The sequence below is a fragment of the Ancylomarina sp. 16SWW S1-10-2 genome (assembly GCF_009669305.1).
Lineage (GTDB): Bacteria > Bacteroidota > Bacteroidia > Bacteroidales > Marinifilaceae > Ancylomarina.
The window spans coordinates 57,672-115,342 of record NZ_SADB01000014.1; the positions used below are offsets into that span (position 1 = coordinate 57,672).

Consider the following 57,671-nt stretch of genomic DNA (forward strand, 5'->3'; position numbering starts at 1 on the left):
AATTAGCTCTGTTGGAGGTAAGGTAATTATTAAAGATGAGGTAGTACCTATAAAACATTTGCGCAGTGGCAAAACATCTTACCGTATTGGAGTAGATTTTGAAAAACCTTTACAAAAAGGTTCAATCAGTGTAAAATATATTCCTGTAACAGAGGATTAATCTTTTGCTATAAATGCTGTACAAAGTTGTTGAATATCTTAAAGTGAGCAATAGGCTTATTACTTATTTTATCAAATTCAGTTATAGTTGTTAAATCAGTATGAGAAAAAATATCAAACCGGTATTTACAATTAAGAATAAGATATGAATAGATTAAATTTTTATAGATGTTTGGTAGTTATTTCTTTGGTAGTAACAAGTTGTGCTTCCGGTGACCGAATGGTAAAGAATAGCTATCCAGATCCTTTAATTTTAGATATGGTTCATCATAATCCTGGTGAAGTTCCTTATAAATCGGCTTATAATGATCCTGCTGTTATTAAGGAAATGGGCTATAATGGGAAAGTTTATTTTTTGTTTGAGTCCCCAGCTTTGGCAATCAATTGGGAATCAGTTGATCCTGACATCCTGCCTGTTGGTTCCGAAGAGCGAAAATGGGTAGATAATAAGGCCTTGCAAATCAAAAAGATGCATGCGTTATATAAAGAACAAGGCATGAATATATATGCTATGTCCGATCTTATTTTGTTTCCCCAAAGGCTGATAGAAAAGTATCATATTGAAGATACATTTGGCGATCCGAATAATCCGTTGATACAGAAGTTTATTCGTGCTCAACTTAATGAAATATTTGAACAATTCCCTGATCTTGATGGACTGGTTGTTCGCATTGGGGAGACTTATTTGCAAGATGCGCCCTATCATCAGGGAGCTATTGATAATAAAACCGATGCTGAGAAGACCATCATTCCTTTAATAAACATATTGCGTGAGGAGATTTGTGTTAAGCATGATAAGCAACTTATCTTTCGTACATGGAATGCTTTTGACCGAAATTTGAGCACCTATATGAAAGTAAGTGATGCTATAGAACCGCATCCAAATTTGATTATTAGCATTAAGCAATGCGAAGGCGATTTTCATCGAGCTCGTCCATTTAGTAAAGTGATAGGTCAAGGTCGTCATCCGCAGATTATTGAAGTGCAATGTGCTCGAGAATATGAAGGTAAAGGAGCCTATCCCAATTATATTGCAAATGGTGTAATTGAAGGTTTTGAGGAACATGCGCGGATGCCTGAAGATCAGATTAATAGTTTGCATAAGTTCGTCGAGAAAAGACCCGATTTATATGCAGGTGTATGGACCTGGTCGCGTGGAGGTGGATGGGATGGTCCTTATATCAAAAACGAAATGTGGTGTGATTTAAATGCTTGGGTTATGGCTCAATGGGCTAAAGATCCTAAACAAAGTGAAGAAAGTGTTTTTAATAGGTATGCAAGAGAAAAATTAAAACTGAAAAGTGACGATGTTGTAGCATTCAGAAAGCTTTGTTTGCTTTCGGCTGAAGCAGTGGTACGTGGTAGAAATACAATTTATTGTGATATGAATCCATGGTGGACGCGCGATCAGGGTATCGGTTGGCCAGCTCCTGCAAAAGATGCCGTAGCTCAAACACGAAATCTGCAACAAAAAGATGAGTCTGTTGCCAAGTGGGAACAAATTGTTAAACTAGCAGAATCTATACATTGGGGTAGTGAGGAGACTCGCAACCATGTAATAGGTTCAGCAGAGTATGGATTTCGTTTGTATAAAATATATCGAATACTTGTTTACATGTCCGATGCAGAAGCTAAAGGGAATGCAGAGGATGTTCAAAAGTGGATTCAAGCATACGATCAAGCATGGATAGATTATAACAAACTTTCTGAAGAGTTCAGTTTTGTGGCAACATTGTATACGCAAAAATACAATCGACATATTAAGAATAATGCAGATCGTAAAGTGAACGAACTAAGATAAATACCTATTTAAATTATGAGAAAAAAGATACTTATCCTTCAGTGGGTTCTGATTACTTGTTTTGCCAATCCAATTTTTGCTCAGGTAAAATTAAAAGAACTATCAGATTTTCGGGAGCCAATAGGAAATTGGGTAAAGGCTGGGAAAGTAGAAATGGATTCGCAAAAGCCTGAAAGTTTAATCTATAAATCTGGAAGTAAATGCTTTGTGAATGGCGAGAATGGCAAGGCAAAATATCTGGTTTCAAAAAACGAATATCAGGACATGGAGTTTCATACTGACTTTATGTTGCCAAAAGGTTCTAATTCAGGAATATATTTTATGTGTAGGTACGAACTTCAACTATTTGATAGCTGGGGTGAAACTGATCTTACATATTATGATTGCGGAGGTATACAAAATAGATGGGACAAAAGTACAGATGTGAATAAAAGAGGTTATAATGGATTTGCTCCGATGGTAAATGCATGCAAGGCACCAGGAGAATGGCAGAGTCTAGACATTATATTCAGGGCTCCAAAATTCAACAAAGAAGGTGAAAAAGTGAAAAATGCGAGTTTTGATAAAGTTATTTTAAACGGAATTGTGGTGCAAGAAAATGTAGATCTAACAGTGCCAACTCGTGGAGCCATTTCTGGCGAAGAAGTTGCAAAAGCACCATTTCGACTGCAAGGAGGTCATGGACCTGTTGCTTACCGAAATATTAAAGTTAAAGATTTAGAGCACACAACTAAATAGAAAGCAAATAAATAAGGAGAAACTATCTGAATGTCTAGAAGTTGATCTCTTATGTGATAATATAAAAAATAAATATTTAGAATTATGAAAAAACAATTTTATAAAACTGTATTAGGGGTAACAGTTTTGTTGTCATTATTTGTAGCAACAGGATTAACGGCACAGGCATCCCATAAAACGGAACGTGAAAAGAATTATTTGATAAGTGATGGTAGTTCATTTGTTACTAAGGATTGTTTCCCAAAATTCAGTTGGAATACGACTCCTATGTATTATCATTTTGGTGATATTGACCGTGTATTAAAGCCTGAAGAAGTTGAGTTTATAGCAGATAGAACCAACTTTATTTGTATTGAAAAGTCACATGCCTACCACCAGCTTGGAGATGCTGTGCTTGGTACAAAACATGAAGTGAAAGCTTTTCACAAAGTAAAACCTCAGTCAAAAGTATTATTCTATTACAATTCATATGTTGCATGGCCTTTTCCTAGATTTAATAAAGAGCTTACTCCAGAGGGAATTGCTAAAAACAAAGAATTAGCCAAATTCTTAGCCATTAATCCAAAGACAGGTAAATTGAAGGAAAAAAAGAGAGGACCTGCTTTCTCGTACTATTTTGATGCTTTAAATCCTGATTTTCGTAAATGGTGGGTAGCATCGGCTGCTGAAGGTGTGAAGATTTCAGGTGCCGATGGTATTTTTATTGATCGTATGAATGTGGATAAAAAGGCAGATTATCCTGAAGATAAATTAGCTGAAATAGCAATAGCTAAGGGCGAAATGATGGCTAACTTGAAAAAAGAAATAGGTCCCGATAAAATATTGATAGGTAACAACGGTGCTAACACTAAAGAAGTTTTTCCTTCTTGCGATGCTTTCATGTTCGAGCATTATAATGCTACTGTTATGAGTAAAGAAAGTCTTTTAAAAGATTGGAAAGATATGCTTCGAATCGCGAAAGCGGGAAAAATGTCTATTTACCGTTTTGGTGCAAAAGGTAAAGGTAAAAGAGATATAACTGTTGGAGCTACAAATACAAATGGAATTGAAGAAATATCTAAGGATCAATTAGAATTTTATCAGGCATGTTACCTTATTGGAGCACAACCTTATTCTTACTTCCAATATAACTGGGGTTGGAATTTGTCTGACGGAAACTTGGTGAATTATCCTGACTTGTTAAAACCACTTGGCGCACCAAAAGAAGCCTTTAAGCGTGTAAGTCCAGAAGGTTGGGAATTTACTCGTGAATTTGAGCATGCAAGTGTTTGGGTGAATACTGAAAAAAGAGAAGCTAAAATAAACTGGCGATAAACCTTACTGTTTGTCCCAAAAGCAAGTTCAGAATATTTTATTCCTAAGCATCGGCTTTCTTTACTGAGAAGTCGATGCAGACTTGTTTTTGTGAGGGAACTAAAAGAGTAATTGAACCTGGTCGGTTTACAATTTCAGTAGGAGAGAAATAAGAAGGATTTGAAGGAAGGTAAGATGCTTATATTACTAATACAGTTAAGAATAGGTTTAAGCTTGTTGGAAAAGTAACTGAAATGAATTTTGTATAAATTCTAATTGTGTATAGTAGCCTAATATTGAAACTTAAACCATTACTGAATAAGTGTAAAGAATATTAATAGTTTATATAAAATATTATGGAGAAGGGAAATTTTAAAATAGCGCTGTTCGTTATTGTTATGGCTTGTTTTTCAGTTCAACAAAGCGCTAATGCACAATCATCATGGAAATTTAAAAAGGCAGAATTAAAGTATGTTGATTTATCGGGTGCTAATAATATTACAGGGCATCCAATAAAAACTGAAAGTATAAGATTAAAGAAAGCTAAAAGTGTTGATACGGCCACTATAATAATTAATACAAACAATATTCTCCATTCTAATTTAACAGGAATAGGTGGCGCTTTTAACGAACAAGGTGGTGAGGCTTTTATGCGTTTGCCACAAGTTGAGCGTAAGGCATTAGCTAAAGTGCTTTTTAATTCTACTACTGGGGCTGGTTTTTCTTTTTGTCGAACAGCAGTAGGGTCTTCCGATTTTGGACTAGGTGCCTATAGCTATAGCGAAACCGCAGAAGATTATGAAATGAAACATTTTTCAGTAGCACGTGATGAAAAATCAGTCATTCCTTTTATTTTGGCTGCAAAGAAAGAGAATCCTTCAATGCAAATGTTCGCCTCTCCTTGGAGTCCTCCAGCTTGGATGAAAGAATCAGGGGAAATGGATGGAGGAAACAAAAAACCTTCTGCTAATATCCTGAAATCAAATTCTGAAATTTATAAAGCGTATGCTTTGTATTTTTCAAAATATGTGCAAGAATATGCCAAAAATGGAGTTCAGATTGATCGATTGATTGTGCAAAACGAAACCGATATGAATCCTACATATCCAGGATGCGATATGTCGTCAAAGCAAATGTCTGAATTGATATCAGCTTACATTGCTCCTCAATTTAATAAGGATGGCGTAAAAACTGAGATTTGGGCAGGTTCTTTTCGTGGAAAACGATCGGATGCACAAAAATTCATGAAGTTGGATAATGCTAAAGATATTGATGGCGTTGGCTTGCAGTATTGTGGATCGAATGTAATGAAGGAACTTCGTGCAGATTATCCAGAGCTGAAGATGATGCATACAGAAGGTAGATGTGAGAATGGTAAAAACACGATGAAGCAGGCACGCAAGCGCTTTGGAGAAGTTGCTTTTTGGATTAATGCAGGTAGCGAAAATTTCTGTTATTGGAACATTGCCTTAAATGAAGAAAGTAAAAGTGCTTGGAACTGGAGTCAGAATAGTCTTATAAAAATAGATAGAAAAGCTGGTATTGTTCACTATAATCCTGATTTTATACCGGTAGCTTTATTAAGTTCTTACATCAGACCGGGTGATAAAAGTTTAAAAATTGAAACAGCAAAAGGAGAAGATGCAATAGCTGTTAGCAATAAAGATCGTTTAGTCGTATTTGTTCAGAATAATGAAGAGACTGCAACAACGAAGCATATTCAATTGGATGGTAAAGTATATGATGTAACGATTCCAGCTCAAAGTTTATGTGCTTTGATGTTTAAAAAGTAAAAGGTTTTGACTGATATGGATGACGATGCTATTGCTGAAAATAAATGGGTAAATACATTTTGCTACGCTTTTATGAAAAGTCCTAAATCAGAATGCTAGCAGTATACTTACAGAAAATAAAATAATTTTTATGTCACGATTACAAAAAATGTCAATGTACAGCCTCTTAGGCTTGATGTTTGTATTTTCTTCATGTGGTAAATTTAAGTATGCTGTTGAAAAGCACGACAATTCAGTTAGTATAAAAATGGATAGCCTTGATATCAATATCGAAATCATGGATGAGTCCATCATTCATGTTCAGAAAAGTTTGGTTGGAGTTGAGATTAAAAAGCTTCCTGATTATGTAACAGTATTGAAAGCTCAAGATGTTGACTGGAAAATTAATGAATCGACGGAGCAAGTTACGATAAGTACAAACGCTATGAAAGTTTTGGTAAATAGTGATGGTACTATTGAATATCAAAACGTTGATGGAAAACACTTGCTTGCCGAAACCAATGAGTTAAGTTACATCAATCCTGATAATGAAGAAGGAAACAGAGTTTCTCAGGCATTTATTGCTGGCGATGAAGCATTGTATGGACTAGGTCAATTTCAGAGCGGTATTATGAACTGGAAGAATGTGCCACTTCGCCTACAGCAATACAATCAGGAAATTGCTGTTCCATTTTTGGTTTCTACTAAAGGATATGGTATTTACTGGCATAATTATAGTCTTACGGATATCAACGAGTCACAAAATGAAATTCAATTTGCTATTGCTGGCACTGTGCAGGCCAATAAAGACGAGAAAGTAGTACCCGTTGATGGAGAAAAGGAAAACGTAGCGGCTTATGCCAGTAAAGAGGCTGTAGAGAAAAATATACGTGAAACTACCTTCACTCCAACCAAAACCGGAGAATATACATTTCAAGCTCTAAGTGATAATAATGGACGTATGCGGGGCGAGATTAAAGTGTCTATTGATGGGGATGATATCATCAATTACTCGACTATTTGGATGCCAAGAAGATATTCAGCCAAAAAGTATTTGGAAGCAGGAAAATCATATAAAATTAAGTTTCAAAATACAGGAGCCAAGATTCCTGGGCGTTTATTTTACAACGAACCAGATTATAATAAGACAGTATTTAGTAGTACTAAAGGAAACGCTATAGATTATTATTTGGTGCAGGGTGAAAATCCAGAAGAAGTCATTTCTCAATATCAAAATCTAACAGGTAAGGCTCCAATGTTTCCCAAAAGTGCTTATGGTTTTTGGCAATGTCGTGAACGATATCACAATCAAAAAGAGTTGTTAGAGAATGCTCGTGAAATGAGAAAAAGAGAAATTCCTTTTGATAACATTGTACAAGATTGGTTTTATTGGCCAAAAGGAACCAAAGGTCCAGAGTGGGATAGGGTTAAATATCCAGATCCTAAAGGGATGGTTGATGAGTTGAAAGAATTAAATCTAAAATTAATGGTTTCTGTATGGCCAGAGGTGAAGAACGTTGGTTTAGAAGAGAAGTATGGTCTTAAAAAGATAGAAAGTAGCAATTATGTGGATATTTACGATCCAAAAATAAGAGAGCATTTTTATCATATGATAAGCGATTCTATGTTCCATTTTGGAGTCAATTCTATTTGGTTAGATGGAACAGAGCCAGAAGGAGTTAGCAATACAAAAGTAAATACAGCAGTAGGTCCTTACGAGGAGGTTCAAAACCCCTATTCTCTTTTGGTTACCAAGGCTATGTACGAAGGTCGGAGAGCAGAATTTCCCAACGAGCGTGTTTTTAACCTCACACGTTCAGCCTATTCTGGACAACAGCGATATGGAGCCGCTTCTTGGTCTGGCGATGTTGAGGCTTCTTGGGAGCAATTTTCAGAGCAGATTGCCGCAGGTCTCAACTTTACGATGGCAGGAATTCCTTATTGGACACACGATATTGGAGGTTTCTTTAGAGATTCAAAGTCTATTAATCCACAGTTTGATAGTCAATATACCAATCCTGAATATATTGAGTTGTTAGCACGATGGTTTCAGTTTGGTAGCTTTAGTCCAATTTTCAGGATTCACGGTTATGTTTCCGAAACGGAGATTTGGCGTTACGGACAAGAGTTTGAAGATATGGCTCGTAAGTTTATCAATCTGCGCTATCAGCTGATGCCTTATGTTTATTCTGAAGCATGGAAAGTTACGAATGAGAGTCATTTGTTAATGAGCCCACTTGCATATTATTATCCAAACGATAAAAAAACTTGGGGAATTAAAGACCAGCTTTTCTTTGGTGAATCTTTGATGGTATCTTTTGTTACAGAATATAAAAAACGCACTAAAGAGGTTTATTTGCCAAATGGTGATTGGTTTAACTTTTGGACAAATGAAAAAGTAAGTGGAAATACAAGTCTTACAGTTGATGCTTCTTTTAATAGCACTCCTATTTTTGTAAAAGCAGGATCTATTATTCCTATGGGGCCTAAAGTGCAGTATGCTACTCAAGTCACAAACGAGGCAGTTAAAATCAAAGTTTATCCTGGTAAAGATGCTGAATTTGTATTGTATTTAGACGACAATGAAACCTATGATTACGAAAAAGGGGAATACTCTGAAGTGGTAATTTCTTATTCGGAAAGCGATAAAAAACTAAGGATTAAAAAAGGAGCTGGTAATTTTATAGATTTCACTAAAAATCCTATGGAATTTATAGTTGATTTTGTGAATTATAAAGAACAGGAAGTAGTCTTTGATGGAGCTGATTTAACGGTTTCATTTTAAATGCTGGGAAAGATAGTGATAGAAAAAGCAATAAATAATAATAGTCAATTATATAAAAAATGAACAAATTAAGTCAACTGGGTAAATTATGCACGATTTCAATATGCATGATTGCCTTGCTTTTTAGCGGATGTAGTGAAGCTGAAAAACAAAGCAATTTAAAGCTTTGGTACGATGCGCCCGCTGCAGACTGGAATGAAGCTTTACCGATAGGTAACGGAAGACTAGGAGCTATGGTATTTGGAATTCCAGATCATGAAAATATTCAACTGAACGAAGGTTCCCTTTGGTCGGGCGGACCGAGTCGGAATGATAATCCAAATGCAAAAGAGTCTTTAGGTAAAATTAGAGAGCTATTGTTTGATGGTAAATACAAAGAAGCTCATAATTTGGCCAATGCTAAATTTATTACTAAGATTTCGAACGGAATGCCCTACGAAACTGTAGGGAATTTGAGGCTTAACTTTGCAGGTCACAAAGAGTTTTCGAATTATTACCGCGATCTTGATATAGAAAATGCAATCGCAAAAACAAGATATACGGTTGATGGTATTGAGTATAAAAGAGAGGTTTTTACTTCTTTTGCCGATCAGGTGATTGTTATAAAGCTAACAGCAAGCGAGAAAGGTAAAATAAGTTTTTCTGCAGGTATGGATCGTCCAAAACCATCGGTAGTATCAGTTACTACAGAGGGAACTGATGTTCTAAAAATGAATGGTACAGGAGCCGACAAGAAAGGGAAACGTTTACCAAAAGATGCAAAAGCTATTAAGGGACTTGTGAACTTCCAATCTAGATTGAAGATTGTACCCGAAGGAGGATCATTGTCATCTACAGATAGTACCTTAGCGGTAAGTGGAGCTAATAGTGCTACTTTGTATGTTTCTATAGCGACTAATTTTGTTAACTATAAAGATGTAAGTGCCGATGAAAATAAACGTGCGACTGATTATATAACAAAAGCTGAAAAGAAAAGTTATGAGCAGTTAGTAAAAGATCATTCGGCTTACTATCAAAAATATTTCAATCGGGTTGATCTTAATTTAGGAGTAACAGACTCAATTAAAAATCCTACTGATGTTCGTATTAAGCAGTTTAGCAAGGGAAACGATCCTGCTTTAGCGGCTCTTTATTTTCAGTTTGGTCGTTACTTGTTGATTTGTTCTTCACAACCGGGTGGACAAGCTGCAAATTTACAGGGAATTTGGTGCAACCAGCTTACACCACCTTGGAAAAGTGCCTATACCATAAATATCAATACCGAAATGAATTATTGGCCTGCTGAGGTTACTAATTTAAGCGAGATGCACGATCCATTAATCGAATTGGTAAAAGATTTATCTGTTGCAGGTCGTAAAACTGCAAAAGACATGTACGGCGCCGAAGGATGGGTTTGCCATCACAATACAGATATCTGGCGCATTTGTGGTCCGGTAGATGGTGCTACTTGGGGCATGTGGCCAACCGGAGGTATTTGGTTGAGTCAACACTTGTGGGAAAAGTATATGTTTAGTGGAAATCTTGACTATTTGAGTTCTGTTTATCCTGCCATGAAAGGCTCTGCAGAATTTTGCCTTAGTTTTTTAACACCCGAACCAGAGCATGATTGGTTGATAGTTTCACCTAGCATTTCACCAGAACATGGGCCAAAGCATTTTTCCAAAGGGGTAAATATTGCTTATGCTACAACTATGGATAATCAGTTGGTTTTCGATATTTTAACAAAAACAGCTCAGGCTGCAAAGTTATTGAATGAGGATTCAGAACTAGTTCAGAAAATTGAAGAGACACTTCCAAAATTGGCTCCAATGCAAATTGGACAGCACAATCAAATTCAGGAATGGATAAACGATTGGGATGATCCAGAAGATAAGCACCGTCATGTTTCTCATTTATATGGATTGTATCCTTCCAATCAAATTTCACCTTACGAGAATCCTGAACTTTTCGAGGCGGCTAAAAATGTTTTGATTTATCGTGGCGATCCTTCTACAGGTTGGTCTATGAACTGGAAAATTAATTTATGGGCACGTTTACTCGATGGAAATCATGCTTATAAAATGATGGATGATCAAATTAAATTAGTTGGGCGACCTGATTCTCCTAAAGGAGGAGGTACTTATGCCAATATGTTCGATGCGCATCCACCTTTCCAAATTGATGGTAACTTCGGATTTACTTCTGGATTAACCGAAATGCTAGTTCAAAGTCACGATGGAGCCATTCAACTTATTCCTGCTTTACCTGATGTATGGAAAGACGGAAAAGTGACCGGACTAAGAGCTAGAGGTGGTTTCGAAATTAAATCCATGGAATGGAAAAATGGAGAATTGGTAAAAGCGGTTATTAAATCTACTCTAGGTGGCAACTGTCGTATTCGTTCCTATTCTGAATTAAGTTTGGAGTCGGAAGGTGATTTAGTAGAGGCAAAAGGAGCAAACAAAAATGCCTTTTACCAAACATCAGAAATCATGAAACCAATGATTTCTGACAAAGCTAAATTGAAGGGGATAAATATATCTTCTTCGTATTTGTATGATATTAACACAGAGGCAGGACAGGAAATTGTACTGCTAGGAAAATAAGTTTATCATCTCATATATGCCTTTAGGATATATGAGATTTTTTGTAAAGTTGGATTTTGAACTATAAATTGAAAAATGAAAAAGATAGTAATAGGATTGATCTTGTTTTTTGTATTCGTTGCTGGAATATCTCATGCACAAGAAAAAATCAAAGTAGCATGTGTTGGTAACAGTATAACCTTTGGAGCTCGAATTAAAGATCGCATTAAAGATGCATATCCTGTAGTACTTGGTAATATGCTGGGTGAGGGGTACGAGGTGCAGAATTTTGGTGTGTCTGCAAGAACGATACTTAAAAAAGGTGATCATCCATACAGTAAAGAGGCAACATTTGAGGCTGCAAAAGATTACAATCCTGATATTGTAATCTTCAAATTAGGTACAAATGATACAAAGGCTCGTAACTGGAAGTTCAAAAATGAATTGGAAGAGGATTTAACCGATTTGATAAGTGAATTTACTGGGCTTCCATCGCATCCTAAAGTCTATTTGTGCAAACCAGTACCTGCTTTTACCGATAAATTATCTAAAAAAATAAATGACTCCATTTTAGTGAATGGAGTTATTCCTATTTTAGAGCGCGTGGCAAAAAAAATGGAATTGAATGTGATTGATCTCAGAACTCCATTTTTAAATAAAGCCAACTTATTTCCAGATAAAATTCATCCAAATGCCGAAGGTGCAGCACAGATGTCAGCTTTAATTTATAAATCAATTACTGGGCAACAGTCTCAATACAAATCATTAAAGTATCTTGGGGTAGAATCTAAATGGAAAGGATTTAGAAAATTCGATTTTCAGTTTCATCCTATGTATACTGGTGCTGGAAGAATTAAAAAAAGAGGAGCTTTTTTGGGTTCGCATGAAAGAATACAAGCCCGACTTGTTGTACCTAATAAGGCATTAGCAGGTAATCCATGGGTGTGGCGTGCTCGCTTTCCCGATTGGCATACCGAAATGGATAGTATTCTTTTAAGTAAAGGATTTCATATTGCCTATTTGAATACTAATAATCGTTTTGGTAGTCCTAAAGCCATGGAGCTTTGGGATGCTTTTTACGAATATTTGACTCAAATGCATGGGCTTTCCGAAAAAGTATCACTTGAAGGAGTAAGCCGTGGAGGATTATTTGTGTACGGGTGGGCAAAACAAAATCCTGAAAAGATAAATTGTATTTATGCAGAAGCTCCTGTTTGCGATTTTAAAACTTGGCCCGCTGGTTTTGGATTGAGCGAAGGAAGTAAAAACTCATGGATCAAACTTAAAGAGGAATATGGGTTTAAATCAGATGCAGAAGCTAAGGCTTGGGCTAATCAGCCTTTAGATAGCTTACAAAACTTAGCTAAGGCTAAAGTTCCTATTATGCACATGGTCGGTTTGCAAGATAAAGTTGTACCTCCTACTGAAAATACATTTAAGCTCGTTGACCGATACATAAAGTTGGGCGGTCCGGCTACAATAATTCCTTGTACTAAGGGCAAACAAAAACTTCAAGGACATCATTTTCCGATAGAGACACCTATGTTGGGAGCCGATTTTATTATTTATAATACAAACTTGCCTAAAGAATTATTGCCTTCTAAAAATTATCACAATATAAGAGGAGGTATACGCAATAGTTTACTGAAGTTTAAGCGTGATAAAAAAGGAAGAGTTGCATTTTTAGGAGGTTCAATTACGCATAATAGAGGCTGGCGTGACAGTATTTGTAGTTATCTTCAAACTCGTTTTCCCGATACTGAGTTTGATTTTGTAGCAGCAGGAATTCCATCAATGGGAACTACACCTGCAGCTTTTAGGTTAGTTCGCGATGTTTTATCTAAAGGGTCGGTAGACTTACTTTTTGAAGAAGCAGCTGTTAATGATGCCGGCAATGGAAGATCTGATTTGGAACAGACTAGAGCAATGGAAGGAATTGTTCGTCATGTAAGACAGGAAAACCCAGAAGCGGATATTGTGTTGATGCATTTTGTTGATCCGAATAAGATCGAAACATATCGAAGCGGAAAAATACCTCAGGTGATTCAAAATCATGAAAAGATAGCTAGTTATTATAATCTTCCTTCTATTAATTTGGCTAAAGAAGTAAGCGATAGAATTGATGCAGGTGAATTTACCTGGGAAGATGATTTTAAAAATTTACATCCTTCACCTTTCGGACAGGGGATTTATGCACATTCTATGCTTCAATTTCTTGACGATGCATTTTTGGGGCACATTGATACTGATGATAAAATAGCGATTTATAAACTGCCTCAGCCTATCGATTTAGCTAATTACGATAATGGCATGTTAGTTTTGGCTGAAAATGCACGGTTTGGTAAAGCTTGGGAAATAGTTGAAGATTGGATCCCAGCAGATAAAAAGAAAACAAGGCCTAATTATAACAAAGTACCTATGCTTGTTGGAGAACAAAATTCGGGGATACTAAAATTTTCGTTCGAAGGAAATACTGTTGGTATTGCAGTGGCTTCAGGACCAGATGCGGGAATTATTGAATACTGTGTTGATGGAGGTAGTTGGCAAAAACAAGATCTTTTTACCCGTTGGAGTAAGAATTTACATTTGCCTTGGTACTATACTTTAGCAACCGATTTGGACAATAAAAATCATACTTTAAAGGTTCGTATTAGCGAAGAAAAAAATAAACAGAGCATCGGACATGTGTGCCGTATTAGGTACTTTTTTGTGAATAATTAACTATCAATTAAATATGCTTATAATGGTTCATTTATAGGTGGATTACTTGCTAAAGTATCTGAATAATAGGAAGAAGCGGTATTGTTGCACAAGCTAACAATACCGCTTCTTTCATTTAGAATACAACATTTGACTTATTTTTTGGAATTATTTTTTGATTCCTTAGAGTCTATTTATGGCTAATTTGCAGGAGTTAATTAAATATTTAAAACGATTGTTATTTCTGATTGAAATTTATATTGTTTTTTTGATTTGGTGATAGGTTTCACCTAAGAAAGTTAGCATTTGTTAAAAAGAACCATAAAATTATGCAAATGAAAAACATTTTAAAAACAAGCTTAATGTTTGTAATTTACATTGCCATGGTATCGGTATTTGTCCAATGTAATAATACAGCAAACAAAAGCAAACAAGAAAACCATACCCCAATTATACCACCTGAACCTCGTTTGCAGATGGATATAGCAGAAGGTAGTGCTGATCTACAATGGTGGCGTGATGCTCAAGCAACTCGTGAACAACGTATAGAAGCCTGGCGTGATGCACGTTTTGGATGTTTTATTCATTGGGGAGCTTCTTCTGTGCTTGGTAGTAGTTGGAAAGGAAAAGCCTACGGTGGTTATGGAGAACATATACAACGAATGGCAAAAATTCCTTGTGAGGAATACCGAGAAAAAGTTGTTGGTAGTTTTAATCCCATTAAGTTTGATGCAGATGAGTGGGCGAGAATTATCAAGGCCGCTGGTATGAAATATGTAATAATCACAGCAAAACATCATGATGGCTTTGCCATGTTTGATTCGGATGCTAGTGATTACAATGTTGTAGACGCCACTCCATTTGGCCGTGACCCAATGGCGGAGCTAAAAGCTGCTTGTGATAAAAATGGATTGAAATTTGGATTTTATTATTCACATGCATTTGACTGGGGAGAACCTAATGGCTCGGGTAATGATTGGGATTATGAAAATCCAGGTGGTGACAGACACCTGTTTACTGAAAAAGATGCTAAGTGGTTTGACGTGCATCCAGAGATCGCTCCACGAATACGTACATATGTTGATGAGAAATCAATACCGCAAGTGGTTGAACTCGTTAATAAGTATGATCCTGATTTCTTATGGTTTGATACTCCGCATAAACTACCACCCGAAGAGAACCTTCGTATTTTAAAAGCTGCTCGAACTGCCAAACCAAGCATCGTAATCAATAGTCGTGTGGTGTCTGGTTATGATGGAATACCGGCACCAGGGCATTTTGGCGATTATGCAAGCACTGGTGACCGTGCTGTTGATTTTCCAACAAAAGAAGGCGACTGGGAAGCCATTCCTACTACTAATGAATCATATGGTTATAATGCTAACGATGATAGTCATAAAACACCAGAATTTTTGGTTCAAGTTTTGGTGAAAGCGGTTGCCAGAGGTGGAAATATGTTGCTTAATATTGGACCAAAAGGTGATGGCGAAATTGATGCCATAGATGTTGATATTCTTAAGGGTATTGGTAAGTGGATGGATGTAAATGAGACGAGTATTCGTGGTACAGAGCGTACAACACTACCAGTACAAGCATGGGGAGAATCTACACGAAAGAAAAATACATTTTACTTACAGGTGTTCGATTGGCCTACCAACGGTGTTCTCCAATTAGGGGGGGGTTTAGGTAAGGTGAATAAAGCATATCTTCTATCTGATAAAAATCAAACTGCTCTATCACATAAACGTACAGATAAAAGAACGTTGCAATTTGAGGTTCCAGTGGAAGCACTTGATTTAGCGAGCAGTGTAATAGTTGTTGATGTTGATGATGCAGAGAATGTCGATTCACATCGTTTAATTTCAACAAACCAAAACAATATGCTTCGTGCTTTCGATGGAATAGCTGTTGGTGGTAAATTCAAATATGGAAACGGTAAAATAACCAATAACGGTGTTTCTAGTTGGAAAGATAATAATCAAGCTATGACATGGCCAGTATATTTAACTGAAGCCTGTAAATTTAATGTAGTTGCCGAATATAAAAGATCCAAGCAATCAAATAAGTTTATTGTTGAGGCTGGTAATACAACATTATCAGGCATAACACAATCGGACGAAAGAAGATCTAGAGATAAAGACTATATTAAACAAGAGCTTGGAAGTGTGAGCCTTTCATCAGGAAACCAAATGATTAAGATACACGCCGACAGTATTCCAGAGGGAGATCTTATGGAATTACGTGCTTTGCATTTAATCCCACTTTCAGGGGAATAATTAAAAAATTACAGATCCCGATTAGAATAAGTTTAAAATGGCGGAGCATATTATGGTTAATTTATTGAAGTTTTTAAGACATAACCAAATGCTAATAATGTATAAAAATAATAGCTAGGATAGTCGTAAATTCAAGAGTTGTAGCCTGTCGACTGGAACGCTCTAGGTAACCGACTGCTATTCTTACACTTACCGTTTGGTATTACTCAAGATTCTAGAATTAGCATTAAATTGATATAAAAAATTGAAGTATTAAACATGAAAAAATTAATTATTAAATATAGCTTTTACATACTGCCTATTCTGTTTACGCTCCAGTCATTTGCGCAAGGAGATGTTTCTTCAGTTGGAAAAAAAGTAACAACTGAGTTAAACGACAATGTAAATTTAATTCGCCCTAATAATGATAAAATTGCATATAACGGTGTGCTTTTTTCGGTTGTAACAGAAACGCAAGCCGAGTTGCATCGCTACTCCAAGGACTATTTTGATTTTGGAATGGATGGTACAATTGATTTGACTAAAGCAAGAACTCAACCAGGTGTCAGTATAAGTTTCAAAACAAACAGCCCCATAGTCAAACTAAAATTTGCCAATTTAGAAAACAGCTCAATCAGGAAGAAAAAATTTACTGTTTTTCAGAATGGCGTATTGGCGTATGATAATATTTTCGATTTGGAATTTACCATTGCAAACCCAGCCAAAGATACTACAGAGTGGGAAGTTTATTTGCCCAACTTTTCAGGGGTAAAGTTTTTAGGCTTAGAATTAACGAGCGACTTTGTTTTATATGATATACCTGATGAAAACAAACCGTTGTACATGGCTATAGGCAACTCAATAACACATGGAGTTGGACAACCAGGAACAATTGAATCATACCCCTATAAAGTTGCTAATGCGTTGGGATTCAGACATGTTAATTTGGCTACTGGGGGTTCGCGCATTTCAGATGAAACAGTGAGAAACTTTAATGATGTATCGCCTCGTCTTATAACTATTTTATGGGGGTATAATGATGTAAATCAAGAAAAAACACTGTTAGAAGTTATGCCCGAATATGATTCTCTAGTAAGTCGCCTATGTACTAAATTACCACAGACAGATATCTATTGTATTTTACAGACCTTTACTACTACTGTAGTTGGTAGAAAGAATGATGATAATCGCATCGATTCATTACGAAATTGGACAAGCTCAATTGTAAAAAAGCTTCAAAAAAAATATAGCAACTTGTATCTTATTGATGGTGTAGATTATGTAACGTCAGAAGCAGACTTAAAAGATCAGGTGCATTTAAATATTCAGGGAGCTGAAAAATTAGCCAAAGGTATTGTTAATGAATACAAAGCTAATAACTGTAGCCAATCAGACAAAGATGCCTCCAAAAATAGATAAAGAAAACAGGATGCAAAATAAGGCTGAATAAAATGCCACACAACGCTGATATAAAAATAAGAGGATCATTATGAATAGAATTGTTTTAATTGTAGTTGGAATAATGCTAGCAAGTAACTGTAAGGCATTTGAGTTATCCTTGCCAAGTATTTTTGCAGATCAAATGATTTTACAACGTAATCAGAATGTGCCCGTATGGGGAATAACAGAAACAGATGCTATAATTGAGGTTTCATTTGCAGGGCAAAGTAAGACTGTAAAAGCGGATGCAAATGGAAATTGGCGGATTGATTTAGAGCCAATGACAGCTTCTTCCGAATCGCGTATTATGACGATATCATCTAAACTTAATGGTGTAGGCACTGAATTTAAAATTTTAGATGTTTTAGTTGGTGAGGTTTGGCTCGCCGGAGGACAATCAAACATGTACCGACCGTTCAGAATGCTTACCTACGAAGCCCGCGAACCTGTATATGAACCAATTGCTGAATATTTGAGGAATGAGGAGAATATTGCAAACGACACTCTATTGCGTCAATTTAGGGTAGGTAAGGAAATTAACGTTCTTGAAGAAAAAAACGAGGGAAGAGGTACTTGGTCTAAAGCTGTAAAAGGACCGGTACATGAATTTGGTGCAACAGGTTATTTTTTTGGTCGTGAATTGCGTCGCGAATTAGACGTTCCTGTAGCGATTATAGCCTGTAATCTTGGCGGAACAAAAATAGAACCATGGATACCAATGCAGGCTTATCAAAGTAATACAATACTCAAGAATTTTTATAAAAAAGAACTGGACAGCTATAAAGAAGAACTGGGTGCATGGGATCAGGAAAAGGTTGATAGTACATACCAAAAGCAACTTACAGAGTGGGAAATAAAAGCTAAGAAAGCGAAAGAAAAGGGAGAAAGCGAACCTCCCAAACCAAGAAAACAGGAACATCCCGATAGGAATAAGCAAACAGCTTCAACTTTGTACAATGCAATGATTCATCCCTTAATTCCTTATGCCATTAAAGGTGCTATTTGGTATCAAGGGGAAAGTAATGGACAGAATCTTCCGGAGCAATATGCCATGCGTCTTACTGCCATGGTAAAGGCTTGGCGCGAAACTTGGAATCAGAAAGATTTTCATTTTGACTTCTGTCAGTTGGCAAATTATAAAGATCCAATAGAGCAACCCATGGAAGAGGTGGATGGTTGGGTTATTGTACAGAATCAAATGCGACGTGCTTTGGATCTGATACCCAACTCTGGCATGGTAGTGTTAAACGATATTGGCGAAGCAAAAGATGTTCATCCTAAAAATAAAATAGATGTAGGGAAAAGACTTTCATTATGGGCTTTGAGTCAGGCTTATGGAAAAAATCTTGTGTACAGTGGCCCCTTGTATAAACATTCAAAAGTAAAAGGCAACAGGCTTATCATTACTTTTGATCACGTTGGTTCTGGCTTAATGACGGGTAAAAAGCATCTCTTGGAACCAGCTATTGAGGTAAATGAACCCTTAAAATGTTTCCAAATTTGTGGTGCTGACAAGCTGTGGAAATGGGCAAAAGCAGAAATTACGAACAAAAATAAAGTAGAGGTTTGGCATGAAGAGATTTCAAAACCAGTGGAAGTGAGATATGCTTGGTCTTCTAATCCTGAAGGGGCTAACTTATATAATAAAGAAGGGTTGCCCACATCTGTATTTACAACTAAAGATTAACTACAATACATTTATGCTGGGAAAAAAAACTTTTATCACAAGCTTTTAAATAGTGTACATAATAAGTGAATGGCATACAGAACGCAGAATCATTCATTCAGAATTAGTACAGGAAGAAATTCAAGAGATCATTTTACAAGGATGTTTTAAATCCGCATGGTAGGGTGAATATATTTTAAGATCATAAAGTAAGAAATAAAACCAGATTATGAAGATACAGAATCAAACACTTGTGAGTCGAATCATGCAATGCATGTTAATCGCATTACTCTTAATTAGTTTTGGTTGTAAACCCAAAGTTAAAGAAGTAAAAAAACTATCTGATGATGAGCGTATGGAATGGTGGCTCGATGCCAGATTTGGTATGTTTATTCACTGGGGTGCTTATTCTGTTCCTGGTGGTGAGCGTAATGGTAAAATTTGTGGTGGAGGTGCAGAGTGGGCAATGGACAAGCTTGATTATACAATTGAGGATTACGAAAAAGAAGTGACTGCAAAGTTTAATCCTACTGAATTCGATGCTGATTCATGGGTTGCCATGGCTAAAGATGCAGGCATGAAATATATTGTTTTAACAACAAAACATCACGATGGATTTTGTTTATGGGACTCTAAAATTACCGATTATGATATTATGGAGGCTTCCCCATTTAAACGTGATATTGTAAAGGAACTTTCTGAAGCTTGTAAAAAAGGAGGAATTAAATTCTGTATTTATCATTCTATTGTCGATTGGCATCATCCACAAGCACAGGCTCCTTTGTATCCAAACTACAATGCGGGTCAAAAAGATCAAACTGTTGTTAATCCCGAATTTCCAAAATACTACGAGAACTACTTAAAGCCAATGGTAAAAGAATTACTTACCAACTATGGTGATATAGGTGTTGTGTGGTTCGATGGAGATTGGATTGCCGATTATACTACCGAAATGGGAAAAGATTTATACAAAACCATTCGGGAGATTCAACCCAATACCATTGTAAATAATCGTGTTGATAAAGGAAGAACGGGAATGGATGGAATGGATCAAGATGGTGAGTTTGCTGGCGATTTTGGTACTCCAGAACAAGAAATTCCTGCAACAGGTATCGATACCGACTGGGAAGCATGCATGACTATGAATGGTTCATGGGGATACAAACCTTCCGATAAGCATTGGAAGAGTAATAAAGTGTTAATTCAACATTTAGTAGATATTGTATCAAAAGGAGGAAATTTTTTATTGAATGTTGGTCCTGATTCTAAAGGCTTATTTCCACCAGAGAGTGTGGAACGTTTGAAAGCAATTGGAGAATGGACAAAAGTAAATGGAGAAGCAATTTACGGAGCAAAAGCTAGTCCTGTTAATCGTCCTGAATGGGGAAGATACACTAGAAAAGAAGGTGTTGTTTATGCACATGTGTTTGATTGGCCTGAAGATGGACAAATCAAAATTGATGGAAAGTTGAAAGTGAAAAAGGCAAGTCTACTAACCGATGCAGGAAAAGAACTTGAAATTAAACAGTCTGGTGAAAGTAGTATTGTTGTTGTTGGGCCTAAAGTTGCTCCTGATACCATTGCTACAGTAATCAAGCTTGAACTAGCGCAATAAGAATAAAGAATGAAATGTTGTAATTTCATTCTAAGCAAGCATTAAAAAGCATCTGCTTTCTTATTTCTATGAAACGAGAGGGTAGGTGCTTTAATTTATCAACCAATTATAGAATGAAAACACTCATAACATCAATCTTAATTTTCTTAAGTACATTTTGTAGTGGTCAGAACAAAGTAGTTGGTGAATTTGCAGAAGCTCCCGTTAATGGTGGTTTTCAAATGAAAAATTACTGGGTTTGGGGAAGTTCTGTTATTAAAGGGGATGATGGCAACTATCATATGTATGCTTCGCGTTGGCCGAAATATCTGCCTTTTCATCCTGGCTGGATGATTGGTTCTGAAATTGTTCACGCAGTTTCCCATACGCCCGAAGGTCCTTACACTTTCGTTGATGTTGCTTTAGGTGCAAGAGGTTCACAGTTTTGGGATGGAAGGTCTTGTCATAACCCAAAAATTGTTCGCTACAAGGGAGAATATATTCTTTACTATATGGGTTCTACTCATCCTTTCGAGGACATCACAGAACAGAATGCCGATGAGCTTACTTTGGATAGTAAATGGTGCATTGCCGCTCGCTGGCGAAAACGAATCGGCATTGCTACTTCTAAAAGTCCTAATGGACCTTGGAAACGATCTGATCAGCCTATTCTAGATGTAAAACCGAATTCCTTTTATAGCTTTTTAACCTCTAATCCTTCACCGTTGATTAAGAAGGATGGTTCCGTGGTCTTGATTTTCAAGAGTCGAGATTATAATGAGGATGGAATCACAAAAGGCGATATGAGCGTGAGTGTTGCAACAGCTCCTTCCTACGATGGAAAATATACTGTATTGGGAGATCAAGCTCTATTTTCTAAAGATAATTTTGGGGAAATTGAAGATCCTCACTTGTGGAGCGATAATGAAGGTTATCACATGATTGCAAAAGATCAGCGTGGGCAAATTACTGGTGTTGCAGGCGATGGTTTGCTGGCACATTCAAAAGATGGAATTAATTGGTTTGTAGATAAAAATCCAAAAGCATATACCAAAATAGTGAAATGGGATAATGGAAAAACAATAAAACAGGGGCAACTAGAAAGACCTTTTGTTTTGGTAGAGGATGGAAAACCTACACATCTGTTTTTTGCGACTATGAATGGATCCGGTGGTTTTGGAAATGGAACAAGAACATGGAATATGGTGATTCCATTAAAATAAGAATCAAGTAATAGCCTAGTAAATATTTTAAAAAGGAATAATCTTGTTCGTCTTTTGAGGAAAGTATAGATAATGAAAGTGAAAAGCTTAAATAATATTCTTAAATCAATTACAAACCTTGTAATTATTGTCCTCCTACTTTTATCTGTAGCTGCATGGCGAGGACAATTATTTGGGGTCGGTTTAAAAGGTGATACAGATAAGAATTTTACGATTGACCTTAAGGCGACCGACTGTCAATCTATTTTGCCAAATGTTAGTGCTGTTGAAAAGGATAATGATCAGCAGTTTACTCTTTCGGATGCTTCCAATAATCTTGTAGGTTATGCCTATGCATATAGAGGCGAGCTTGGCTATGGAGGTCGAGTACCTGTAATAACTTTTGTTGATGTAGATAATGTGATTTGCGGTATTATATTGGGTGAAAATTATGAAAGTGATGAATATCTCGCTGATGCTGTGAAGAAGGGGATTTTAACCCAATGGAACGGAGTCGCTCGAAATCAGGTTATGAATACTGCTGTTGATGCGATAGCAGGAGCAACCATTAGCAGTCAGGCAATTATCGCTGGTGTACAAAACTCAGCTTCAGAACAATTGCTTTCAATTCCATTTAAATTTTGGACTGTTGAAAATGTCGTATCGCTTGCTTTGTTAATGGTTCTAGTTTTCGCATGTTTTTATCCAAAGAAATTAATGAAGTATCGAACAATTTTGCAGATACTCACTGTAGTCGTATTTGGGTTTTGGCTTGGGCGACTTATATCTTTTGTTCAATTTATTAATTGGTTGTCAGGAGGTTTTAATTGGCAGATTCAGTTTGTTATGCTGATTGTAATTGTTTTATCAATTATCATCCCAATTATTTTTGGAAAAGCTTTTTACTGTAGTTGGGTTTGTCCGTTTGGTGCAGCCCAGGAATTATGCGGAAAAGCTTGTTCTAAAAAGTTGCAAATTACATCGAAAAGTGCTCGGTTTCTTCAACTTTTACGTGAAAGATTATTTATTGTGTTGCTACTCTTCTTATGGACAGGTTATTCCTTTGATTTAACTTTGATTGAACCATTTTCTGCATTTTCATTAACAAAGCTTAGCTATTGGTCTATAGGTTTTGCATCCATATTTTTAATTATTTCTATTTTCATTCCAAAAGTCTGGTGCAGGTTTTTTTGTCCTACAGGTTTTATTTTGGATTGGATTCGAAAATAGAAATAGATTGTGCTTTAGGATATTAATAGTTATAAATCTTTTATTACATCATAAATAATGAAGAGCGATAGAATTTTAAATATTATTCTGGCAATAGCCCTACTTATACTGATTGTTAAAATAAATAAGTACGATTTTTTAAAATCGCAAGATGGAGTTGTTGGTGTAGCCCAAGTAGAAGGAACGGCCGACAAAGCTTATGATTTAAAGTCAGGAACACATCAAACTTGGGTATCGTTAACGGTAGCTGAAAGCAAGCGTTTAATCGCGAAAGGGCTAGCTATTTATCCACCTGTTATAGAATGCATGAAACATGGGAAATTAATTCTGGCTAAAGGTACAACCAATACTTATGTTGCCGAAGAGTTGATACATGATTCTCTTACCAATGGTGAATATGTATTGGGATATATAAGTCCAGCTAAATCCACAAAAAAGGTAGATAGAAGCAAAAAACGTAATGAAATGGTTTTTGTTAATGGAGCGATTCAAGATATTTCTTACAAAGAAATTTTGCCTGAGATGGAAGAGGGTGACATTGTAATGAAGGGAGCCAATATCATTAATCATAGCAAAGGACAAGCGGCTATCATGATAGGTCATCCAACAGGAGGAACCATTGGTAATTTGTACCCGATTATTCAAGAAAAGAAGCTTCGTTATATTATTCCGGTAGGATTGGAAAAAGAATCATCGCAAGATCTTAATATCATTGGGGAGTATAGTAAAATAGATCATGAAAATATCAAGCGAAAAACACCTTGGCTATGGAGTGTTAAAGGTGAATTATTTACTGAAATAGAAGCGATAAAGCAATTTGCTGATGTTGAGGCGCTTCATTATGGCTCAGGTGGAATTGGAGGTGCAGAAGGAGCTGTGTCTATTCTAATAAGAGGATCAGAAACGGAGGTCAATAAAGCACTTAATGTAATTGAGTCAATTCAAGGTGAACCGGCATTTATTAAATAATAGAGGGAACAGTTTATACCTAGGTATTTGGTGTTACATCTGAAAAAAGAACTTTGTATGATTGGATATAAGACATTAGAACGCTATTGCCACAAATTTTATATTGTTTGGCATGGATTCCCTATTCCTGATGGCTCATTATAGTTATTTTCGTTTTTAGAGTAAGTGTAATGTTTGCAACTTGTTAAGATATCATAATAAAAACACAAATTGAACCAAAATGAGAAAGCTATTTTTATTGCTAATGGGTTGTATTTTTTTATTTTTTAGTGCTTGTAAGCCTAAAGTAATAAGAATCGTTGTCGATTCTACTCTGCAAAGTGAAGAGTCTGTTGCATTATTGGATAAAGCTTGGCAGCAAGCGAAACAAGTGAAAAAAGAAGATTCTTCTGCTTTAATCGAAATAATTGTTCACCCAGGAGAGTACAATCTAAAATCACCACTTGTAATTACTCCAGAATTAAATGGTACATCCATTATTGGTGCAGGAAGCGATAAAGTGAGTATTAAAGGTTCTGTTCCTTTAGATTTGAAATGGAAGTCATTGAATGAAAATGTATACGAAGCTACTATCGCAGAAAATCTTGATTTCGATCAACTCATTGCTGATGGAAAAGTACAAATATTAGCACGTTATCCGAATTATAATGAGGATGGGGGCATGTGGCAAGGCTATGCCAAAGATGCGATATCTATCAAAAGAATTGCTTCGTGGAAAAATCCCATAGGTGCTTATTTTAATACGATGCACAAAGGGAAATGGGGTGGCTTTCATTTCCGAATTACTGGCGTAAATGCTGATGGAACTGCTATTTTAGAAGGAGGACAACAGAACAATCGACCTTCGGCACCGCATACAGAATATCGAATGGTCGAGAATGTGTTCGAAGAGTTGGATAGTGCAGGCGAATGGTATTTAGATCGTGAAAAACATAAATTGTACTATTGGCCTCAGAAAGGTATGGATATTCAAAAGCTAAATTTCGAAGCTTCTGTGCTTAAATCATTAATAGAGATAAAAGGAAGCTTAGAAAATCCAGTTAAAAATATTACTATTCAGGGAATTAAGTTTGAGCATACGCAACGCACTTTTATGGAGGAATATGAACCTTTATTAAGAAGCGATTGGACTATTTACCGAGGAGGTGCTGTATTTTTTGAGGGAACTGAAAATTGTTCGATAGAAGATTGTGAATTCACCAACTTAGGTGGAAACGTAATTTTTGCGAGTGCTTACAATAAAGGATTAAAAATTGCTGGGAATCATATTCACGACTGTGGAGCAAGTGCCATTTGCTTTGTAGGTGATGCTTCGGCAGTTCGTTCTCCGGCTTTTCAATATGGACAATTTGTTGCTTTAGATAAAATGGATACCATTTCCGGTCCACAAAACGAGTTGTATCCACGAGAATGTATTGCTGAAAACAATCTGATTCACAGAATAGGTAGAATAGAGAAGCAAACGGCTGGAGTTCAGATATCCATGGCAATGGATATTACAGTTCGTCACAATAGTATTTACGATGTTCCCCGTGCAGGTATCAATATTGGCGATGGAACTTGGGGCGGACATATTTTGGAATACAACGATGTATTTAATACCGTATTGGAATCGGGAGATCATGGTTCTTTCAACTCATGGGGAAGAGATCGTTTTTGGCATCCAAAACGTCATGTAATGGATAGTATGACCACGGCAAATCCAAATATGCCAAAGTGGGATGCAATTCACACTACTATTATTAGAAATAATCGTTTTCGTTGCGATCATGGTTGGGATATCGATTTGGATGATGGTTCTACCAATTATCACATCTATAATAATTTATGTTTGAACAGAGGAATAAAACTAAGAGAAGGTTTCTATCGCGTGGTTGAGAACAATATTATCGTCAACAATTCCTTGCATCCTCATGTTTGGTTTGCCAATAGCGAAGATGTATTTAAAAAGAACATTGTTGGAGATGCTTATCAAGATGTTGGTCTACTTGGTTGGGGAAAAGAGCTTGATTATAACTTGTTTCCTAACGAAGAATCGATGCTGAAATCTCAGATTTACGATCGTGATATGAACAGTGCTTTTGGTGATCCTTTATTCAAAAATCCTGAACATTTAGATTTTATAGTTGCTGAAAATTCACCAGCTCTTAAACTTGGCTTTGTGAATTTTCCAATGGATCAATTTGGAGTTCAAAAACCAGCTTATAAAGCGATTGCTAAAACGCCTGAAGTTCCGGTATTAAAAGATTCTTCGATTAGTAATGGGAAGAGTAGTCCTGTAGTTGCTTGGCTAAGAAACAATATAAAAAGTGTAGATACGGAAGCTGAACAGTCAGCTTACGGATTAAATATGCCCGAAGGCGTGATTCTATTGAGCGTTTGGAAGCACAGTCCTGCAGTAAAAGGAAATGGTTTGAAAAAACGCGATGTTATTTTAGAGGTAGAAGGAGTGAAAATAAAAAGCTCGCTTGACTTTCTAAAAATCACAAAAAAATATCAAAAACTTGGGAAAATTCATGTTGTTGTAATGAGAAACCAGGCAGAACAGAATTTATTCATTCAAATAAACTAGTAAAAGCACTTATAACTATTGGTTTGGTATTTTAATTAAAATAAAGGAAAACGAAAATCTAATGACTATGAAATTGCAACGAATTGTTTTTGTATTGTTCTGTACAATACTGTTTTCTTGCCAAACGGCAAAAAAAGATAAGACGTCTAGTAAGGAATTGCCTAAACGGCCAAATATTATTTTCATGATGTCGGATGATCATGCTTATCAGGCTATTAGTGCTTACGATAATCGATTGATAGAAACACCAAATATTGATCGTATAGCTAATGGAGGAATGAAATTTACTAATGCTTGTGTTACGAATTCTATTTGTGGTCCATCGAGGGCAACAATGTTAACCGGTAAGCATTGTCATATACATGGCAAAACAGATAACGTTTTTCCTTTTGATGAAACACAAACCACCTTTCCTCAATTATTACAAAAAGCAGGTTATCAAACTGCTATGTTTGGAAAATTACATTTTGGAAATAATCCAAAAGGAATTGATGAATTTAAAATTTTACCGGGACAAGGGTCATACTATAATCCTGATTTTGATACCAACGAAGGAAGAATTACAGTTAAGGGATATGTTACCGATATTATAACCGACATGACTATTGATTGGTTGGACAATCGTAGAAAAGAGGATGAGCCATTTATATTATTTTATATGCACAAAGCTCCTCACCGTGAATGGTTACCAGCACCACGATATTTTAAGGAATATACCAAGAAAACATTTGTAGAGCCGGAAACTTTGTTCGACGATTATAAAGGACGTGGGACTGCAGCGAAAACTGCAGAAATGAATTTGTTGACTCATATGAATTGGGCTGGAGATTCAAAGCTTTATCCTGAGATGATGGCTGAATTAGGTATTCCAGATGCGTCAGGATGGGATCTAGAAGCTTTCGATAGAGAGGTTGGTAGAATGAATGCCAAGCAAAGAGCAGTTTGGGATTCAACTTACATGCCTTTAATGGAAGATTTCAAAGCAAAATATCCAGAAATGAATAAAACTGAATTGATGAAATGGCGTTTTCAACGTTACATGCAGGATTATTTGGGCTGTGTTGCTGCTGTAGATGAAAATGTTGGTCGCTTATTGGATCATTTAGAAGAAAAAAATCTTACCGAAAATACTATTATAGTGTACACATCTGATCAGGGATTCTATTTAGGAGAACATGGTTGGTTCGATAAGCGTTTTGTGTATGATGAATCGTTTAAAACACCATTACTTATCAGTTGGCCAGGAGTTGTAGAGCCAGGAACAACAAATACAGAAATGGTTCAGAATTTAGATTTTGCACAAACATTGTTGGAAGCCGCAGGTGTAGATGCACCTGATGATATGCAAGGAGAAAGTTTAATTCCTTTATTGCAGGGTAATGATGACCAATGGACTAGAGATGCTGTTTATTACCATTATTACGAATATCCTTCCATTCACATGGTGAAAAGACATTATGCGATTATAACCCAGGAATATAAATTAATACATTTTTATTATGATGTTGATGAATGGGAGCTTTATGATCGAAAAAAAGATGTCAATGAAATGAGCAATGTGATAGACGATCCAGCCTACGCCGATGTTGTTGTAAAGCTTAAAGAACAATTAAAGGAAATGCGTAAAAAATATGGAGATAGTTCTCAATTAGATCAGGAATTAATCGATAAATATATCCAAATGAAAGAGAATCCTGATGTCAATAAGGTTCCTCTTCATTAAAAAATACTAGAGCTGTTAAAAGAATTATTATTAATTCTTTTAACAGCTTCATTCTACTTTATTATTTTCACAATATTTACATCATGAAATACAGAATTCCAATTCAATTTATTCTTGTTTTATTCTTGTTCGTCTTATTCTCAGGAATGAGAAAGTCTGACGAAAAGATTTATCACAAAGGATGGATTGATTTTAATAAAAATAGTGTTAAGGATATTTTTGAAGATCCTTCTGAAACTGTCGATCGAAGAGTGGAGAATCTCATGACTCTTATGAATGTAGACGAGAAGACTTGCCAGATGGCAACACTTTACGGCTATGCTCGAGTTTTAAAAGATGAGTTGCCAACTAAAGAGTGGAAAAATTGTGTTTGGAAAGATGGTATTGCGAATATTGATGAACATTTAAATACCATTTGGAATCAGGAAAAAACGTATACCCAATATTCTTATCCTTATAGTACTCATGCCGAAGCCATAAATACGGTTCAAAAATGGTTTGTTGAAGAAACACGAATGGGAATTCCTGTAGATTTTACCAACGAAGGAGTGCATGGATTGTGTCACAAGAAAGCAACTCCTTTACCAGCACCTATCGGAATAGGAAGTACATGGAACAAAAGCTTGGTTTATCAGGCTGGTGAAATGGTAGGACGAGAGGCCAAGGCCTTAGGTTACACCAATGTTTATGCTCCTATTCTTGATGTTGCCACAGATCAGCGTTGGGGAAGAGTTTTGGAGTGTTATGGTGAATCGCCTTTTCATATTGCAGAAATGGGCAAGCAAATGACTTTAGGAATTCAATCGCAGGGAGTGGCATCCACACTAAAGCATTTTGCTGTTTATAGCATTCCCAAAGGAGCTCGCGATGGAGATGCGCGTACCGATCCTCATGTTGCACCGCGTGAAATGCATCAGCTTTATTTGTACCCTTTTCGAAGAGTAATTCAAGAGGCTAAACCTATGGGCGTAATGAGTAGTTATAACGATTATGATGGTGTTCCGATTACTGCAAGTCATTACTTTTTGACTGAATTGTTGCGTAAGCAATATGGTTTTGAAGGATACGTTGTTTCCGATAGCGAAGCGGTTGAGTATGTTTCAGCCAAACATCATGTAGCAAAAGATTATAAGGAAGCTGTAAGACAAGTTGTTGAGGCAGGATTGAATGTTCGAACCACTTTTAGAACAGCAGAATCGTACATCGAGCCTTTGCGGGAGTTAATAAAAGAAGGGAAACTTTCTATGAAAACAATCGATGCAAGAGTTGGAGAAGTCCTGGCTGTTAAATTTAGATTGGGTTTATTCGATCAGCCTTATGTTGAAAATCCTGCAGAGTCTGATAAATTAGTACATACAGAAAAGGATGAAGCTCTTTCGAAACAGATCAATCTAGAATCCATGGTCTTGCTGAAAAATGAAAATAATCTGCTTCCTTTGGATATCCGTAAAGTTGGAAAAATTCTGGTAACTGGTCCGCTTGCTGATGAGATTAGTTTTACCTATAGCAGATATGGTCCTGCTAATAATCCTTCTGTTTCGGTTTATCAGGGAATAAAAAAATATACTGCAGGAAAAGTAGAAGTTGATTATGCCAAAGGATGCGATATTGTGGATCCAAACTGGCCGGGAAGTGAAATTATTCCTGAACCTCTTTCGCTCGAAGAACAAGCTGGAATTGAGGCTTCGGTTGAAAAAGCAAAACAATCGGATATCATTATTGCTGTAGTAGGAGAAGATGAAAAACGAGTAGGCGAAACTAAGTCGAGGACGAGTTTGGGACTTCCGGGAAGACAATTTCAACTTTTACAAGCCTTGTATGCAACTGGAAAACCAGTCGTTTTAGTTCTGATTAACGGACAGCCTTTGAGTATTAACTGGGAAAATAGATTTTTGCCTGCCATTCTCGAAGCTTGGTTCCCTAGCACTTCAGCTGGCGATGTTATTGCTGAAACCTTATTTGGGGATAACAATCCGGGAGGAAAGCTATCGGTAACATTTCCCAAAACAGTGGGACAAATTCCATTGAATTTTCCATTTAAACCAGGTTCTCAATCCGGACAACCAGGCGAAGGTCCAAATGGTTATGGAAACACACGAGTTTTAGGTTCTTTGTATCCTTTCGGATATGGATTGAGTTATACGACTTTTGAATATAGTGATTTGAAGATTAGTCCAGAAAAGGCAAATTCGCAGGCCGAAATTCATGTGTCATTTTCGCTAACAAACACCGGAAATAGAGAGGGAGATGAAGTTGCTCAGCTTTATTTAAAAGATGAGGTAAGTAGCGTGACAACTTATGAGTCTCAGCTTCGTGGTTTTGAACGTGTTCATTTGCTTCCTGGCGAAACAAAAATACTTCATTTTACTCTTTGCCCTGACGATTTGGCTTTGCTCGATAAGAACATGAATTGGACGGTTGAACCAGGTAAATTTAAGATAATGATAGGAAGTTCATCAGTTGATATTCGATTGACTGAGGCTTTCGAAATAAAAGCAAATTAGTATTAATTGCTCTGTTTCACGATTAGCAATTAATTGATATAAAAAATAGAAAATTATGAGAATAGTATTTGTGTTGTTTTTGTTAGTAAGTAATGCTTTGTGTGCCATTGCTTCTAGAGTCGATACCTTGATGGTGAGTAGTAAATCAATGGACAAAGAATTGCCTAATTTGGTGATTGTTCCAGATGGATATAGTACTGACAATAAGGATTTTCCTGTTTTATATTTATTGCATGGTGCTTCTGGCAATTTTGGCGATTGGTTGCATAAAGTTCCTAAACTACAGGAATATGTAGATACTTATGATTTTATTATCGTTTGTCCTGATGGAGGATTTACAAGTTGGTATTTCGATAGTCTTGTGGATGATAAAATGCAGTATGAAACCTATATCACCAAAGAGTTATTGCCTGCTGTGGATAAAAACTACAATACGATTCCTGATCGATCGGGAAGAGCCATTGCAGGTTTAAGTATGGGCGGACATGGAGCATTTTACCTTGCTTTTAAACATCAGGATATTTGGGGTGCTGCCGGAAGTACCAGTGGAGGTTTAGATATTCGTCCTTTTCCTAGTCGTTGGGATATTTCAAAACGATTGGGATCTTATGCTGAAAATAAAGAAGCATGGGAGAAAAATTCGGTGATCAATTTAGTTTATCTTTTGAATGGAAATAATCTGAAATTAATTTTTGATTGTGGAACTGAGGATTTCTTTCATGGTGCCAATAAACGGATGCACGAAAAGTTACTAGAGCGAAATATTCCACATGATTATATCGAGCGTCCTGGAAAGCACAATGTAAAATATTGGTCCAATTCAATAAAATATCAATTGTTATTCTTCGATCAGTATTTTGAATCAGAAAAGAAGTAAATCTCATTAAAATCGCATTGGGAAGTAGGTTTTGCAACAAATTTCATACTTATTGCAACGTAAATTCTGCTTTCCCGATGTTTGTTGAGCTATTTTTGAAGAGACAGTAATGTGTACAAAACAATTATAAATAATTGATTAATGGTCTCTAAAAGAATAGTTCTAATTTTTTTTATTGCCTTGAGTTTTTTAATTCAGGCACGAGGTACTTTTGCTCAAAATCATCCAAGTCTTTATGCAAAAAAAGAGGATCGACAGGCGATTTTAGCGAAGATAAAAAGTGAGGAATGGGCAAAAAATGCCTGGGAAAGTCTAAAAGAAAAGATCGATCCTTACGTCGATAGACATCAATCTGATCCAGAATGGATCACATCTCGTATGTCTATGTACTGGAAAGATGGAGCCCATTTTACACAGTGTTATATTAAAAATCAAAATTGGGATTACGGTGAAGGAAATGCTCCTGTACCAACCGTTCGACTTCCGGGAATGCGTACCTGGAACAGCTACATCAATGTTCCTTTAGAAAATCGAATTCCTTATAGCGAAAATGGTGACATGCTCGCAATCGATAGAGCTAGCGATGATAAAACGCCCGTTTTGGTGCCCTACAAGAAAACAGGACACATGGTTCGCGCTAATAATGGAGAAATTTTAAAATTAGCAGAAAATGCTTCTTTTGCCTATTGGATTACCAAAGAAGAAAAATACGCCAAATTTTCAGCAGATATTTTCTATACATGGTTAATGGGAATTTATTATATGAATCCTCCATTAGATCCTCAAGAATCTACAAAAGGTCCTGGTGGCTATGCGCCAGGTGGAATAATGGGTTATTACGATTATGAACAAATTCACGATGACCATCAGATAAATGCGGCCATCACCTATGATTTCCTATATGATTTCTTGAATGAACATCCTGCTGAACACCTAAAGATGATTAAGAAAGATCTGACAGAAGTAGCAGGTGTTGTTTTTAAACGATTTATTGATTTAGGTCTAATTCGGGGCGGAAAACGTGGAAATTGGAATGTGAATGGATTTAAAAACATTGTTCCTTCTATGTTGGTTCTGGAACCGAACGATTACTACAAGGATAAAAAAGGAAAAGAATACTGTATTCCATATTACACTAAAATTACAACCGATTATCACGAGGCTTTGCCTGATTTCATTAAAAATTTCGATGAGGTTACAGGATTATGGCCCGAGTCGCCAGGTTATGCTTCGGGTATGATTGGAGCAATATTGAAAATGGGAATGCCTCTTTACAATGCAGGCATAAATACTATTGGTGAGAATCCATTATTGCAAAAAGCAGCTATGGCTAATTTGGGATGGTTAGATGCTCGCGGTAATCTTGTTGTTATAGGAGATATGCGTGGCGGACCTACTGATTTTGCTGTTTTCGAGAATATGCTAACCTACTACACTTGGGAGGGCGATGCTGAAAATGCTAAAAAAATGGCAACGGTTATTCGTAAAGGAATTGCTTCTGGACAATATAATCGCAGTGATATAGATTGGAAAGGGATTTGTTTGTATGAAGCACTTCCTGATTCAGGTAGCGAATTGCCTTTTCATCGGGTAGCCTATTCTGAGCATCATCGTCACATCATCATGAAGAATGGTAATGGTGAGGAAAATGGCTTAATGTTCACTTTGTATGGAGGTAGTAAAGGAGGCCACTTGTCTCCTAATGGATTAGCCATGCAATTTTATGGTAAAGGATGGGCTTTGAATCCCGATGCTTCTGCTTATGAATCTTATTGGTCAAAAGACGCAGCCTACCATCGTGAAATTACGGGTTCAAATACCATAATGCCAGGTTATACTAAAGGAGAGATTAGCATAAATGCAATGGATCCTTTTGTTGATGAATCGAGCAGTTTCTACAATACATCAGAAACTTCTGCAAGTTGTTCTTTTGCAGATATCAGTGCTGAAGAAAAGCGTCGTATGGTTGCAATGATACGTACTTCTGAAACTACAGGATACTATGTTGATATTTTTCATTCAAACCAGTCAGATAATGATTATGTGCAACATATGATAGGAGATGTTGTTTCTGTGGTAGATAATTCTGGAAAAACATTGGAATTAAATGCTGTCGATAGTATTAGTCATCCTTATCATTCGGCTTATTCTTTTTATAAAAATCCTGCGAAAGTAAACTACGATAAAGATTTTCAAGCAACCTGGACTGTGAATAAGGTAAAACCAAGTTTTTGTGTTGAAATGTGGATGATGGGACAAGATAATCGTGAAATCTATTTGGTAGATGCGCCTCCATCAACCTTGCGAGCAGATCTAACTCCAGGTATGGTAAATAGAAGTCCACAAACAACGCCAACTATTCTTGTTCGTCAGACCGATAATAACGCTGAGAAGAAACCTTTTGTTGCGGTTTTCGAGTCTTTTAACGAAGGTGGAAAATCAATACAAAAGATTTCAAAAATAGCAACTTCCGATCATTTTGTGGCTTTGTCAGTTCTTTCGAAAGATGGTGGCAAACAATTAATTTGCAATGCTATTGATGATGAGGTATATCAACCAATATCAGATCTTTCCTTTCAGGGAATTTTAGGAATCGCTTCGGAAAATAAGGATGGCTTTCAATATTTGTACTTGGGTAAAGGTAAATCATTAAAAAAAGGAAAATACAGTATTGAAGCTGTTAGTGGAGAGGTTTCTGCAGAATTGAAATTAGTAGATGGAGAATTTTACTATTCTGCTGATAGGTCTGTAAATATATCCTTGAAAAAAGGAAAGAAAAAAGAATATAAAGCTGGATATAATATTCGCATTAAATAGACTTAGTAGTTGAAGTAGTGATGAATATACAGGAAGTTAAAAAAGGCTTCTTAGTGTGAGTGTTTTGAATAAATGTAAAGAATAGATAAGATGAAATATATTAGATTATTTGTAGTCCTTGTTGGTGTCTCTTTAGTTTCCAATGCGTGTGGGGTATTTTCAAAAGGAGAGAAGGTTTCTACTGCAGATCGTGTTTTGACCGAGAGTGTTGTAAAGATAAAAGAAAGTGCAGACGCTTTATCTGATACGAATCATTTTCCGAGATATATACCGCAGGATAGCACCAATTGGGAGTGTGTTGATGTTGCAGATTGGTGTAGCGGGTTTTGGCCAGGAGTCTTATGGTATGCTTATGAGTATTCTGGTGATGAACTAATTAAAAAGCAAGCAGAATTATTCACCGCACCGATTAAAGAGATTGCTTATACACCAGCTCAAGATCATGACATAGGTTTTCAGGTGTATTGCAGTTATGGTAATGGCTATCGGTTAACTGGAAATCCTGAGTATAAAAAAATTATGTTAGCTGCCGCTGATACTTTAGCTACTCTTTACAATCCAATTGTGGGTAGTATTAATTCTTGGCCTAGTAAGCGTGAATATTCTCACAATACCATTATCGATAACATGATGAACCTGGAACTATTGTTTTGGGCAGCGAAGAATGGCGGAGGACAACGATTGAAAGATATTGCAGTGAGTCATGCAGAGGTTACAATGAAATATATTGTACGTCCAGATTATACAGCCTTTCATTTAGGATCTTTTGATGCTAAAACGGGTGCTTTTATCGAAGGAAAAGCACATCAAGGTTATGCTGATAATTCGATGTGGGCGAGAGGACAAACCTGGGGTATTTATGGTTTTGCAATCGCTTATCGCGAATCAGGAAAAAAAGATTTCTTGAAAACATCAATGAAAATGGCTGATAAATTTTTAGAGCGCCTCCCTGAAGATGGAATTCCTTACTGGGATTTTGATGCGCCAGTTACAGCCAATACACCTAAAGATGCTTCGGCTGCTGCAGTTGCAGCTTGCGGAATGTTGGAACTATATGGTTTAGTTGAAGAAGATTCTGTAAAACAAAAGTACTATAACGAGGCTGTAAAGTTGATCGAAATTCTTTCTACAGATAAATATTTAACTGGAAATAGCAATCAGGCTATATTAACACACTCTGTGGGACATATGCCTAAGAATTCAGAAATCGATGTTCCTATTATTTACGCTGATTATTATTTCTTAGAAGCTTTATTAAAATTAAAGAAGATAGAAGCTAGTCAAATTACTAAATAAGTGGTCATCCGAAATTTTTAAAAAAAATGAAAAAGCTCTGTCTTTTAATTGTGTTTTTTTCTTTGTCGATTCCTTTGTTTGCTGAAACAAAGGAAGTGATCGCATCCAGCCATTTTAGTGTGTTGAACTGGATAATATTAGCTGTTTTTTTAATTGGAACCACCGTTTTTGGCGAGCTGGTGAAAAACAAAGATAGCGGATTAGATGGATTCTTCCGTGGTGGAAAAAATTTACCGTGGTGGGCTGTTTCTTTGTCGTTGGTAGCTACAAAAACTAGTGTGGCCACGTTTATTGCTGTGCCCGCATTTGTTTATTCCTTACAAGGAGATTTGACCTATCTTCAAATGACTTTTGGCTTTGCTTTGGGAAATGTTCTTATGATATTTGTGCTACTTAAAGAGTATTACGAAGAAAATATATATAGTCCTTACGACTTTATACAAAACCGATTAGGCATAAAGGTAAGTCAACTTTCGCGCACCTTTTTTATGGTGGGAGCTACTATGAGTCAGGGGGTCCGTTTGTTAGGAACAGCTTTGGTATTGAGCGTAATAACCGGACTAAGTACCGTATTGTGCATTCTAATTATAGCTGCGTTTGCAGTGGTTTGGTCCTATATTGGAGGAATTACTACAGTAGTTTGGACAGATGCCGTACAATTTGTAATATTTATTTTTGGTGCATTGTTCGCGTTATTTTATGCCATTGGCGATGTTCCTGGCGGATTTAGTGAAATGATGGCTATTGCCGACCAAAAAGCCAAACTTACCTTGCTCGATCTTTCTTTAGATCCTCATAAAACCTATACTCTTTGGGTCGGTATATTGGGCTGTACTTTTTTTGAGTTTGGTTCGAATACGATCGATCAAGTGGTTACTCAACGAGCTTTGTGTTGTAAAAACTTAAAAGAAGCAAGAAAAGCAGTAGGCTTTTCGGTTGTGGGTGTATTAACTACCTGGATTATGGCATTTGTTGGAATTGGTTTAGTCGCGTATTATCATATAAATCCTCTTTCGCCAGAAGTAAGTGCATCTATCATCCAAGAACCGGATCGTATTTTCCCTTATTATGTAGTCAATTCATTGCCAGATGGGATTTCTGGTTTGATTATCGCGGCTATGTTTGCAGCGGGAATCTCAACACTCGACTCCGCATTAACCGCACTTTCTCAAACGAGTGTAATGGGTGTTGGAAGTATTGTTTATCCGAAGTTGAAAACCATGGACGAAAAGAAAGTGGTGAGGATTTCCAAGATGGCGATTATTGTTTGGGGTGGAATTCTGGCCTTATTAGCTTTTGGATTTAGCTTCTTTCAGGATGGAGGATTGTTGGCCTTAGGATTTAAAGTGCCTGGTTATGCTTATGGAACATTAATAGGAATTGCTTTTTTGGCCTTGATGCGTCGGGGTTCTTTTACAGGAATTCTGATGGGTTCGTTATTAGCTATTGGAGTTATTGCTTGGATGCATATTGAAGGAATCAGTTTTTTCTGGTGGTTTCCAATTGGAGCTATCGTAGTTATTGGGACTGCTATTCTTTTTGAATTTTTAGGCAAGCAAAAAAAGCAAATGGTGGATCTGACAAATTAGATTACTATGAATGTAGGAAAATAAGTGATTTTGATAAGAGGAAATTTGAAACATAGATAGCCTATTGATAGCCATTTAAATAGTTAAAAGTCATGAGAAAAGTCGTTTTATTTATTTTATGTATTGTGTTTAGTGGATCAGTATCATCACAAACACCTTTATGGCAAGCTAAAGGACGAATAGCTATAAGTTCAGATGGTAATGAGCACGATCATGATGACTGGGCTGCAACACCCTTATCTCTAGCTCTTCTTGCTGCAAAAGGATTACAAAATAAATTGGTATTGTATACCTATAGCGACCACGTTTGGGGAAGCAACCTGCAAGTGCCTGTTGGTAAAGGAGGCCTGACTGCTTATGAGCAAATGAAGGAGAGTGCACTTACTGGGGCAAAGATGTTTGGTTTTCGCAAATCAAACTTTATTTGTGCTGTCGATAATCCTGAAAAAGCATACAATGAGATGGCTAAGGTAATTAATGAATCGTCGGAAGATAATCCACTGTTTATTGTTGCTGCCGGACCTATGCAGGTGGTTGGTGAAGGAATACGACGATCGAATCGGGATAAACGCAAATATGTTACTGTTATTTCACACTCGAAGTGGAATGATAATCATGCTGCTAATTCTTACTCTTGGGAACCGGAACATAAAGGTTGGACATTTAAGATGATGCAGGAAAATTTTAGTAGCAAGAAAGGGGGGCAAGTGCAATTTGTGAAAATAGCAGATCAAAATGGAGGAAAGGATTATCTCGGATTGAATTGTTCTATTGACCATTTCGATTGGATGAAAATATCCTCAGCAAAAGAAAATAGACTTTATAAAAAAGGATCGTGGGATTGGTTGTATTCGAGACAAGAAACTTGCATTAAGAAAGGTGGAAAAAACTTTGATCCATCAGATGCTGGTATGGTAATTTATTTGCTAACAGGGATTGAAAAAACAAATTCTGAATTAGCTAAAGAAATTATGGAGAATCCGGTTCCAAAGCTTAAATAATAAATTTAAAAGTAGCAACAGATACTAAAATAAGCGACAGGTTATGAAATTTAAATTTCGATATTTTTTCAGTGTAATACTTATTTTCACTCTAGCGAGCTCCTGTAAACAGGATAATGGGAATGCAATAAATTGGAAAAAATTCATGGCTCAGCATGATTTGATTTGGGAAGATATTCCAACACAATGGGCGGAAGGAGCCTTTGTGGGGAATGGCCAATTGGGAATGATGCTATATGCTAAAATGGATGAAAATCGTTTTAACTTTCATGTGGGTCGTCAGGATGTAACTGATCACAGAAAGGCGCCTAATAAGAAAACTTCAATGGGTGTTAAAGGAGCTAATCTGCTTGATTTTTCGCGATTGGATATTGGTAAAATGGTATTACACCCTGCAGGTAAAATACAAACAGCGAATATTCGTCAAGATATATGGAATGCCGAGATACGAGGAACTATTTTTACTGATTTGGGTGAAATTAAATTCAGAGCCTTTACACCTTACGATCGTATGGTGCAAGTAATTGAAGTAAGCTCAACCGAAAAGAAAGACGGATCCGAAGCTCCTTTTACTTGTGAATGGATGCCTGGTAATCCATCCTGTTGCAGAGCGTTAACTAAGTATGAAAGTTATAAAGATAGGTATGATTTCAATTTTATTGACCCAGAGATTAAAACCGTTGATGGCATTAATGTATGCGTGCAAAAGTTAGAAGCAGGCGGAGATTATGCTACTGCTTGGAGTGAACAAAAAGAAGGGCGAAAATCAACTATTTATATTGCAACGGCTAATGAAATTCCAGCTTCTGATTTATCGGCTGGTGTGGCAATAAAAGACGTAAAAGCTGCAGAAAAGGCAGGGATTACTTCGCTTGAAAAAGAAAATAGAGCATGGTGGCATGCTTATTATAAAAAATCATTTTTAAGTATTCCTGATACTCGCATGGAATCGTTTTATTGGATTCAGTTGTATAAAATGGCTACCTGTTCACGAGCCGATGGTCCTGCCTTGGATCTAATGGGTCCGTTCTTTAAAAATACAAGCTGGCCAGGTTTATGGTGGAACTTGAATGTTCAACTTACTTATTGGCCGTTTAATACCAGTAATCATCAGGATATTGCTATTAATTTTATAAAATTGATTGATGACCATTTTGAGTACATGATAAAGAATAAAGCAGGCAATAACTTAGGCGATTTTGCTTGGGCAACGCATAATTATTGGCTTTACTTTAAATATCAAGGCGATGAGCAATCGATATTGGAGAAATGGGTTCCAAAGGCAATGAGGATTGCTGAGATATACGAAACAAAGTTGGAACGAAACGAGGAAGGAAAGCTTGAATTAACACCAATGGGATCTCCGGAATACAATGGCTTTAAATCGTTTAAAAATACCAATTACAATTTTGCTATTTTTCGTTGGTTGCTGAATGGACTTATTGATGCCAATGAGAAAGCAAATCAGTATCCAGAGAAAATAAAACATTGGAAACAATTGTTGGCTGATTTAATTCCTTACCCAGTTGATGAAAATGGCTTGATGATAGGTAGCGATCAACCTGTTGATATGTCGCATCGTCATTATTCTCATTTATTGGCATTGTATCCTTTATTTCAGTTAAACCCAGATTCTCCTAAAGATCGTGAATTGGTTGTAAAGTCGGTTGTTCATTGGCATAATATTGAGAATGGAAAAGGCTTAGCTGGTTATTCTTATACAGGAGCGTCTTCGTTATATGCTGCCATGGGTATGGGAGATGAAGCTGTTGAGGTTATGCAGGACTTTTTAGATGCAAATATTGGTAAAGCTCATTTCTTAACCAATACTTTTTATATAGAAGGAAACAATCCTGTTATTGAAACACCTCTAAGTGCCGCTACTGCCATTATGGAGTATAATCTGCAAAGTTGGGGTGAAAAAATTAGAATTTTTCCTGCAACGCCTAATGATTGGAAAGAAGCTTCTTTTTCTGATTTATTGGCTCAAGGAGGTTTCCTTGTAAGTGCATCTTTGAAGAACGGTAAAACGGATTGGGTTTCGATTGAAAGTCAGGCAGGACAGCCATGTACAGTTAAAATACCTGGATGGACGAATGCGATTCAAATCAGTAAAGGCAAAAAAGTAGCGATTACTAAAATTGAGGATGGTGAGTTTAAGATTGACTTAGCAAAAGGGCAAAAAATTGTATTGTCTTCAGGAGCAAAAAATATAAAAGCAGTGGTTAGGGCAGTTGAACATCCAGTATCAGAAGCAAATTATTTTGGTGTGAAGAAAGGTGCAAAGCGAATGCCTTTACTAGAGCATCCAATTCTTGAATACAAAAATCAGTAATAATTGATATATAGTTTACAATAAAATATAGGAAACAGTCATTGTTTTTTTTAAAGGATAAAGAACACATTGGAGAATGATTAAAAAAGTTAATGCGAGTTCCTGAATGTGCTGAAGTTTTCGATATTTTTTCTAAAGACAAAAAATTTAAACAGATGAAACAGTTTCAAACAAAATATATAGGTGAATACGATGTAGTAATTGCTGGAGGTGGTGTTTCAGGTAGTCATGCTGCGATTGCCGCAGGACGACAGGGAGCCAAGGTTTTACTAATCGAACAATTTGGCTTTTTAGGAGGTTCACTTACAGCAATGGGAGTGGGGCCAATGATGTCTTTTCACAATCGGGCAGGCAAGCAATTGGTATTTGGATCGCCTAACGAAATGGTGAATCGTTTGATTCAGAAGGGGGCAAGTCCGGGTCATATTTTAGATGGAACAGGCTACTGCTCAACGGTAACTCCTTTCGATGCAGAGATGCTAAAGATCGTATTGGAAGATATGATTTTAGAAGCGGGTGTAGATATTTTATACCATACTCGTTTAATCGATATTTCTAAAAAAGGTAAAAACATCAATTCTGTATTTATTCATAATCGAGGAGGAATACAGGAAGTGAAAGCCAAATTTTTTATTGATGCGAGTGGTGATAGTGAATTGGTGAAATTGGCAGGTGTTCCTTTTTCTGTGGGCAGATCCGAAGATGGAAAGTCGCAACCTCTCACTATGAATGTAAAGATTGGAAACGTTAATAGTCGTGTTCTTCGTGAATATATGGCTAAGAATTGGGATCAATTTGATGATAAAATTAGAAATGACGATAAAGAAAAGGTTCTGAATCGTACCGCTCGTATTTCCTTATGGGGATTTTACGATTTATGGGAAAAAGCAAAGGCCAAAGGTGAAGTTACTGTTCCCAGAGATAATGTCTTGTTTTTCGAGACCAATACCGAAGGAGAGTTCATCTTCAATACTTCTCGTATTTTGGGGATGGATCCTACTAATCCTTTCGATTTAAGCAAAGCTGAAACCATGGGCCGTAAGCAATGTCTTGAGATCTATCAGTTTCTTAAAAAATATGCTCCAGGATTCGAAAATTCGACCATAGTAAGCACAGCTCCACACATTGGAATTCGGGAATCACGTCATCCTTTTGCAAGCTATGTACTTAGTTCTGAAGATTTGGTTACTGAAAGAAAGTTCGATCATCCTATCGCAGTGGGAGGATACCCAATTGATATTCATTCTCCCGATGGACAAACAACCGAGTCGGTGCATTTAAGAGCTGAAGGGCTGTACTACATTCCTGTTGAATCTCTTTTGGTGAACGAAATAGACAATTTAATTCTTGCCGGCCGAGCTATTGGTGCCGATCATCATGCTAGTGCTGCTATTAGGGTAACTCCTATAGCTATGGCAATAGGACAGGGTGCAGGAACGCTTGCTGGTTTAGCTGTAAGTAATAATACACTTCCAATGAAGGTAGAATATGCAAAACTGGCGATTCAATTAAAAGAAAATGGCGTTTACTTGGGAGAATAATTTTTAAGTACGCAAATAATTGGTTTTTCATGCTAGTGCGGAGGAATATAGGTTAACGCTCCTTATCTAATTGTTTGGATAGATAATATAGTGAAACACAAAATTTAATGAATAAAACAATACTTACATATTTATTACTAGGAGTATCCCGACTTTGGACGTGGATCAGATCAAAAATGGATTTTAATTTTAGGCTTGTTAAAATAGTGTCAATTAGTTTCTTGTTACAGTTTTTGGGTACAGGATACGGTACTGCTGAAGTCGTTAATAAGGATGTTTGTATTTATGGGGGAACTGCAGCTGGAGTTATTGCTGCAGTGCAAACGGCACGAATGGGTCAGAGTGTGGTATTGATTGAACCTAGTCAGCATATTGGAGGTGTAACCTCGGGAGGCTTAGGCTATACCGATGTTGGTAATCCAGAAACGATTAGCGGAATTACTCGGGAGTTTTACCAGAGCCTTCATAAATGGTATCAGAATTCTGAACATTGGAAGTTTCAGACTCAGTCGGAGTTTATGGCGAAAGCGAAAGCAAAAGGAAAACGCATCGCACCCGACGCTATGTTTATTTTTGAGCCACATGTTGCCGAACTTCAACTAAATAAAATGCTTGTTGAGGCAGGTGTTACAGTGGTTCTTGGCGAAAGACTTGACCTGAATAAAGGTGTTGAGAAAAATGGTCCTCAGATTGTTTCGATTCGTATGGAATCTGGACGTGTTTTTACAGCAAAAATTTTTATTGATTGCTCCTACGAGGGCGATCTGATGGCCAAATCTGGAGTTTCTTATACGGTTGGGCGCGAGTCCAATACTTTGTATGGTGAGTCTATCAATGGAGTTCAAACCAAAGAGAAGGCGCGGCGAGGTAGTGAACCTTTAAACCCGTTTGTTATTCCTGGTGACTCTACTAGTGGTGTGATTGATGGACTTCAACTGAATGTTATAGGCGAGGATGGCGATGGCGATAATCTAGTACAAGCATACAACTATCGTCTTTGCCTCACCAACCAGTCGGAGAACAAAGTTGCGTTTGACAAGCCAGATGCTTATGACGAAAAAGAATTTGAACTCCTTTTCCGCTGGCTTGAAGCTGGCAATACAAGAGGACTTCCTGTCGGATTGAATCCCATTCCAAATGGCAAGACCGACTCGAACAAAGCGGGTTGGGTTTCTACAGATTATATTGGGTACGCAGACAAATATCCTGATGCTAATTATGCCGAACGTAAACGTATTATCGCGGATCATATTTGCTATACTAAGGGATTTCTTTGGACATTAGCCAACCATCCACGTGTGTCTGAGGCTGTTCGTCGACGGGCTTCAGCATGGGGGTATGCCAAAGATGAATTTTTGGATAATGGACATTTCCCTCATCAACTGTATGTTCGTGAGGCCCGCAGAATGCTGGGAGTAATGGTAATGACAGAAAATGAGCTTAAGAAACGCCGAAAAGTGACTGATGCCGTGGCCCAAGGTTCATACGGCATGGATTCACATCCTACGCAACTATGGGTTGACGAGGCTGGTGCTTTACACGCCGATACGCCTAAGTGGACAGGAGTTGGCCCTTATGGAATTAGTTATCGAGCGATTACGCCCAAGGCAGATGAATGCTCCAACTTACTAGTTCCTGTGTGCATGTCGGCTTCGCATAGCGCTTATGGTTCTATAAGAATGGAGCCAGTTTACATGATGCTTGGGCAGGCAGCAGGAACAGCAGCTGCATTGGCAGTCAAAAAAAATAGTTCTGTTCAGAATGTGTCCTACAAAAAACTACGTAAACAGTTACTTAAAGATGGACAGCTTGTGGAACCAGGAGTTAATCGAAAATAATTTAAGAGTAATCAACCGAAGAATGAATAAGATAATTTTAAAATTGGGAATACTGTTATTGATGACATCATGTCAAACTATAAATAAAAGTTACAATCCGCAAGTAGTTACGCTTGTAAACTCTGGAGTAGGTGGACACACAACAAAAAATTTATTGGATCGAATCGATTCTGATGTAATAAATTATCACCCGGATTTAACCATAGTGATGGTGGGAACCAATGATATGTTGAACTCTAGGAAAATGATATCCTATGAGGAATATAAGCAAAATTTAGAACAGATTATTATCAAGTTGAAAGCTGAAGGAAGTCAAGTGTTGTTGATGAGTCCACCTCCAGCTGATAGTGCATATCTGTTTGAACGACACGATAAAACTTTATATAAAGATGCACCCAATGTCATTATGGATAGTTTAAGTCACATTGTGGAGCAAACAGCATTGGATAATAAAGTATTGTTTTTTAATATTAATGCAATGTTTCAAAAAATGGATCTTCCCAAACACAATCAGGATCTCTATTTTCGAAACGTTAAAAATTGTGGAAAAGGAGATGGCGTTCATCCAACTCAATTGGGATACAAATTGATAGCAGATCGTGTTTTTGAATTTTTAAGTGAAAACAATTTATTGAAGAAATTCAAGACGATCGTATGTTTTGGTGATTCTATCACTTCTGGTGCTGGTTCTGTAGGTGGTGGAACTGTTACAGGAAAAAACTATCCATCTTTTCTACTTCAAAGAATTAGAGAGATTGCAGATTAGTAAAAATGTAAATACGTACGAATCAGAAATTGTAAATAAAATTAAAAGATGAAGGTAATTAAATTGGTAGCGAGCATAACTTTACTGTTGCTATCTCAACTAGTTTCAGCAAATGTGAGTCTGAATTCTCTGTTTGCAGATCACATGGTGGTACAGCAGAAAACAAAAATTCCCGTTTGGGGATGGGCTGACCCAATGGAAAAAGTACTTGTGAAAGCAAGTTGGGGTGCCGAGGCGGAAACGATTGCCAAGGCAGATGGTAGCTGGAGCCTTAAGCTAAAAACACCAAAGGCAGGAGGCCCTTTTAAAATTGTGATATCTGGAAAAAACAGAATTGTACTCGAGGATGTTTTAGCTGGCGAAGTTTGGCTTTGTTCTGGACAATCGAATATGGATTTTTCAATGTCTAAATTTACATCAGATTCCAGAGAAGCAAAATATCAGCCTTTGGTTGAATACATCCGAGAAGAGGTGAAAACAGCCAATGATCCTTGGTTACGTCACATTGAGGTTGCGCATACAACCTCATTGAATGGCAAGAAAAATAATTTTGAAGGCAATTGGAGAAGTGCCACAGCCGGACATGTTGGTAAGATTACGGCTACAGGTTATTTCTTCGCGAAAGAACTTAGAAAACAATTGAATGTGCCCATTGGTCTTGTTGAATGTGCTTTGGGAGGAACTAGAATTCAACCTTGGTTATCCGAAGAAGCTTATGCTGAGGATGAAGAGATGAAGGCTTTTTTCGATGAGAATCGTGCCGAGGCTAAAATTCTCACTGCCGAGATGAGTAAGGAAGGTTATTTAGATACTGTCTATCAAAATAAATTGAAAGCTTGGAAGGCAAATAAGAAAAATCTCAGAAAACCTTGGCCTTCTGAGAATCCAGAAAGCGATAAGCAAATGCCTGCGACTCTTTACAACGGAATGTTATTGTCCATTATCCCTTTTGCAATAAAAGGAGTTTTGTGGTATCAGGGAGAATCAAATTCACACTATCTGGAAAATGAATATGAGAAATATTTCACCAAGCTAATTAATAGTTGGAGAGCCGATTGGAAACAAGCTGATTTGCCTTTTTATTGGACACAATTAGCTGCTTATCATGTTCCCGATGAGCGTTCAGATATGGGTTGGGCTTCTATTAACGATCAGTTACGAAGGACTTTGAAATTACCCAATACCGGCATGGCCGTTTTGTACGATATTGGAGAAGCAAAAGATGTGCATCCTCATAACAAAATGGATACAGGGAAAAGATTGGCATTGTGGGCTTTGAGTAATGATTATGGTGTAAAAGTACCTGCTGTGAGCGGTCCTCTTTATAAAAGCTCTAAGATTACAGATGGAAAAATAGAAATTAAATTTAATCAGGTTGGTTCTGGTTTAATGGTAGGAGAAAAGAAACTTTCAAACCCAACAGTGGCTGTTGATGAATCCTTAAAATTCTTTGAAATAGCAGGAGAGGATGATATTTGGAAATCGGCGGATGCTAAAATAATTTCTTCGAATAGAATTGAAGTATCCAGTCCGGAAGTTGAAAAGCCAATTAGTGTTCGTTACGGATGGTCTTCAAATCCGACAGGAGCGAATTTATACAACAAGGAAGGTTTACCTGCTTCTGTTTTTACAAGTGAAAATAATTAAAAAATCAATATAAAAATAACTAGTATGAAAAGTTTGAAATCACTTTTAGTGATATTGTTTATTGGATGTTTAAGTTCATCAGTAATGGCTCAAGACTGGGCTGATTTGGGAAGATATGCCGAGGCGAATTCGGAATTGGCAGCTCCATCTGTCGACGAAAATAGAGTCGTATTCATGGGGAATTCAATTACTGAAAAATGGAAGAAATATGATCCTTCTTTTTTTAATGAGAATCCATATATTTGCCGAGGAATAAGTGGACAGGTGAGTTCTCAAATGTTGCTTCGTTTTCGTCCTGATGTAATTGAATTGCAAGCCAAAGTGGTCGTGATTTCGGCAGGAACAAATGATATTGCCGAGAATAAAGGACCGATCGGTATCGACGCAATTGCTGGAAATGTTTTTTCTATGGCCGAATTGGCACAAGCAAATGGAATTAAAGTGGTATTGACAAGTGTATTGCCTGCAATTTCTTTCTCATGGCGTAAAGGAATAGAGCCAGCCGATAAAATTGTTGTTCTTAACAAGCTTATTAAAGGGTATGCAAAGAAAAATAATCTGATTTATGTGGATTATTACAAACCAATGGTGAATGAGCAAAAAGGATTGAAGAAAGAGTATGGACGAGATACTGTTCATCCTAGCATTAAAGGATACAAAGTAATGGAAAAATTGGTTAAAAAAGCCATTAAAAAGGCGCTGAAAGGTTGCTAGGAATATAAGCAAAAACGAAAAAAATAATAACAATTCCATATATAATTTAATTATGAAAAAATACGCAATTGGAACAGATGTAGGAGGAAGTCATATTTCTTGTGCTCTTGTTGATCTTGAAAAAGGAGAACTTGTTGAGGGAACTCATAACGAGGGAGATGTGGATAATAAGGCCGATGAAGATACAATTCTTAAAGGTTGGGCTAGTGTTTTGGCTAAATCTTTGAGTGCAATAAATAAGGATGAGCTTGCAGGAATAGGTTTTGGTATGCCAGGTCCATTTGAGTACGAAAATGGAATTGGTCGTTTCGCGCAAGTAGACAAATATGAAAGTCTGAACGGTGTTGATGTTGCTTCGAAATTGAAAGTTATATTGGAATTAGATGATTCTACACCTTTACGTTTCATGAATGATGCATCAGCTTTTGCAGTTGGTGAAGCATGGTTGGGAAGCGCTGGAGATGTTGATAAAAGTATGTCGATTACTTTAGGAACTGGTTTTGGTTCTGCCTTTGTTGCTTCAGGAATACCTGTTGTTGAAGGAGATGAGGTTCCTAAGTTGGGATGTGTGTGGCATTTGCCTTATGCCGATGGTATAGCTGATGATTCATTTTCTACACGTTGGTTTATTAAGAGATATAAAGAAGAAACAGGTTTAGATGTATCTGGAGCCAGACCAATTGCTGAAGCTGCCGATACGAATCCTAAGGCTGCAGAAATATTTAATCAATATGGAAGTAATATGGGAGAGTTTCTTGGCCCATGGTTGAAGAAGTTTGATGCCAAAGTTTTGGTAATGGGTGGTAATGTTGTTGGTGCTTATAATTTATTTGGACCAGCATTCGAAGCAGCTTTAAAATTGCAAGGGGTAAATACACGTATCGAACTTTCTTCATTAAAGGAAGATGCGGCAATTATAGGAAGTGCACGTATGCTTGATTCAGAGTATTGGAATACAATCAAAGCAACTATTCCTAAAATGTAATCCATTTTAAAGAAAATAAATTATTAGATATCATTTAATAAAATTAATCTATGAATAATAATAAAATATCAATTTCAAAAATCCTTCCTGTATTGTTTGGTTTTTTTGTAATGGGTTTTTGTGATGTGGTTGGTATTACCTCTGCTCACGTAAAGGAAGACTTATTGGGGGCTTATAGTCCGGCATTTCAAGATACATTATCAAATCTTATTCCGGTAGCCTTGTTTTCAATGTTCTTGATTTTTTCAATACCTACTGGTTTGATAATGAACCGAATTGGTCGAAAAAAGACAGTTCTTATAAGTAATGCAATCACGATTGTGGCCATGTTTATTCCACTAATCGATTATAATTTCATTACTTGCTTATTTGCATTTGCCTTGTTAGGTATTGCCAATACTATTTTGCAAGTTTCGCTTAATCCACTATTAACCAATGTAGTAAAAGGAGGCAATTTGGCTAGTAGTTTAACCGCAGGTCAGTTTGTGAAAGCAATTTCATCTTTTAGTGCACCATTTATTGCAGCATTTGCAGCAACTCAATTGGATAATTGGCAATATATTTTTCCAATCTACGCGGTTATTACACTTCTTTCTACCATTTGGTTGATGTTTACTCCAATTGAAGAAGAGGCTGTTGAAGGAAAAGCAAGTTCTTTTGGTGATATTATTGGAATCTTAAAGGATAAGACCATATTTTTAATGTTCTTAGGTATTTTATTTGTAGTTGGTGTTGATGTTGGAGTAAATACAGCATCTGCAAAAATACTAATGGAACGTTGCGGATTATCTTCTATCGATGCAGGTTATGGTCCTAGTGTTTATTTTGCTTTCCGTACTTTGGGAGCATTTTTAGGTGCTTTCTTTTTGGCAAGATATTCTTCGTATAAATTCTTTAAGCTGAATATAATTGGTGCAGTTTTAGCTCTAATCGCCTTAATTTTTGTAGGTGATAAAATGGCTGTATTTACAATTTATGCAGTAATTGGATTTACTATTGCCAATATTTTCCCAATTATTTTTGGTTATGCAATTCAATCTCGTCCTGATAAAGCGAATGAGATTTCTGGATTGATGATTACAGGTGTTTTTGGTGGAGCAATTATTCCATTTATCATGGGATTAATGTCCGATACTTTAGGTTCGCAAGTAGGTGCTGTTATTGTAATACTTATTAGTGCAACTTATTTGCTTTATTTGTCATTTTCTATGAAAGAGATAAAAGCATAAATATAGATCAAAGGATCTGTATTCATTTTGAAAAATAAGCTAAGCTTGAGGTAGGATAATATTCTACTTCAAGCTTTTTTAGTTTTGTAATTATGGAGGTATTAGATTGCACTTCTAATTAGTAAAAGATAACATATGAAGTAAGAAATATAATCTTCTTAAATTATTTCATACCAAATAACTTTTTATATTTTGCAGGCGATAGATCAACCATTTGTTTAAAGATTCTAGAAAAATGATATCGATCAGCAAAACCCGTTTTTATAGCCACTTCATCTATTGACATATTAGAGTGGTGTAACAATATACAAGCTTGATCTATTCTTTTCTTTTTGACATATTTCTGGGGTGAAATACCTATTTCTTCAGTAAAAAGCCTAGTGAAAGCATTAGTAGCCAATCTAGCCTGCTCGGCTAAAATCGTATTGTTTAGTTCGTTTTCGATATTATTTTCAACATAGCTTAACACTTCTAAAATACGATGGTTCTTCGTAATTAAATTCCAATTTTTTTCTGGCAAATCAGATAGTAGATCATTTATTAATGATCGAATGGCCAAACTTGAATAAAAGCTAAAACGTGTATGTTCATAATTAAGATGTCTCTTTATTATGAGTAGTTTTTCTTTTAAATGATCGGTAAGTTCATAAATAAATATACCTGGCGAAACATTATCGTACGGCATTCCTATATTAAAATGGATAAAAAGGTGAAGAATACATTGATCGGTAATTAATTGTTTTTCAGATAAACTGGAGGTAATTCTTCCTCCTTTTAATGCATAACCCGTATCTGGTATTTTATGATCGTGCAAACGTGAAGAATAGGAAGTATTGGGTGCTATTATTACTATTTTATCTGGAGTTAAAGCGTACTCCTTGTTATCATATAAGATAACTGCCCCATTATAACTATTGTGATAGATGCGCCAATATGGGAACGATAGTTCTTTAAATTCCCAATGTTGAAGCCACCAATAACGACAACAATGTAATTGTAAATTGTAGCTGGGAAACATTTGTAATACATCAGAAGGATCACCTTTGCTAGGTTCTTTTAAATGTGCTTTCATGTCGCTGGTGTTTAAAACAGATACAAATATAGTGAATCTGAACATTTTCTAATCCATCAAATGATATCAAATTTGTATTATAGATTTAAATAAAGTTTGTACGATATAAATATATATTAATATGGCTAATAGATTAATTGGAGATTTACCAAAAGTAGGAATAAGACCCGTAATTGACGGTCGCGAAAGAGGTGTAAGAGAATCATTAGAGACTCAAGTAATGGATCTTGCTAAAGCAGCGGCAAAGTTTATCGAAGAGAACTTAAGATTCCCAAGTGGAGAACAAGTTGAGTGTGTAATTGCAGATACTTGTATTGGTGGTGTTGCTGAAGCAGCAATGTGTGCTAACAAATTTAAGAAAGAAGGCGTTGGCGTTTCTTTAACAGTTACTCCATGCTGGTGTTATGGAACAGAGGTAATGGATACAGATCCTTTATTGCCAAAAGCTGTGTGGGGATTCAACGGAACAGAACGTCCGGGAGCAGTCTATTTAGCAGCAGCTTTAGCGGGATATACGCAAAAAGGTTTACCAACATTCGGAATTTATGGTCGCGATGTACAAGATGCAGGCGATACAAATATACCTGCAGATGTTCAGGAAAAATTATTACGTTTTGTGAAATCTGCTCTTGCAGTGGCACAAATGAACGGTAAGTCGTACTTGTCATTAGGATACAGCTCAATGGGGATAGCTGGTTCTATGGTAGATTCAAACTTCTTTCAAGATTATTTAGGTATACGTACTGAATTTGTTGAGTCTCTAGAAATTCTTCGTCGTATTGACGAAGGTATTTACGATGAAGAAGAATACAAAAAAGCATTAGCTTGGACTAAAGAAAACTGTAAAGAGGGTGAAGATCCAAATGCTCCTGAAGCACAAGCCACTGCTGAGCGTAAAGTTGCTGAGTGGGAAACAGTAGTTAAAATGACCTTGATTTGCCGTGATATGATGATTGGTAATCAAAAGGTAATTGATAAAGGATTTAGAGAAGAAGGATTAGGAAGAAATGCTATTTTAGGTGGTTTTCAAGGTCAACGTCAGTGGACAGATTACCAGCCTAATGCTGATTATCCAGAGGCTATTTTAAATTCTTCATTCGACTGGAATGGTATCCGTGAGGCTTTTGTTTTTGCTACTGAAAATGATAGCTTGAACAGTGTTTCTATGTTGTTTGGACATTTATTAAGCAATACAGCGCAAATCTTTTCAGATGTAAGAACTTATTGGAGTCCTGATGCAGTGAAACGAGTAACAGGAAAAGAATTAACAGGTTTGGCAAAAGGTGGAGTTATTCACTTAATTAACTCAGGTTCTACCACGCTTGATGCTACTGCACAACAAAAAGACGCAGAAGGTAAACCAGCGATGAAACCATTCTGGGAAATTACAGAAGAAGAAGCTCAAAAATGTTTAGATAAAACAGTATGGCCACAAGCTGATAGAGGATATTTTCGTGGAGGTGGATATTCTTCAAAATTTAAAACTGAAGGTGAAATGCCTGTTACTATGTGTCGTGTGAATATAGTAAAAGGAATGGGGCCTGTACTTCAAATTGCAGAGGGATGGACCGTTGAATTACCAGAAGATATTCATTCTGTCTTAGATGAAAGAACCAATCCAACTTGGCCAACAACATGGTTTGTACCAAGAACAAAAGAAGAAGGTGCATTTGAAGATGTTTATACAGTAATGGCAAATTGGGGCGCTAATCATGGAGCAATCAGTTATGGACATATTGGAGCTGACTTAATTACATTGGCAGCAATGTTACGTATTCCTGTAAACATGCATAATGTGCCAAATGATAAAGTTTTCCGTCCTAGTGCATGGTCAGCTTTTGGTGAAGATAAAGAAGGATCTGATTACAGAGCATGCAGTACTTATGGTCCGCTTTACGGATTGAAATAATGATTATAACATTCTAATACCATAGGCTCCAACAGGTGTAGGAATTACATCAATTCTTACACCTGTTAAAAATATAGAAGGTCTGATATTGGTAATTTATAGAATCAAAAGAAGAGGAAAAATGACTCAGAAAGATATTGCTATTGTTTTTGACTGTGGGGCCACTAATGTAAGAGTGATTGCCATGGATAAGTCAGGGCAAATATTGGCAACTCATGCTATGTCTAACGAAACTGATGAAGATCCTCATTTTCAAGGAGGGAGAATATGGGACTTGGAGAAATTATGGTTGAAGCTGTGTAAAGCTTCAAAAATAGTTGCAGAATCAATAGATACAGAACGGATAGCTGGAATAACAGTTACGACTTTTGGAGTTGATGGAGCATTTGTCGATGAAAAGGGAGAACTACTTTACCCTGTTATCTCATGGCAGTGTCAACGCACTACACCAATTATGGATAATATAGAAAAATACATCCCGCTAAAGAATATCTATAAAATTAGTGGCGTGTATCCATATGCTTTTAACACCATCAATAAGTTTATATGGTTTAAGGAAAATAGACCTGAAATTATTGAACAATCTCATCGTTTTTTATTTATTCCATCATTATTGATAAATAAATTATCAGGAGCATTGCAAAATGATGCAACAATGATGGGAACTGCAATGATGGCAGATCTTGGTAAAAGAGAGTTTTCAAAACAAATACTGAGTGCTATTGGTGTTGATAAAGATATTTTTGGACCTATAGCAGAGCCTGGTGATCAGGTGGGAGAAATTACTAAAGAAGCGTTTGATATTTCAGGTATTCCAGCAGGAACGCCAGTATTTTTATCTGGACACGATACGCAGTTTGCTATCTTCGGATCGGGAGCTCAATTAAATCAACCCGTTCTAAGTTCTGGAACTTGGGAGATTTTAATGTCTCGTAGCAAATCGTTTACTGCTTCGAACACTGAATTGGGCAATAATCTAACCACTGAGTTAGATGCTGTTGCAGGCTTGTATAATATTGGTCAAAACTGGTTAAGTTCTGGTGTGATGGAATGGTTTTCTAAAAACTTCTATTCAGAATTGAGTGGTGATGACTTATACGAAACCATGATTAAAGAAGCAGAATTGGAGATGCCCGGAGCACAAGGTGTGATGGTAGATTCAGCCTTTTATGATGATGGGACGAGTGTAAATAGTGGAACCATTACAGGTCTGACTATAAGTACACGAAGAAGTCAGCTGTATAGAGCATTTTTGGAGAGTTTATCATTTCGACTTCGTGAAGGATTAGAAGCCCTGGAAACAGCAGGAAACTTTAAAGCTGAACGGATTATTTGTGTAGGAGGAGGTTCAAAAAATAGATTGTGGAACCAGTTACGAGCAGATGTTTGTAACCTACCTATTCAATTGATAGATCAAAAAGAGACCACTGTTTTAGGAGCATCTATGTTTGTATTTGCAGGAGCAGGAGTCTATAAAACCGCGAATTTTGCTCGTCAAAAAATAAACTATAATCCCCAAGTGGTCAATCCATCTAGTAATAAACAGGTTTACGATCAGCTGTATAAGAACTATATTAAATTTAAAAAATAAGAATAAACATGCTAAAAGGTATATCACCTATCATAAGTCCTGATTTGCTTTCTGCTCTGTATAAAATGGGACATGGAGATGAAATTATATTGGCAGATGCTCATTTTCCAGGGGAAAGTTTTAATACCAATGTATTGCGAGCAGACGGTATTCGGATACCCGATTTATTAGTTGCCATTTTGCCATTATTTGAGTTAGATCAATATGATGATCATCCGTTAATTATGATGGAGGCTGTTCCTGGTGATTCACTTGATCCAAATGTTGAGCTTTCTTATCGCAGGAGCATTCAGATAACAAATCCTGACGCAAAGCCAATACAACGATTAGAACGATTTGCTTTTTATGACCGAGCCACGGAGGCTTATGCTGTTGTCATAACTGGAGAAACTGCCAAGTATGGAAATATCATTTTAAAGAAAGGTGTCACGCCAATACAAACTTCAAATACCATATATTGTGAATAGTCAAACAAAAGTAGTTGAGAAAAAATATCTCGTTCCATTTATCCTTATTACGAGTCTTTTTGCTTTGTGGGGCTTTGCAAATGATATTACCAACCCAATGGTGGCTGCTTTTAGAACTGTAATGGAGCTATCGAACACCAAAGCTACTTTAATTCAATTTGCCTTTTACGGAGGTTATGCTACAATGGCTATTCCTGCTGCATTGTTTGCGCAAAAATACAGCTATAAAAAAGGTGTTTTATTAGGTCTTGGTTTGTATGCATTAGGAGCTCTTTTATTTTACCCTGCTGCTCAGTTTCAAATGTTTGGCTTTTTTGTGGGTTCATTGTACGTATTAACTTTCGGACTTGCTTTTTTAGAAACCACATGTAACCCATTTATTCTTTCACTGGGATCAAAAGAAACAGCTACTCGTCGATTAAATTTAGCACAGTCCTTTAACCCAATGGGATCTTTTCTTGGGATGACTGTTGCTGCAAGATTTGTTTTGGCAAACTTAAATGCGGATAAACATATAGATGCGATAGGTAATAAAATAGAGTTCTCAACATTGGATGAAGCTACTAAAGCCATAGATAGACTGCACGACCTTGCTGTAATTAGAGATCCATACGTAGCATTGGGTCTTGTTGTACTTGTTATGTTAGTGATTATTGCTGTGGCTAAAATGCCAAAGAATGAACATCAGGAACAAATGCATCCTTTACAATCAATGAAAAGGTTGTTTAAGAATAAGGTATATCGTACTGGTGTTATTGCTCAAATTGCTTATGTGGCTGCGCAAATCATGTGCTGGACATTTATTATCCAATATGCTGAGAATTTAGGATTAACAAAAGAATCAGGACAGTATCATAATATGCTTGCCATGGGGATGTTTATTATAAGTCGTTTAGCTAGTACTTTTATTTTGAAGTACGTAAATGCAAGTAAGCTTTTAATGTGGTTTGCCATTGGCGGTATAACAACAGTTGCAGGTGCTATTTTTATTGTTGGTTTACCTGGTTTGTATTGTTTGGTTGCTACATCGATATTTATGTCTTTAATGTTCCCAACAATTTACGGCATAGCATTGGAAAATGTTGGTCAGGATACAACTTTGGGATCTGCTGGATTAGTTATGGCTATTGTAGGTGGAGCTATTATGCCAATGCTACAAGCTATGATTATAGATTTAGGAACAGTCGGATTCTTACCTGCGGTTAATGCATCGTTTATTTTACCATTATTGTGTTTTGTTGTTATAGCATTTTATGGTAAGTATTCGAGTAAAATTTTAGCTAAAGAGTAGCATTTTTATATGCTCTATTGTAATTGCCATATATGGATGCCGAACACATGTTCGTTCGCTTTCATCATTATAAAAAATACATTTTTTTAAAAATAATACTTTGAATATGAATAACTTGAAGAATTTACCAGAAGGGGTTCAAAAAGAATTAGATAAGGTTTCTGAAATTGCAGGATACCTATGGGATAGAGAATGGGCAGAACGAAATGCTGGGAATATTTCCATCGATTTATCGAATTACTTTAAAGGAGTAGAACTTAACAATCCTGATCGATATTTTGAATTTGATTTCCCAAAAAATGTAGCTGGTTTAGTTGTGTTTATCTCAGGAACAGGATGCCATCTTAGACATTTAATTAATCGTATTGAGGAAGCTGCTTGTATCTTAAAAATTAATGATGACGCAACTGGTTATTCAATAGTTTGGGGAGGTAAAAAAGAAAATTTTGGACCGACATGTGAATTGATATCTCATGTAAAAATCCATCAGTTTAATAGTGTAAACAATCCAACTCATAAAGCCATTGTTCATACCCATCCAATCGAATTGATCGTGATGAGTCATCATCCTATTTTTAACGATCAGGAGAAAATGAACCATTCTTTATGGAAAATGTGTCCTGAAATTAAAGTTTTTGTTCCTAAAGGAGTGCATTGTACACCTTATGCTTTATCTAGTTCTGAAGATTTAGCTGATAAAACCATCGAAGGCTTAAAAAATTACAACGTATCTCTTTGGGAGAAACATGGTGCAACATCAACTGGAGAAGATGTTGAAAGAGCTTTTGATTATCTTGATGTTGCTAATAAAGGTGCTAAACTATTGTTAACAGCATGGTCGGCCGGATTCGATCCTGTTGGGTTGAGTAACGATCAGCTAACCGAATTGGAACAATTTATTTAAGCAGATAATATTTGAAGGGGCTGTTCGTTAGAATTGCCCCTTTTTTATGTAAATCTTATAAGAATAAAAAGATGTTATAGAAAAGAAGAATATATTTACCTCCTTTAAGTTTGGTTGGTCCTGGAGTAACTACCGATTTAGCCGAAGAAATATTTGATAAATTGACCTTCCCCGGTGATGGAACGAATAAGGAATACAAAGAAGATATCTTAGTTGGTTATCGTTGGCACGACACAAAAAAAATCAAACCCCTATATGCTTTTGGCTCCGGATTATCCTACACTTCATTTAAAATACTAAATGCAAAATCCGATAAGATAACTTACAAAAAGACGATACTATTACCATTTCTTGTGAAATCAAAAACAAGGTAAAACAAAAGGTAACGAAGTAATTCAAGTATATTGAATCTAAGTAGATATTCTGGGGTACAAATAAATTTTAAAAGGTCTTTATTTTATGTAAAGACCTTTTTCTTGTCTGTAATCACTTCTATTATCTGTTCATCTTTTTTAGATAAAGATATCCTACCTGTTTTCATCAGCAAAAAAAAAGCCTTTTACATAGGGAGCAAAAGTATCCTTACACTACGTTTCATGGATACACTTGCTATTACTTGATTTATTGGTTCTGTTTGTGTTTTTAAAGTAAGGAGCAACTTATTGACTATTTTGTGCAGACCCATTTAGAGCTTTCATTTCAAGCCTAAAATACACAAAGGCTTCGTATGCGAATTTTATCCACTTTTCATTTCTTCTCTAAAAGGATCTTCCATATAGAGATCAAGAAAATGTTTTTCACTCCGTTACAAGCATACACTTGATTTTTTTTTATT

General features: G+C 36.5%; 37 protein-coding genes (1 of these 37 only partly in view). 36 read left to right on the forward strand and 1 reads right to left on the reverse strand.

The window, feature by feature from the left end:
• From EMN46_RS12685 to EMN46_RS12835, 31 genes are all read left to right on the forward strand, one after another.
• Positions 1-160: the 3' portion of a hypothetical protein gene (locus tag EMN46_RS12685; RefSeq protein ID WP_154201186.1), read on the forward strand. It extends 1,790 nt beyond the left edge of the window; only the last 160 of its 1,950 coding nucleotides appear in the window; its start codon lies beyond the left edge, outside the window; the stop codon is at positions 158-160.
• A 144-nt stretch (positions 161-304) separates the two neighbouring features.
• Positions 305-1,960, forward strand: a complete 1,656-nt coding sequence (locus tag EMN46_RS12690; protein ID WP_229130366.1) for a hypothetical protein — start codon at positions 305-307, stop codon at positions 1,958-1,960.
• 15 nt (positions 1,961-1,975) lie between these two features.
• Positions 1,976-2,698 (forward strand): DUF1080 domain-containing protein, encoded by a 723-nt coding sequence (locus tag EMN46_RS12695; protein WP_154201187.1) that lies wholly within the window; start codon positions 1,976-1,978, stop codon positions 2,696-2,698.
• A gap of 84 nt (positions 2,699-2,782) precedes the next feature.
• A complete protein-coding gene (locus EMN46_RS12700; RefSeq protein ID WP_154201188.1) occupies positions 2,783-4,012 on the forward strand; it encodes a putative glycoside hydrolase in 1,230 nt (409 codons plus the stop codon).
• 335 nt (positions 4,013-4,347) lie between these two features.
• Positions 4,348-5,784, forward strand: coding sequence for a hypothetical protein (locus EMN46_RS12705; protein ID WP_154201189.1), 1,437 nt, complete (start codon positions 4,348-4,350; stop codon positions 5,782-5,784).
• Positions 5,785-5,914: 130 nt separating this feature from the next.
• The gene (locus EMN46_RS12710; RefSeq protein ID WP_154201190.1) at positions 5,915-8,548 is read left to right on the forward strand and encodes a TIM-barrel domain-containing protein; all 2,634 of its coding nucleotides are present in this window, start codon (positions 5,915-5,917) and stop codon (positions 8,546-8,548) included.
• Between the two features lie 59 nt (positions 8,549-8,607).
• Positions 8,608-11,133: a glycoside hydrolase N-terminal domain-containing protein gene (locus EMN46_RS12715; protein ID WP_154201191.1), complete on the forward strand. Its 2,526-nt coding sequence runs from the start codon at positions 8,608-8,610 to the stop codon at positions 11,131-11,133.
• Positions 11,134-11,208: 75 nt separating this feature from the next.
• Complete coding sequence (locus EMN46_RS12720) at positions 11,209-13,833, forward strand: GDSL-type esterase/lipase family protein (RefSeq protein ID WP_154201192.1); 2,625 nt, start codon at positions 11,209-11,211, stop codon at positions 13,831-13,833.
• Between the two features lie 314 nt (positions 13,834-14,147).
• On the forward strand, positions 14,148-16,088 hold the full coding sequence (locus EMN46_RS12725) for an alpha-L-fucosidase (RefSeq protein WP_195715265.1): 1,941 nt from the start codon (positions 14,148-14,150) through the stop codon (positions 16,086-16,088).
• A gap of 258 nt (positions 16,089-16,346) precedes the next feature.
• Positions 16,347-17,486: an SGNH/GDSL hydrolase family protein gene (locus EMN46_RS12730; RefSeq protein ID WP_154201194.1), complete on the forward strand. Its 1,140-nt coding sequence runs from the start codon at positions 16,347-16,349 to the stop codon at positions 17,484-17,486.
• A 70-nt stretch (positions 17,487-17,556) separates the two neighbouring features.
• Positions 17,557-19,194, forward strand: coding sequence for a sialate O-acetylesterase (locus EMN46_RS12735; protein ID WP_229130367.1), 1,638 nt, complete (start codon positions 17,557-17,559; stop codon positions 19,192-19,194).
• Positions 19,195-19,402: 208 nt separating this feature from the next.
• Positions 19,403-20,788, forward strand: a complete 1,386-nt coding sequence (locus EMN46_RS12740; protein WP_229130368.1) for an alpha-L-fucosidase — start codon at positions 19,403-19,405, stop codon at positions 20,786-20,788.
• Between the two features lie 113 nt (positions 20,789-20,901).
• Positions 20,902-21,990 carry a glycoside hydrolase family protein gene (locus EMN46_RS12745; protein ID WP_154201195.1) on the forward strand — a complete coding sequence of 363 codons (1,089 nt, stop codon included), beginning with the start codon at positions 20,902-20,904 and terminating at the stop codon, positions 21,988-21,990.
• 72 nt (positions 21,991-22,062) lie between these two features.
• Complete coding sequence (locus EMN46_RS12750; RefSeq protein ID WP_154201196.1) at positions 22,063-23,199, forward strand: 4Fe-4S binding protein; 1,137 nt, start codon at positions 22,063-22,065, stop codon at positions 23,197-23,199.
• Between the two features lie 57 nt (positions 23,200-23,256).
• Positions 23,257-24,168: a hypothetical protein gene (locus EMN46_RS12755; protein WP_154201197.1), complete on the forward strand. Its 912-nt coding sequence runs from the start codon at positions 23,257-23,259 to the stop codon at positions 24,166-24,168.
• Positions 24,169-24,388: 220 nt separating this feature from the next.
• Positions 24,389-26,740 (forward strand): PDZ domain-containing protein, encoded by a 2,352-nt coding sequence (locus EMN46_RS12760; protein WP_154201198.1) that lies wholly within the window; start codon positions 24,389-24,391, stop codon positions 26,738-26,740.
• 67 nt (positions 26,741-26,807) lie between these two features.
• Complete coding sequence (locus EMN46_RS12765) at positions 26,808-28,463, forward strand: sulfatase (RefSeq protein WP_154201199.1); 1,656 nt, start codon at positions 26,808-26,810, stop codon at positions 28,461-28,463.
• 83 nt (positions 28,464-28,546) lie between these two features.
• Positions 28,547-30,967 (forward strand): glycoside hydrolase family 3 N-terminal domain-containing protein, encoded by a 2,421-nt coding sequence (locus EMN46_RS12770; RefSeq protein ID WP_154201200.1) that lies wholly within the window; start codon positions 28,547-28,549, stop codon positions 30,965-30,967.
• Positions 30,968-31,022: 55 nt separating this feature from the next.
• Positions 31,023-31,844, forward strand: coding sequence for an alpha/beta hydrolase family protein (locus EMN46_RS12775; RefSeq protein ID WP_154201201.1), 822 nt, complete (start codon positions 31,023-31,025; stop codon positions 31,842-31,844).
• A 141-nt stretch (positions 31,845-31,985) separates the two neighbouring features.
• The gene (locus EMN46_RS12780) at positions 31,986-34,661 is read left to right on the forward strand and encodes a hypothetical protein (protein WP_229130369.1); all 2,676 of its coding nucleotides are present in this window, start codon (positions 31,986-31,988) and stop codon (positions 34,659-34,661) included.
• Positions 34,662-34,751: 90 nt separating this feature from the next.
• On the forward strand, positions 34,752-35,957 hold the full coding sequence (locus tag EMN46_RS12785) for a glycoside hydrolase family 88 protein (RefSeq protein WP_154201202.1): 1,206 nt from the start codon (positions 34,752-34,754) through the stop codon (positions 35,955-35,957).
• A gap of 26 nt (positions 35,958-35,983) precedes the next feature.
• On the forward strand, positions 35,984-37,546 hold the full coding sequence (locus EMN46_RS12790; RefSeq protein WP_154201203.1) for a hypothetical protein: 1,563 nt from the start codon (positions 35,984-35,986) through the stop codon (positions 37,544-37,546).
• 92 nt (positions 37,547-37,638) lie between these two features.
• Positions 37,639-38,547: a hypothetical protein gene (locus EMN46_RS12795; RefSeq protein ID WP_154201204.1), complete on the forward strand. Its 909-nt coding sequence runs from the start codon at positions 37,639-37,641 to the stop codon at positions 38,545-38,547.
• 43 nt (positions 38,548-38,590) lie between these two features.
• Complete coding sequence (locus EMN46_RS12800) at positions 38,591-40,882, forward strand: glycoside hydrolase family 95-like protein (protein ID WP_154201205.1); 2,292 nt, start codon at positions 38,591-38,593, stop codon at positions 40,880-40,882.
• Positions 40,883-41,037: 155 nt separating this feature from the next.
• Positions 41,038-42,423, forward strand: coding sequence for an FAD-dependent oxidoreductase (locus EMN46_RS12805; protein WP_195715266.1), 1,386 nt, complete (start codon positions 41,038-41,040; stop codon positions 42,421-42,423).
• Positions 42,424-42,644: 221 nt separating this feature from the next.
• The gene (locus EMN46_RS12810; RefSeq protein ID WP_229130370.1) at positions 42,645-44,261 is read left to right on the forward strand and encodes an FAD-dependent oxidoreductase; all 1,617 of its coding nucleotides are present in this window, start codon (positions 42,645-42,647) and stop codon (positions 44,259-44,261) included.
• A gap of 22 nt (positions 44,262-44,283) precedes the next feature.
• Positions 44,284-45,027, forward strand: a complete 744-nt coding sequence (locus EMN46_RS12815; RefSeq protein ID WP_195715267.1) for a GDSL-type esterase/lipase family protein — start codon at positions 44,284-44,286, stop codon at positions 45,025-45,027.
• A gap of 48 nt (positions 45,028-45,075) precedes the next feature.
• Positions 45,076-46,674 (forward strand): sialate O-acetylesterase, encoded by a 1,599-nt coding sequence (locus EMN46_RS12820; protein ID WP_154201208.1) that lies wholly within the window; start codon positions 45,076-45,078, stop codon positions 46,672-46,674.
• A 24-nt stretch (positions 46,675-46,698) separates the two neighbouring features.
• Positions 46,699-47,388, forward strand: a complete 690-nt coding sequence (locus EMN46_RS12825) for a GDSL-type esterase/lipase family protein (protein ID WP_154201209.1) — start codon at positions 46,699-46,701, stop codon at positions 47,386-47,388.
• Between the two features lie 52 nt (positions 47,389-47,440).
• On the forward strand, positions 47,441-48,373 hold the full coding sequence (locus tag EMN46_RS12830; RefSeq protein ID WP_154201210.1) for an ROK family protein: 933 nt from the start codon (positions 47,441-47,443) through the stop codon (positions 48,371-48,373).
• A gap of 50 nt (positions 48,374-48,423) precedes the next feature.
• Positions 48,424-49,602, forward strand: coding sequence for a sugar MFS transporter (locus EMN46_RS12835; protein ID WP_154201211.1), 1,179 nt, complete (start codon positions 48,424-48,426; stop codon positions 49,600-49,602).
• Between the two features lie 163 nt (positions 49,603-49,765).
• Here EMN46_RS12835 and EMN46_RS12840 read toward each other — a convergent pair whose 3' ends face one another.
• Positions 49,766-50,674, reverse strand: coding sequence for an AraC family transcriptional regulator (locus EMN46_RS12840; RefSeq protein ID WP_195715268.1), 909 nt, complete (start codon positions 50,672-50,674; stop codon positions 49,766-49,768).
• A gap of 121 nt (positions 50,675-50,795) precedes the next feature.
• On the opposite strand from EMN46_RS12840, the gene EMN46_RS12845 reads away from it, so the two are divergent.
• The 5 genes from EMN46_RS12845 to rhaD all read left to right on the forward strand — a co-directional run bounded on the left by EMN46_RS12845 (position 50,796) and on the right by rhaD (position 56,836).
• The gene (locus tag EMN46_RS12845; RefSeq protein WP_154201213.1) at positions 50,796-52,583 is read left to right on the forward strand and encodes an L-fucose isomerase; all 1,788 of its coding nucleotides are present in this window, start codon (positions 50,796-50,798) and stop codon (positions 52,581-52,583) included.
• Positions 52,584-52,704: 121 nt separating this feature from the next.
• Positions 52,705-54,174: an L-fuculokinase gene (fucK, locus tag EMN46_RS12850; RefSeq protein ID WP_154201214.1), complete on the forward strand. Its 1,470-nt coding sequence runs from the start codon at positions 52,705-52,707 to the stop codon at positions 54,172-54,174.
• 8 nt (positions 54,175-54,182) lie between these two features.
• The gene (gene fucU / locus EMN46_RS12855) at positions 54,183-54,641 is read left to right on the forward strand and encodes an L-fucose mutarotase (RefSeq protein WP_154201215.1); all 459 of its coding nucleotides are present in this window, start codon (positions 54,183-54,185) and stop codon (positions 54,639-54,641) included.
• Positions 54,634-55,932, forward strand: coding sequence for an L-fucose:H+ symporter permease (gene fucP / locus EMN46_RS12860; protein WP_368667537.1), 1,299 nt, complete (start codon positions 54,634-54,636; stop codon positions 55,930-55,932). Before fucU ends, fucP begins: the two co-directional genes overlap by 8 nt.
• A 106-nt stretch (positions 55,933-56,038) precedes the next feature.
• Positions 56,039-56,836 (forward strand): rhamnulose-1-phosphate aldolase, encoded by a 798-nt coding sequence (gene rhaD / locus EMN46_RS12865; protein ID WP_154201216.1) that lies wholly within the window; start codon positions 56,039-56,041, stop codon positions 56,834-56,836.
• The last annotated feature ends 835 nt before the right edge of the window (positions 56,837-57,671 follow it).

What these genes read in the sequence shown, in the direction of transcription:
- EMN46_RS12690 (WP_229130366.1), top strand. Translation starts at nt 305, where the DNA reads ATGAATAGATTAAATTTTTATAGATGTTTGGTAGTTATTTCTTTGGTA.
- EMN46_RS12695 (WP_154201187.1), top strand. Translation starts at nt 1,976, where the DNA reads ATGAGAAAAAAGATACTTATCCTTCAGTGGGTTCTGATTACTTGTTTT.
- EMN46_RS12700 (WP_154201188.1), top strand. Translation starts at nt 2,783, where the DNA reads ATGAAAAAACAATTTTATAAAACTGTATTAGGGGTAACAGTTTTGTTG.
- EMN46_RS12705 (WP_154201189.1), top strand. Translation starts at nt 4,348, where the DNA reads ATGGAGAAGGGAAATTTTAAAATAGCGCTGTTCGTTATTGTTATGGCT.
- EMN46_RS12710 (WP_154201190.1), top strand. Translation starts at nt 5,915, where the DNA reads ATGTCACGATTACAAAAAATGTCAATGTACAGCCTCTTAGGCTTGATG.
- EMN46_RS12715 (WP_154201191.1), top strand. Translation starts at nt 8,608, where the DNA reads ATGAACAAATTAAGTCAACTGGGTAAATTATGCACGATTTCAATATGC.
- EMN46_RS12720 (WP_154201192.1), top strand. Translation starts at nt 11,209, where the DNA reads ATGAAAAAGATAGTAATAGGATTGATCTTGTTTTTTGTATTCGTTGCT.
- EMN46_RS12725 (WP_195715265.1), top strand. Translation starts at nt 14,148, where the DNA reads ATGAAAAACATTTTAAAAACAAGCTTAATGTTTGTAATTTACATTGCC.
- EMN46_RS12730 (WP_154201194.1), top strand. Translation starts at nt 16,347, where the DNA reads ATGAAAAAATTAATTATTAAATATAGCTTTTACATACTGCCTATTCTG.
- EMN46_RS12735 (WP_229130367.1), top strand. Translation starts at nt 17,557, where the DNA reads ATGAATAGAATTGTTTTAATTGTAGTTGGAATAATGCTAGCAAGTAAC.
- EMN46_RS12740 (WP_229130368.1), top strand. Translation starts at nt 19,403, where the DNA reads ATGAAGATACAGAATCAAACACTTGTGAGTCGAATCATGCAATGCATG.
- EMN46_RS12745 (WP_154201195.1), top strand. Translation starts at nt 20,902, where the DNA reads ATGAAAACACTCATAACATCAATCTTAATTTTCTTAAGTACATTTTGT.
- EMN46_RS12750 (WP_154201196.1), top strand. Translation starts at nt 22,063, where the DNA reads ATGAAAGTGAAAAGCTTAAATAATATTCTTAAATCAATTACAAACCTT.
- EMN46_RS12755 (WP_154201197.1), top strand. Translation starts at nt 23,257, where the DNA reads ATGAAGAGCGATAGAATTTTAAATATTATTCTGGCAATAGCCCTACTT.
- EMN46_RS12760 (WP_154201198.1), top strand. Translation starts at nt 24,389, where the DNA reads ATGAGAAAGCTATTTTTATTGCTAATGGGTTGTATTTTTTTATTTTTT.
- EMN46_RS12765 (WP_154201199.1), top strand. Translation starts at nt 26,808, where the DNA reads ATGAAATTGCAACGAATTGTTTTTGTATTGTTCTGTACAATACTGTTT.
- EMN46_RS12770 (WP_154201200.1), top strand. Translation starts at nt 28,547, where the DNA reads ATGAAATACAGAATTCCAATTCAATTTATTCTTGTTTTATTCTTGTTC.
- EMN46_RS12775 (WP_154201201.1), top strand. Translation starts at nt 31,023, where the DNA reads ATGAGAATAGTATTTGTGTTGTTTTTGTTAGTAAGTAATGCTTTGTGT.
- EMN46_RS12780 (WP_229130369.1), top strand. Translation starts at nt 31,986, where the DNA reads ATGGTCTCTAAAAGAATAGTTCTAATTTTTTTTATTGCCTTGAGTTTT.
- EMN46_RS12785 (WP_154201202.1), top strand. Translation starts at nt 34,752, where the DNA reads ATGAAATATATTAGATTATTTGTAGTCCTTGTTGGTGTCTCTTTAGTT.
- EMN46_RS12790 (WP_154201203.1), top strand. Translation starts at nt 35,984, where the DNA reads ATGAAAAAGCTCTGTCTTTTAATTGTGTTTTTTTCTTTGTCGATTCCT.
- EMN46_RS12795 (WP_154201204.1), top strand. Translation starts at nt 37,639, where the DNA reads ATGAGAAAAGTCGTTTTATTTATTTTATGTATTGTGTTTAGTGGATCA.
- EMN46_RS12800 (WP_154201205.1), top strand. Translation starts at nt 38,591, where the DNA reads ATGAAATTTAAATTTCGATATTTTTTCAGTGTAATACTTATTTTCACT.
- EMN46_RS12805 (WP_195715266.1), top strand. Translation starts at nt 41,038, where the DNA reads ATGAAACAGTTTCAAACAAAATATATAGGTGAATACGATGTAGTAATT.
- EMN46_RS12815 (WP_195715267.1), top strand. Translation starts at nt 44,284, where the DNA reads ATGAATAAGATAATTTTAAAATTGGGAATACTGTTATTGATGACATCA.
- EMN46_RS12820 (WP_154201208.1), top strand. Translation starts at nt 45,076, where the DNA reads ATGAAGGTAATTAAATTGGTAGCGAGCATAACTTTACTGTTGCTATCT.
- EMN46_RS12825 (WP_154201209.1), top strand. Translation starts at nt 46,699, where the DNA reads ATGAAAAGTTTGAAATCACTTTTAGTGATATTGTTTATTGGATGTTTA.
- EMN46_RS12830 (WP_154201210.1), top strand. Translation starts at nt 47,441, where the DNA reads ATGAAAAAATACGCAATTGGAACAGATGTAGGAGGAAGTCATATTTCT.
- EMN46_RS12835 (WP_154201211.1), top strand. Translation starts at nt 48,424, where the DNA reads ATGAATAATAATAAAATATCAATTTCAAAAATCCTTCCTGTATTGTTT.
- EMN46_RS12840 (WP_195715268.1), bottom strand. Translation starts at nt 50,674, where the DNA reads ATGAAAGCACATTTAAAAGAACCTAGCAAAGGTGATCCTTCTGATGTA.
- EMN46_RS12845 (WP_154201213.1), top strand. Translation starts at nt 50,796, where the DNA reads ATGGCTAATAGATTAATTGGAGATTTACCAAAAGTAGGAATAAGACCC.
- fucK (WP_154201214.1), top strand. Translation starts at nt 52,705, where the DNA reads ATGACTCAGAAAGATATTGCTATTGTTTTTGACTGTGGGGCCACTAAT.
- fucU (WP_154201215.1), top strand. Translation starts at nt 54,183, where the DNA reads ATGCTAAAAGGTATATCACCTATCATAAGTCCTGATTTGCTTTCTGCT.
- rhaD (WP_154201216.1), top strand. Translation starts at nt 56,039, where the DNA reads ATGAATAACTTGAAGAATTTACCAGAAGGGGTTCAAAAAGAATTAGAT.